The sequence below is a fragment of the Gemmatimonadota bacterium genome (genome assembly GCA_022560615.1).
Taxonomy (GTDB): domain Bacteria; phylum Gemmatimonadota; class Gemmatimonadetes; order Longimicrobiales; family Gaopeijiaceae; genus UBA1138.
Map to the genome: position 1 here is coordinate 57,672 of JADFSR010000009.1, position 45,061 is coordinate 102,732.

Annotated in this window: 39 protein-coding genes (1 of these 39 running past the window's edge); 21 read left to right on the forward strand and 18 right to left on the reverse strand. The window is 65.9% G+C overall.

Features of this window, described 5'->3' with window-relative positions; genetic code table 11:
* Positions 1-897 carry the 5' portion of a hypothetical protein gene (locus tag IIB36_07685; protein MCH7531638.1) on the reverse strand. It extends 6 nt beyond the left edge of the window, so only the first 897 of its 903 coding nucleotides appear in the window; its start codon is at positions 895-897; the stop codon falls past the left edge of the window.
* Between the two features lie 134 nt (positions 898-1,031).
* Positions 1,032-2,552 carry a benzoate-CoA ligase family protein gene (locus tag IIB36_07690; protein MCH7531639.1) on the reverse strand — a complete coding sequence of 507 codons (1,521 nt, stop codon included), beginning with the start codon at positions 2,550-2,552 and terminating at the stop codon, positions 1,032-1,034.
* 139 nt (positions 2,553-2,691) lie between these two features.
* On the opposite strand from IIB36_07690, the gene IIB36_07695 reads away from it, so the two are divergent.
* The 7 genes from IIB36_07695 to IIB36_07725 all read left to right on the forward strand — a co-directional run bounded on the left by IIB36_07695 (position 2,692) and on the right by IIB36_07725 (position 9,934).
* Positions 2,692-3,423, forward strand: coding sequence for a creatininase family protein (locus IIB36_07695; GenBank protein ID MCH7531640.1), 732 nt, complete (start codon positions 2,692-2,694; stop codon positions 3,421-3,423).
* On the forward strand, positions 3,420-4,193 hold the full coding sequence (locus tag IIB36_07700) for an SDR family oxidoreductase (protein ID MCH7531641.1): 774 nt from the start codon (positions 3,420-3,422) through the stop codon (positions 4,191-4,193). The genes IIB36_07695 and IIB36_07700 overlap by 4 nt, the downstream gene beginning before the upstream one ends.
* Positions 4,190-4,603 carry a RidA family protein gene (locus IIB36_07705; protein ID MCH7531642.1) on the forward strand — a complete coding sequence of 138 codons (414 nt, stop codon included), beginning with the start codon at positions 4,190-4,192 and terminating at the stop codon, positions 4,601-4,603. Before IIB36_07700 ends, IIB36_07705 begins: the two co-directional genes overlap by 4 nt.
* Before the next feature lie 4 nt (positions 4,604-4,607).
* Entirely contained in the window at positions 4,608-5,405 is a 798-nt protein-coding gene (locus tag IIB36_07710; protein MCH7531643.1) for an enoyl-CoA hydratase family protein, read from the forward strand.
* A 54-nt stretch (positions 5,406-5,459) separates the two neighbouring features.
* Positions 5,460-7,775, forward strand: coding sequence for an FAD-dependent monooxygenase (locus IIB36_07715; GenBank protein MCH7531644.1), 2,316 nt, complete (start codon positions 5,460-5,462; stop codon positions 7,773-7,775).
* Positions 7,776-7,946: 171 nt separating this feature from the next.
* The gene (locus tag IIB36_07720; GenBank protein ID MCH7531645.1) at positions 7,947-8,732 is read left to right on the forward strand and encodes a tryptophan 2,3-dioxygenase; all 786 of its coding nucleotides are present in this window, start codon (positions 7,947-7,949) and stop codon (positions 8,730-8,732) included.
* Positions 8,733-8,743: 11 nt separating this feature from the next.
* Positions 8,744-9,934: a kynureninase gene (locus tag IIB36_07725; GenBank protein MCH7531646.1), complete on the forward strand. Its 1,191-nt coding sequence runs from the start codon at positions 8,744-8,746 to the stop codon at positions 9,932-9,934.
* A 65-nt stretch (positions 9,935-9,999) separates the two neighbouring features.
* Here the strand turns inward: IIB36_07725 and IIB36_07730 are convergent, their stop codons facing one another.
* The 3 genes from IIB36_07730 to IIB36_07740 are packed head-to-tail and all read right to left on the reverse strand — an operon-like array spanning position 10,000 to position 13,431.
* Positions 10,000-12,468, reverse strand: a complete 2,469-nt coding sequence (locus tag IIB36_07730) for an SLBB domain-containing protein (GenBank protein MCH7531647.1) — start codon at positions 12,466-12,468, stop codon at positions 10,000-10,002.
* A complete protein-coding gene (locus IIB36_07735) occupies positions 12,465-13,013 on the reverse strand; it encodes an MOSC domain-containing protein (protein MCH7531648.1) in 549 nt (182 codons plus the stop codon). The genes IIB36_07730 and IIB36_07735 overlap by 4 nt, the downstream gene beginning before the upstream one ends.
* A 25-nt stretch (positions 13,014-13,038) precedes the next feature.
* A complete protein-coding gene (locus IIB36_07740) occupies positions 13,039-13,431 on the reverse strand; it encodes a hypothetical protein (protein ID MCH7531649.1) in 393 nt (130 codons plus the stop codon).
* A gap of 165 nt (positions 13,432-13,596) precedes the next feature.
* Here IIB36_07740 and IIB36_07745 point away from each other — a divergent pair, with 165 nt between their 5' ends.
* A complete protein-coding gene (locus tag IIB36_07745; protein MCH7531650.1) occupies positions 13,597-13,878 on the forward strand; it encodes a hypothetical protein in 282 nt (93 codons plus the stop codon).
* 43 nt (positions 13,879-13,921) lie between these two features.
* Here IIB36_07745 and IIB36_07750 read toward each other — a convergent pair whose 3' ends face one another.
* From IIB36_07750 to IIB36_07770, 5 genes are all read right to left on the reverse strand, one after another.
* Complete coding sequence (locus IIB36_07750; protein ID MCH7531651.1) at positions 13,922-14,170, reverse strand: zinc ribbon domain-containing protein; 249 nt, start codon at positions 14,168-14,170, stop codon at positions 13,922-13,924.
* Positions 14,171-14,204: 34 nt separating this feature from the next.
* Positions 14,205-17,369, reverse strand: a complete 3,165-nt coding sequence (locus IIB36_07755) for a prolyl oligopeptidase family serine peptidase (protein ID MCH7531652.1) — start codon at positions 17,367-17,369, stop codon at positions 14,205-14,207.
* A gap of 89 nt (positions 17,370-17,458) precedes the next feature.
* Positions 17,459-18,436: a polysaccharide deacetylase gene (locus IIB36_07760; GenBank protein ID MCH7531653.1), complete on the reverse strand. Its 978-nt coding sequence runs from the start codon at positions 18,434-18,436 to the stop codon at positions 17,459-17,461.
* 55 nt (positions 18,437-18,491) lie between these two features.
* A complete protein-coding gene (locus IIB36_07765) occupies positions 18,492-19,415 on the reverse strand; it encodes a PhzF family phenazine biosynthesis protein (protein ID MCH7531654.1) in 924 nt (307 codons plus the stop codon).
* Positions 19,416-19,456: 41 nt separating this feature from the next.
* A complete protein-coding gene (locus tag IIB36_07770; protein ID MCH7531655.1) occupies positions 19,457-21,613 on the reverse strand; it encodes a M20/M25/M40 family metallo-hydrolase in 2,157 nt (718 codons plus the stop codon).
* 271 nt (positions 21,614-21,884) lie between these two features.
* Here IIB36_07770 and typA point away from each other — a divergent pair, with 271 nt between their 5' ends.
* On the forward strand, positions 21,885-23,732 hold the full coding sequence (typA, locus tag IIB36_07775) for a translational GTPase TypA (GenBank protein ID MCH7531656.1): 1,848 nt from the start codon (positions 21,885-21,887) through the stop codon (positions 23,730-23,732).
* Between the two features lie 49 nt (positions 23,733-23,781).
* Here typA and IIB36_07780 read toward each other — a convergent pair whose 3' ends face one another.
* Entirely contained in the window at positions 23,782-26,040 is a 2,259-nt protein-coding gene (locus tag IIB36_07780) for an amino acid permease (protein ID MCH7531657.1), read from the reverse strand.
* 104 nt (positions 26,041-26,144) lie between these two features.
* Here IIB36_07780 and IIB36_07785 point away from each other — a divergent pair, with 104 nt between their 5' ends.
* The 8 genes from IIB36_07785 to IIB36_07820 all read left to right on the forward strand — a co-directional run bounded on the left by IIB36_07785 (position 26,145) and on the right by IIB36_07820 (position 32,233).
* The gene (locus IIB36_07785; protein ID MCH7531658.1) at positions 26,145-26,411 is read left to right on the forward strand and encodes a hypothetical protein; all 267 of its coding nucleotides are present in this window, start codon (positions 26,145-26,147) and stop codon (positions 26,409-26,411) included.
* The gene (locus tag IIB36_07790; protein MCH7531659.1) at positions 26,408-26,659 is read left to right on the forward strand and encodes a hypothetical protein; all 252 of its coding nucleotides are present in this window, start codon (positions 26,408-26,410) and stop codon (positions 26,657-26,659) included. Before IIB36_07785 ends, IIB36_07790 begins: the two co-directional genes overlap by 4 nt.
* A gap of 158 nt (positions 26,660-26,817) precedes the next feature.
* On the forward strand, positions 26,818-27,090 hold the full coding sequence (locus IIB36_07795; GenBank protein MCH7531660.1) for a hypothetical protein: 273 nt from the start codon (positions 26,818-26,820) through the stop codon (positions 27,088-27,090).
* 190 nt (positions 27,091-27,280) lie between these two features.
* Positions 27,281-28,300 (forward strand): hypothetical protein, encoded by a 1,020-nt coding sequence (locus IIB36_07800; GenBank protein MCH7531661.1) that lies wholly within the window; start codon positions 27,281-27,283, stop codon positions 28,298-28,300.
* Positions 28,301-28,376: 76 nt separating this feature from the next.
* Complete coding sequence (locus IIB36_07805; GenBank protein MCH7531662.1) at positions 28,377-28,895, forward strand: thioredoxin family protein; 519 nt, start codon at positions 28,377-28,379, stop codon at positions 28,893-28,895.
* Positions 28,896-28,902: 7 nt separating this feature from the next.
* A complete protein-coding gene (locus IIB36_07810) occupies positions 28,903-29,421 on the forward strand; it encodes a CMP deaminase (protein ID MCH7531663.1) in 519 nt (172 codons plus the stop codon).
* Between the two features lie 104 nt (positions 29,422-29,525).
* A complete protein-coding gene (locus IIB36_07815; GenBank protein MCH7531664.1) occupies positions 29,526-30,638 on the forward strand; it encodes an alanine--glyoxylate aminotransferase family protein in 1,113 nt (370 codons plus the stop codon).
* On the forward strand, positions 30,635-32,233 hold the full coding sequence (locus IIB36_07820) for a phosphoglycerate dehydrogenase (protein ID MCH7531665.1): 1,599 nt from the start codon (positions 30,635-30,637) through the stop codon (positions 32,231-32,233). The genes IIB36_07815 and IIB36_07820 overlap by 4 nt, the downstream gene beginning before the upstream one ends.
* 12 nt (positions 32,234-32,245) lie before the next feature.
* Here IIB36_07820 and IIB36_07825 read toward each other — a convergent pair whose 3' ends face one another.
* Positions 32,246-33,373, reverse strand: a complete 1,128-nt coding sequence (locus tag IIB36_07825) for a glycosyltransferase (protein ID MCH7531666.1) — start codon at positions 33,371-33,373, stop codon at positions 32,246-32,248.
* A 176-nt stretch (positions 33,374-33,549) separates the two neighbouring features.
* Here IIB36_07825 and IIB36_07830 point away from each other — a divergent pair, with 176 nt between their 5' ends.
* Positions 33,550-34,353: a phosphatase PAP2 family protein gene (locus IIB36_07830; GenBank protein MCH7531667.1), complete on the forward strand. Its 804-nt coding sequence runs from the start codon at positions 33,550-33,552 to the stop codon at positions 34,351-34,353.
* Here IIB36_07830 and IIB36_07835 read toward each other — a convergent pair.
* Complete coding sequence (locus IIB36_07835; protein ID MCH7531668.1) at positions 34,340-35,932, reverse strand: hypothetical protein; 1,593 nt, start codon at positions 35,930-35,932, stop codon at positions 34,340-34,342. The genes IIB36_07830 and IIB36_07835 overlap by 14 nt on opposite strands.
* A 335-nt stretch (positions 35,933-36,267) precedes the next feature.
* Between IIB36_07835 and IIB36_07840 the strand changes: the two genes are divergently transcribed.
* Positions 36,268-37,680, forward strand: coding sequence for a hypothetical protein (locus IIB36_07840; protein MCH7531669.1), 1,413 nt, complete (start codon positions 36,268-36,270; stop codon positions 37,678-37,680).
* Positions 37,677-38,624 carry a flippase-like domain-containing protein gene (locus tag IIB36_07845; GenBank protein MCH7531670.1) on the forward strand — a complete coding sequence of 316 codons (948 nt, stop codon included), beginning with the start codon at positions 37,677-37,679 and terminating at the stop codon, positions 38,622-38,624. Before IIB36_07840 ends, IIB36_07845 begins: the two co-directional genes overlap by 4 nt.
* A gap of 333 nt (positions 38,625-38,957) precedes the next feature.
* Here the strand turns inward: IIB36_07845 and IIB36_07850 are convergent, their stop codons facing one another.
* Together IIB36_07850 and IIB36_07855 are read right to left on the reverse strand one after the other, a co-directional pair.
* Positions 38,958-39,596, reverse strand: coding sequence for an HAD-IB family hydrolase (locus tag IIB36_07850; protein MCH7531671.1), 639 nt, complete (start codon positions 39,594-39,596; stop codon positions 38,958-38,960).
* A 10-nt stretch (positions 39,597-39,606) separates the two neighbouring features.
* Entirely contained in the window at positions 39,607-40,731 is a 1,125-nt protein-coding gene (locus IIB36_07855; GenBank protein MCH7531672.1) for a hypothetical protein, read from the reverse strand.
* 151 nt (positions 40,732-40,882) lie between these two features.
* Between IIB36_07855 and IIB36_07860 the strand changes: the two genes are divergently transcribed.
* Positions 40,883-42,472, forward strand: coding sequence for a hypothetical protein (locus tag IIB36_07860; protein ID MCH7531673.1), 1,590 nt, complete (start codon positions 40,883-40,885; stop codon positions 42,470-42,472).
* A 40-nt stretch (positions 42,473-42,512) separates the two neighbouring features.
* Here IIB36_07860 and IIB36_07865 read toward each other — a convergent pair whose 3' ends face one another.
* From IIB36_07865 to IIB36_07875, 3 genes are all read right to left on the reverse strand, one after another.
* Positions 42,513-44,090 (reverse strand): hypothetical protein, encoded by a 1,578-nt coding sequence (locus IIB36_07865; GenBank protein ID MCH7531674.1) that lies wholly within the window; start codon positions 44,088-44,090, stop codon positions 42,513-42,515.
* Positions 44,087-44,800, reverse strand: a complete 714-nt coding sequence (locus IIB36_07870) for a polysaccharide deacetylase family protein (GenBank protein ID MCH7531675.1) — start codon at positions 44,798-44,800, stop codon at positions 44,087-44,089. The genes IIB36_07865 and IIB36_07870 overlap by 4 nt, the downstream gene beginning before the upstream one ends.
* Before the next feature lie 7 nt (positions 44,801-44,807).
* On the reverse strand, positions 44,808-45,061 hold a 254-nt coding region (locus IIB36_07875; GenBank protein ID MCH7531676.1), incomplete at its 5' end, for a tetratricopeptide repeat protein.

The window sequence follows — 45,061 nt, forward strand, 5'->3', positions numbered from 1 at the left end:
GGGTTCTTCTTCACTCTCGAGCCACGCCGACCACCACAGCTCCGCCAACATGTCCGCACCCGCGGCGAGGCGCCGGGCGGCGAAGTCGCGTGTCGCTGCCTGCGTGGGGGCTTCGGGATCGAAGCCGATGTCACGCTCGAGGCGATATAGCTCGGCGACGTGGCTGTGCGACTCCTCGAGGTAGGCCCAAACGGCGGCACGAGCCGCTCCCGCGACGGAAGGGGGCGAGCCCTGCCTTGCCCGACCGTCCACGTCCGCCTGCGTGAGGTGCGCCTCCACGAAACCGCTCTCAAATCGTGCGTGGAACGAGCGATCGTCCGTATATCCCTCAGGGTTTGGCACACCGGCCGACCAGCCGTTGAAGTGGATCGTGGTGTGGTGCGGCTGCGACGCATCGGTGACGTAGTGGCCGAGGATGCCTGCGTCGTTGAGGATGCGCGCCTCGATCCACTGCTTCCGCTGGACATCGTCTTCGGAGCGCCACCTCCGCCACCCGGTGACAATCCGTTGGTAGACTTCAATGATGCGGTACGGCAGGAAGCCGCCGTCGCGCTCCGGCTTCTCGAGCCCCGAGTCGTAGAGTGCCTTCAGGAAAGTGAACCGGTCCGCCGCGTCCAGCGCGCCGTTGGGGATGTTCTCCAGATCGATGTAGTGGTCGTAGCTCCAGGCCTGGTCCATCTCTCGGAGGTCGGGGTCCCGCCACCGATCGGGTTCTGCGTCGAGGTAGACCAACTGGTCCGCGGCGCCTCGGAAGAACGCGGGCATGGCGGAGGGCAGCACGCCCGTGGCGGTCCGAGCCGCCATCTCGTGACCGACCGACCCCCAGCGCGGTGGCGCGGGGTCATCGGTGGTGCCGCCGCCGGTGAGCAGTGCGGTGATGAGCCAAGTCTTGAGCATTGTGCTTCCTCGGACTGTGCTAGAGTCTTGTTGGAGCGCGACCGCGCCTCTGCCAACCCGGTCCGCCGTACCGTCCGGCCGACGCGTTCGTTCCGCGACCACCACCGCGTGGGGTGCCCGGTCACGGCCCGCGCTCAGGCGCCGCGGCCCAGCGCCCCGCGGTCGACCTTGCCCAGATGCGTCCTGGGGAGCTCGTCCACGAATACGACGTCGCGCGGGTACTTGTACGGCTCGAGGCGGTGCCTGGCCCACTCTTGCAACTCGGTCACGAGAGCGTCGTCGCTCCGGATCCCGTCCGCGGGGATCACGAACGCCCTCGGTTTCACGAGCCCGTCTTGGGTGGCGACTCCAACAACGGCGACCTCATCGACCGCATCGTGCTCCAACAGACAGTCCTCCAGCTCCGCCGGCGATAGCCACTTTCCGCTGACCTTGAGCATGTCGTCCGCGCGGCCGGAGTAGGTGACATAGCCGTCCGCATCGATGCTGATCATGTCGCCCGAGACGTACCACTCGCCCCGGAAGCCGTGCCGGGTTTTCTCAGCCTGCTGCCAGTACCCCTTGGCGAGGGAGTCGCCGCGGACCCAGAGGTGCCCAATCTCGTTCGGCCCGACCTCTGATCCGTCTTCGTCGCAAGCTTTCACGTCGAAACCGGGCACGGCCTTGCCGAGGGTTCCGAGTCGCACGTCGTCGGGGCGGTTGGAAATGAAGATGTGCCACATCTCCGCCGTGCCGAGGCCGTCCAGCAGCGGAGCTCCGAACAGCTCGTCCCACCGCCGATGGAGCTCCGCGGGCAGCGCTTCTCCCGCCGACGTCGCCAGCCTGATGCACGAGAGATCCTGCGCCTCGGCGTCCGGGTGGCTCACGAGGTGGTTCACCATCGTCGGCACGTTCACGAGGATGGTCGGGCGGAACGAGGCGATCTTCGCGAAGAGCGTCTCGGGGGTGCAGCGCTCGGGAAAGAGCGCCGTAGTCGCGCCGACCGAGAAGGGGAAGAGGAGGTTGGTGCCCGTCGCGTATCCGAAGAAGAGCTTCGGCACCGAGAGCGTGACGTCTTCGGGGCCTATCTCGAGCAGCGCCTGCCCGTACAGCTCCGTCGTATTCACGAAGGAGCGATGACTTTGCACGACCGCCTTGGGACGGCCCGTCGTGCCGCCGCTGAATAGCCAGATCGCGGCGTCGTCCTTGTGCGACGGGAAGACGGGGTGCTCGTCAGGGAGTGCCGCGAGTCGCTCCGCATGGCCATCGCCACCGAGGCCGATCAGCTCTGGCCGATGCCGTGCGCCCTCGAGGGCCAAAGTGAACTCGGGCAGCACGTCAGCGCCCACCAGAGCTACGCGCGCACGCGTATAATCGAAAAAGTACCGGATCTGGTCCCTCTTGAGATGCGGGTTCACCATGACCACGACCGCCCCGAGGCGCACGATACCGAAGAGGGCGCCGACGTAGTCCGCTCCGTCGGGCAGTGCGATCATGACGCGCTCCTCCGGACGCACGCCCGCGTCGGCGAGCAGATTCGCGTACTTGCCGGAGAGCGCAGCGACTTCGCGATACGTGAGCGCACCTTCGTCCGTCAGGAGCGCGCGACGATCACCGCGGCCGTCGTCGAGGCGTTGGCCGAGGAAGTATTGGAAGATGTTGAGGTCGTCGGGCACGGAGTGCGCAGAACAAGAGTCGTCGCAGATGTGGTGCGTGAGGATACACGAATGCTAGAATACTGGTCAATCAGGCCACCGCCCCCTCCATTCAGCTTCCCATGGAAGCAGCCTAATGCCGGTGCACCGCCTGTCCGATATGACATGGGAAGAGGTCCGCGACACGGACCGCGTTCGCGCCGTGGCGATCCTGCCTGTCGGCGCGGTCGAGGCGCATGGTCCCCATTTGCCGCTTGGGACCGACGTGATCATCGCCGAAGCGATGGCGAAGTCCGGCGCGGAGAAGCTCGCGAACGACGGACGCACGGTCTTGATTCTGCCACCGCTCTGGTACACCGCCGCGGCCTTCGCGAAGGCTTTCCCGGGGACCATCGGCGTGGGGGCTGACACCGTTCGCAGGCTCATCCATGAGATCGGGACTGCGCTCCTGGAGCAGGAGATCCGGACGCTCGCGATCGCCAACGCGCATCTCGACCCCGAGCACGTCGCGACGCTACGCGCTGCCGCGGACGAAGGTCCGGATGGACTGCGGGTCGTGTTCGTGGACCTGACCCGGAGCGCAGCGGCCGGCCGTCTCACCGACGAGTTCCGGACCGGTGCCTGTCACGCCGGACAATTCGAGGGTAGCGTGGTCCTGGCCGAGTCGCCGTCGCTGGTGCGTTCGGACGTGGCCGCAGGGCTCGAACCGATCCCCGCGTCGCTCACCGACGCGATCCGGGACGGGAGATCGACGTTCGCCGAGGCGGGCGGTCCTCGTGCCTACTTCGGCTGGCCGGCTCAGGCGACCGCGGAGGAAGGCCGCGAGACGGTCCGTGTTCTAGGGGAGTTGCTCGCCGAGGCGGTCGTCGCCGGAGAGGAGGCCAGGCTTTGAACCTGACTGGAAAGACCGCCGTCATCACGGGTGGTGGGCGGGGAGTGGGTGCTGCAGCGGCGTATGCGCTCGCCGACGCAGGCGCGACAGTGGCGGTCGCCGCGCGCAACGAGGAGCAAGTCGTCGACGTTGCGGCTCAACTCCGGTCCCGCGGCTACGAGGCGTTCGCGTTCCGCTGCGACGTGACCGACCCCCACCAGGTGCGAGATCTCGCGCTCTCGTCGGTAGAGACCATGGGGAGGGTCGACATCCTCATCAACAACGCGAGCACCGCGACGTCTAACCCGCTGCATGGCGTGAAGCTGACCGAGTGGAATCACGTCATGGCGGTGAACGCCACGGGCACCTTCCTGTGTACGCAAGCGATGTATCCCGGAATGGTGGAACGGGGGTGGGGACGTGTCGTGAACGTCGCCGCCATCGCTGGAATCGTCGGTGGCCGGGACCTATCGGCGTACTCCGCGGCCGAGCACGCGGTCGTCGGATTCACGAAGGCGATCGCTAGAGAGGCCGAGGGCACGGGGGTCACCGTGAACGCCGTGTGCCCAGGCTACGTGGATACGCCGCTGACGGACGAGACGATCGCGCGCAGGATGCAGCGTGTGGGACAGACGTGGCACGAAGCGATGACCGCGATCCTCGAGGAGGCTGGTCAGCCGAGGCTGATCCGCGCGGACGAGGTCGCCGAGGCGATCATGCCTCTGCTCGCCGACGACGCGAGCGAGACAAACGGCCAACTGGTCGTGATCGACGGCAAGGACGGCCCGTGACCTACGAGCACATCAACCCCGAGGAGCTCGGTGTGCCACGCGGTTGGACGAACGGCATGCTCGCGCCGAAGGACGGCCGTATCCTGTTCGTCGCGGGGCAGGACGCTGCCGAGGCGGGCGGCGAGGTCGTCACGGACGACTTCGTGCAACAGTTCGACCTCGTCCTCGGAAAAGTCCTCACGGTCGTGCGCGAGGCAGGTGGGGGTCCCGAGGACGTGGGCCGCATGACGATCTTCGTGACCGAGCTCGACGAGTACCGGAGCGCTCGGCGCGAGATCGGAGAGAGGTACCGCGCGCACATGGGCAAGCACTTTCCGGCGATGGCGCTGGTGGAAGTGCGCGGGCTCCTCGATCCCGGCGCCAAGGTCGAAATCGAGGCCACGGCCGTCATCAGGGACTTCAGCGTCTAGGCGCGTGTTCGAACCCGCATCGTTCCTGTTCAGCCTGAGCGAGGAAACAGGCGTAGCGACGATCACGCTCAACCGGCCCGATCGGCTCAACGCGCTCACCTTCGAGGTTTACCAGGAGCTGCGGCGGGCGTTCGACGCGCTTCACGACGACGAGTCCGTGCGCGTGGTCGTGATCACCGGCTCGGGGCGCGCCTTCTGTTCGGGTGGCGACGTCGAGCAGATCATCGGCGCGCTCTTCGAGCGCGACTTCCGTGGCCTGCTCGAGTTCACGCGCATGACGTGCGATCTCGTGCTCTCGATGCGACGGTGCCGAAAGCCCGTTATCGGCGCGCTGAACGGGACCGTGGCGGGTGCGGGCGCGGTGATCGCGACGGCGTGCGACATGAGGATCGGCGCCGAGTCGGCGAAGATCGCGTACCTGTTCACGCGGGTCGGCCTCTCGGGCGCCGATATGGGCGCGGCGTGGATGCTGCCGCGCATCGTCGGACTTGCGAAAGCGAGCGAGTTGCTCATGACCGGTGAGTTCATCAGCGCACAGGAAGCGCACCGGATCGGATTGTACAACCGGGTCGTATCGGATGGCGGAGCCCTGGAGGCCGCCACTGAGCTCGCGGATATGCTCGCTCGTGGCCCGTCGTTCGCGCTCGAGATCACGAAGGACTCGTTGAACCGTGAGGCGAACATGGATCTCGCGACCGCGCTCGAGGCCGAGGCCCAGATCCAGGCCGCGCTCATGATGCACCCCGATTTCCGAGAGGCGTACGATGCCTTTACCGAGAAGCGGGACCCTGACTTCCTGTAGATCCGTGCCCGATACCACCTCGATGCACGGGAGGAGCTCGTGAGGATCGCCGTCGTGGGCGGCGGCCCGTCCGGCCTCTACTTCTCCATCCTCATGAAGCGAGCCGACCCGGCGAACGAGATCCTCGTTCTCGAGCAGAACCGGCCAGACGACACGTTCGGCTTCGGCATCGTATTCAGCGATGCGACGATCGCCGAGGTCGAGAGCGCCGACGAGGAGACGTACGCCGCGATCACCGCCCACTTCGTGCACTGGGACGACATCGACGTCTACTACGGTGGGGAGGTGATCCGGAGCACGGGCCACGGCTTCAGCGGCATGAGCCGGCAGACCCTGCTCACCGTCCTGCAAGAGCAGGCGGCGGCGCTGGGCATCGACGTCCGGTACGAGACCACCGTCACCGAGCTGGACGAGTTGCGCTCGTACGACCTGATTGTGGGCGCGGATGGGGCCAATTCGACCGTCCGCGAGCTGATGAAGGATCGCTTCGCGCCGACGTTCGATTGGCGCCCGAATCGATTCGTGTGGCTGGGCACGACGAAGCCGCTACCCGCCTTCACGTTCTACTTTCACGAGAACGAGCACGGACTGTGGCGGGTGCACGCGTACCAGTACGAGCCGGGGCATTCGACGTTCATCGTGGAGTGCACGGAGAAGACGTGGCGCTCGGCGGGGATGGATGGTGCATCGGAGGAGGAGACACTCGCCTACTGCGAGACGCTCTTCGTGAAGGAGCTCGAGGGACACCCGCTGATCCCGAACAAGAGCGTGTGGCGGAGCTTCCCCACGATTCGGAACCAGCGCTGGTCTGTGGGCAACGTCGTGCTCATCGGCGACGCGGTGCATACGGCACACTTTTCAGTCGGGTCCGGCACGCGCATGGGCATGATGGACGCCATCGCGCTTCGGGACGCTCTGATGGTGGAATGGGCGGAGCCAAACCGCTCGGGAAGATCGGACGCCGAGTCGGGCGCCCCGATGGCTCAACGCGTCGCTCGCTCGCTCGCCAGCTACGAGGCCGAGCGCCGCCCCCAGGTCGAGTCCCTGCAACGGGCCGCGCAGGCGAGCCTCGAGTGGTTCGAGGCCACCGAGCGGTACATGAAGCTCGATCCGGTGCGCTTCGCTTTCGCGCTGCTGACGCGCAGCCTGCGCATCACGCACGAGGATCTACGCGTGCGCGATCCCCAGTTCCTCGAACGCGTCGACACCCGGGTCGCCGAACAGGCAGAGCGGCAAGCCAGGGTACCAGTCCGGCACGACCCGCCCCCCCCGCCGATGTTCACGCCGTTCAAGCTGCGCGATCTTTTGATTCCGAATCGGGTCGTGGTGTCACCCATGTGCCAGTATTGTGCGCATGACGGCACGGTCGGCGACTGGCACCTCCAGCACCTCGCGAGTCGTGCGGTGGGCGGGGCGGGGTTGGTATACGCCGAGATGACCGACGTGTCCGCGGAGGCGCGCATCTCGACGGGGTGTGCCGGGTTGTACAAGCCCGAGCACGTCGACGCGTGGAAGCGCATCGTCGACTTCGTGCACGAACACACCGCTGGCAAGATTGCGGTGCAACTGGGGCACGCGGGCCGCAAGGGCGCGAGCAAGTTCTTGTGGGAAGGCGATGCGGAGCCGGTCGAGGAGAACGCTTGGGACCTCGTGTCGGCGTCGCCGTTGCCCTATTTCCCGGATCGCAGTCAGACGCCCCGTGAGATGACGCGCGCTGACATGGACGAGGTCCTAGCCGATTACTCTCGGGCTACGGAGTACGCCGAGGCAGCGGGATTCGACCTGCTCGAGATCCACATGGCGCACGGCTACCTGCTGGCTGCGTTCATCTCGCCGCTCACCAACCAACGCGGTGACGAGTACGGCGGCTCGCTCGAGAACCGCATGCGCTTTCCGCTGGAGGTGTTCGACGCGTGCCGCGCGGTCTGGCCTGAGCACAAGCCCGTCAGCGTGCGCGTGAGCGCGGTGGACTGGGCGCCTGGCGGCATGGAGCCCGAGCACGCGGTCGAGGTCGCGAGGCTACTGAAGGAGCACAACTGCGACGTGATCGACGTCTCGGCCGGCCAGACCGTCCCGCACCAGAAGCCGATCTATGGGCGACTCTTCCAGACGCCGTTCGCCGACCGCATCCGCCATGAGGTCGGAATCTCGACCATGGCGGTCGGCAACGTGTCGTCGTGGATGGACGTGAATACGATCATCGCTGCGGGCCGGGCAGACCTCTGTCTGCTAGCGCGCGCCCACCTCTTCGATCCGTATTGGACGCGGCATGCCGCGCACATGCTCGGTCACGATCTGGCGTGGCCCGACCAGTACGAGTCGGTCTCCCGCTACACCCCGCGCTTCGAGTTCCACTTCGGCGGCGAGTAGGAAGTCAGCCCACCGTGGCGAAGGGCAGATTCTTCTTGGACTCGGCCAACGCCGCGAAAACGAGCTTGGTCCGTAGGTCCATACCGTCCGATACCGTGGATTGTGGCCGCGGAAGTCAAAGTTCATCTTCTCCCATTCGCCGTCCCGGAGAACCCCACGAGTCAGCTGTTCATGTCCGAAGCCGTAACGTATGGAAAGTACCTGAGACTCGACGAATTGCTCGCGTTGCAACAGCCGCGAGACGAGGTCGAGCACGACGAGATGCTCTTCATCGTCATCCATCAAGTGTACGAACTGTGGTTCAAGGTGCTGCTTCACGAGGTCGACTACTGCTGTGCTCTGCTCTCCAAGGGTGACACGCCACGCGCGTCGCACACTCTGAACCGAGTGCGCACGATCCTGAAAGTGCTGGTGGCGCAGCTCGACATCCTCGAGACGATGACACCCACCGAGTTCCTGACGTTCCGGGAGCGGCTCGACAGCGCCAGCGGCTTTCAGTCCGACCAGTTTCGGGCGCTCGAGGCTGTCCTGGGCCGTAAGACACGCGCTTCGGTCGAGCGGTTTGCCGAGGGGACGCGCGCACGGGAAGGGCTCGAGCAGCGATGGAGCGCACCGACACTCTGGGACCACTTTCTCCGCTACCTGGCGAACGAGGGATACGCGGTGCCGGAACAGCAGCTCGGCAGGGACGTGACGCGGCCGATCGAGGCGTCCGAGGAGGTGCAGCGCGTGCTGGTCGAGGTGTACCGGAACGACCCCAAGAACACCGCGCTGTGTGAGCGGCTCGTCGACCTCGACGAAGGTCTGCAGGAGTGGCGCTACCGGCACATGAAGATGGTCGAGCGCACGATTGGTCAGAGGACGGGCACAGGCGGCTCCGCGGGGTCCGAGTACCTGCGCACGACGCTCAACAGCGCCGTCTTCCCGGATCTGTGGGAGATCCGGTCCCAGCTCTGAGGCACGCAGGCATGGCCCTCACGCCCGACCGGTTCTACGCGTCGCCCAACGCGCTCGCTCCGCACTACTCGGTGTTTCGTGTCCACGAGCGGCTGCTTCTCACGGGGCACTCTCACCAGGCGTGGCCCGACGTGGGCTTCGACGGTCAACGTCAGGCGTGGCTCGACGCCGCAGAGCACGTCGACGACAAGTGGTGCTTCGCCGCTGAAAAGGCCGAAAGGGTGACGGCCGGATACCGGCGGCTGATGGGTGGATGTGACGGAGATCTGACGCTCGATACCAACGCGCATGCGCTCGTCGTCCGGTTCCTGTCCGCGCTTCCGTTGACGGAGCGCCCACGGCTCGTCACGACGGACGGGGAGTTCCACTCGATTCGCCGGCAGCTGGACCGACTAGCCGAGGTTGGCACCGAGGTCGTGAAGGTGGCAGCCGATCCGCTGAACAGCGTGTCGGAGCGGGTCGCCGCCGAGGTGGACGATCGGACCGCAGCAGTCGTGATGTCGTCAGTCCTCTTCGGCACGGGGTGCATCGTGCCCGAGTTGCCCGTGGTCGCCGAGGCGTGCGCCGGTCGCGGCGCCGAGCTGCTGATCGACGCGTACCACTCGCTCAACGTCGTGCCGTTCTCGCTGCATGGCATGGAGCAGGCGTTCGTGGTGGCCGGAGGGTACAAGTACTGCCAACTAGGGGAGGGGAACTGCGTGCTGCGCGTGCCCCCGCACTGCGAGCTGCGGCCGGTGATCACCGGGTGGTTCAGCGAGTTCGCCGAGCTCGCGGATGCGAACGTGCCGGGCGAGGTCCGGTACGGGGCGGGCGCGGCCCGCTTCGCCGGGTCCACGTACGACCCGACGTCGCACTATCGGGCGGCGGAGGTGTTCGAATTCTTCGAGCAAGAGCATCTGGCTGCCGAGCTGTTGCGTGAGGTGAGTCAGCATCAGGTCGGCCTCTTGCTGGAGACGTTCGAGTCCTTGGACCTGGACCCGACCGTGGTGCGCACGGGCGACTCGGTCCTGCTGCACGAACGGGGAGGCTTTTTGGCTCTGCGCGCACCGGGCGCTGCGCGGCTGTCCGCGTCGCTCAAGCAGGGCGGTGTCAGCACAGACTTCCGGGGGGACGTGCTACGATTCGGGCCGGCGCCGTACTTGAGCGACGCCCAATTGGTGTCCGCGATGCAGATGCTCGGCGAGGTGGTGTCGGCGGGCTAGGCGAAGGGCTAGGCGAGCCGCCGTATGTGGGGCCCGGCTCCTCTCACCCCGGCCCTCCGGCGAAGTCAGTTCCTGAGCTGGTCTGTCAAGACGAGGAGTGTGATCACCGCAGTAGAAAACGACAACGTGGCACTCAAGATCTCCGTGAAGTTTCCGCCCCCCTGCGAGGGCGGAGACGCCGGCACGAGAATCGTGCTCCCTGGCTCCACACGCGGATGTCGCCGAATGAGCCAGAGAAACTTCTTGGTCGTCTCTCGGCGCCCGTTCGCATACTCGACGGAGACCCTATCCAGGTCGGCGTCCTCGAGCGAGCCTCCAGCCTGCCGGATGTATTCGCTCAGGCCCATACCGGGCTCGAACACAGCCCTCGTCTCGAACGCGACACTACCGCGGATCCCCACCGTAGGATCGTACTCCGGGACCAGGATCTGGTCATTTGCCCGCAGGAGGAGGTCATCGGCCCCCCCAGGGTTTTCGATCGCCTGACCAAGATCGATGCCGACCACGAGAGAATCGCGGATGAGCCTCGCTCCGGGCACATACGCCGAGGGAGAGAATCCCCCGACTCGACGCATGATGTCGGAGAGCCGCTCGTTTCGTCGCTCCACGGCGTAGGCGCCGGGGAAGCCGACCTGCCCCGAGACATAGACCGTTATGGGCGCAACGTAGCCCGGTCGCTCGCGGACAAAGAGCCGATCCCCCACCTCCAGCGGCACGTCGGCGGCGCTCAGCGACGGTCCCGCACTGGTCGATCCGTTGTCCACGAGCGCGGGACTCGGAATCAGCCCACTCAGACGGATCGGAATCGCCACGGATACCGTGTCCCTGCGGTCGAGCGTCACTCGGGCACGGGAGATCTCGGCCTCGGTCGCGAGCGCCCCTTCGACCAGGCCTCCGGCGACCAGGATCAGGTCCTCAGCCGTCATTCCGCGGGCATACCGGTACCGTCCAGGATTCCTGACCAACCCCGCCACGCGCACGGAGTCACTGACCACCAGCGAGTCCATGGAGAATACCACCACCGAGTCTCTGTCGAGCAGTACCACGTCCTGTATGCCGCGCAACGCGGGGTCCGTCGCGATGCGCAACAGGGTGACGCCAGCCGAGTCGAGCCGCGGTCTGTACACGTGGACAACCGGCAGATAGGCGTCTTCCCGGAGCTCGGCCTGGTCGAGAAGAGCCCGGGCGGTCAGGCCATCGACGAGCTGGTAGCGCCCGGGAAAGTGGACCGCGCCGGCAACCAGGACGCGGTTCCGTTGTTCCTCGATGGCGGGGGGAACGAAGATCTCGTCACCCGGCAGGAGTTCCACGTCAGGGGCGTCGGCCAGGTCATCGACGAGCGCTGCGGCGTCGACCGTCACGATGACTCGGTCCATCCCGGGACTGCGCTCGGCAAACGGCAGCAGTCGCTCGATGCGCACCGCGCGCGCATGCGCCGTGGGAAGCATGCCGCCTGAGAAGCCGATGACGTCTCGCAGTCCCTCCCCTTCGAGCACTTCATAGATGGCCGGGCGCCGGAATTCACCACGGACGGTGACCTGGCCCCCGGCAGGAGGCACGAACACGATGTCGCCGTGCTCGAGCCGGATGTCATCCGAGGCGTCGCCGCGCAGGAGGTAGTCGTATAGGTCTACTTGACGCACCTCTTGGCCTCCACGACGCACTACTACCCGGCGGAACGATCCCCGCTCTGTGGGACCGCCTGCTACCTGCAGCGCAGTGAAGACGGTCGAGACGGAGCTCACCATGTAGGAGCCGGGACTCTCCACATCGCCGATCACGAACACTTGGTTGGCTCTCAGTCGGCCCAGGGAAACGTCGAAGAACGTAGTGGCGTCACCGCCCTCCCGTATTCCCGAGTAGACCTCGGAGAGTCGCCTAAACAACGATGCCCTCAGCTGCTCGAGCGTCTGACCGTTCACGAACAGTTGTCCGACGTCGGGGATGATGAGCGATCCTTCGCGGGTCACGCCGAGCCGGTACGCGAGCTCGACGTCCCCGTACAACACCAGGATCAACTCGTCTCCCGGGCCGAGCCGGTAGTCGTCGCCCACCGGACCTGTCACGACCGGGCTGAAGCGCGTGGTCCGGCGCCGAAATACGTCCAGCCCAAAGACGGACAAGACAGAGTCGGGAAGCGCCTCCAACGAGTCGGCCGCGAGCGCGAGTGAATCCAGTACCAGCGTGTCCAGCGGGAAGTCCACGCCCGGCTGCAAGATGCCCAGGGCCCCTAGTGCCTCCAGGAATCCCTGCTCGGCTTCCGGTAGTTCGCCCCCCACTCCTTCCATGCTATCGAAGTAGCGATCCGCGAGTCCGGGATCGTAGCCGAGCTGTTGCAGGCGGGCACGCACCTGCTCCCTGGACATCCCGGACTCTCTCAGGCGCCGCACCACCTCGTCTGATGAGATCTGGCCCGATTGCAGCCTTCGCAGATCTTGTTGGGTCGGGACCTGAGCGGATACGCTTGCGGTGCCCAAGGAAAGCGCCACAACGACCAGCGAGAGGATGGCGGAGGAGCGTTTAGGCAGTTTCACAGTGGCTTGGGAAGCAGGGGAACATCTGGCGCAAAGCTAGGGAGTTCGTTTGTTCCGGCAAAGGGGTTCTCGCGCGTCGGGCCGGGCTGGCCGTACCCGACAGGAACCGCCACCTCGATCGTGGCCCCGTCGCCCACGCGGAGCTCGCCACCCTGGATGACGGAGCCATGCGCGCCGCCGTCCCAGTGCAGGTCGAGCGCGTCCCGCAGGCCGGGGCACTGCTGGTCCATGAGCTCACAGGGACGGGTCTCGCCCCGGATGCGGATCTTCACGTCTCCGAGCGTGAGCACCTGGTCGCGGCTGTGCTCGAGGCGGATCCCGCTGACCATGATGTTGGCGCGCCGCATTCTGGGACCCGAGGCGGGCAGCTCGGCCCGGATGCGGTCGAATACCTCCTTCTCGATCACCGTGACTTGACGCGTCTCCCCGAAGTTGGCGTCGCCCACGAGGCCCTTGCCCTCGACGAGCGTGGCCTGATTCGCAGTGTCCATCACGCCGCCGTGGGCTCGTTTCGTCCAGATCGCTTCCACCCTCCCGCTCATCACACTCCTCCAGGCCGCGCAGAGGCGGCTACTCCGGCCGCCGCTCCGACGGATGGTCGACGATGTTCTCCCACTCTGTGGCGTCCGAGCGCGCCACCACCGCGATGACCGGCTCGGTGTCGCTGAGGTTGATGACCTCGTGGGGCATCCCCTGCTGGATGAAGATGAAATCTCCGGCCGAATCGTCCATCGACTTCTCGAGATTCTCTCCGTACTCGTGGCGCACATCGCCCTTCAGAATGAAGAGCATGACGCGTGATCGCCGGAAGTCGTATTCCTGCGACCGGAAGTCGAGTCGATGCCAGTCGGAATAGCGCTGCTCGTGCATTTGCGCACCGGCCCCGCCAGGCAGCGCCGCCTGGGCGGTCACGAGCATCAGCAGGAGAGCGATCGTGGCGGGGGCAACGTTCATACGCGTCATGGACGAGAAGTCGGGTGTTGGCATGAGTGGTGCTAGGGCGGCAGAGTGATGCTACGTTGGAAATCTACGCACTGACTCGCCACCCCCGGAGCCCCCCTGGCGCTGCGCCTACAGATCGAGCTGGTCTACGATCCCGGATGTCCGAACGTCGGGCTGGCCCGCGACGTGCTCGCCTTCGCGTGTCGCAATGCCGAGATCCCGGCTGTGTGGACCGAGTGGAACAGCGAAGATCCCGCGTGTCCGGAGCATGTGCGCAACCTGGGTTCGCCGACCATCTTGGTGAACGGAGAGGACGTCGCTCCAGGGCCCCACCCGTGGATGCCGCGAGAGCAGGGTGATGGGCCGCGATGCCGCGTCTACCGGGACGGGGACGCGCTCGTACCTGCACCGCCGTTGGAGCGTGTCAACGAGGCGATCGAGCGTGCGCTGGGACCGGAGGTCGTGTAGAACCGGACCCAGCTCCGATAGTCGTCCCACAGACCACTTTGGTCTAGTCGTTGTGGTGCAGCTCGTACTGCCGTTGCGTGTACGCGGCCTCCTGCGCCTGGGTCTTATCGCGCTTCTTCGCGGCGCGCATGCTCCGGTCCTTGCGAGCCGAGGAGTGCACGCGGGGCTTCGAGAGGAGGCGCTGCACATCGCCGCCCTGGCATGCTGGGCAGGTCGCGTCGTCCGTCTGCTTGCGCAGGAACGCCTCGAACTCGTGCGCGCACGTGCCGCATGTGTAGTCGTAGATCGGCATTACAGCCCCCCGTCGGCCAGGACCCTGGCCCTCATTACCGTGTTCCCGCGATCGATTCCAATACCAACCTGATAAACTCGTTCACGTGCTCGGCGCCGTCGACCCACCGAGTGACGGTTACGAGATCGTGCTCACGATCGACGTAGATGATGTTCGTCGATCCGGCTCCGTTCGCATAGAATGCCGATTCGGGCGCAGCCGGCAAGCCCTCTCGCTCCGTGTTCAGCCACCACATGTAACCGTAGTTCGGTTGTATGTCGGTCGGCTCCGCAGCCATCCTGAACCAATCGCTCGAGACGAGCCTCTCCTCACCCCACACGCCGCCGCGTAGCGCGAGCAGGCCGAAGCGGGCGTGGTCGCGGGTGTCGATGATGAGACCGCCACCCCAGTGGCCGCCGCCGCTCACTGACTGCATGCGCTCGCCATCGATCTCGGTCCACGACGTTTCGTAGCCGTGCCAGCGCCACTCCGCCGAGGCGCCGATCGGGTCCATGATCCTTTCTCTGAGCACGTCCGGCAGCGGTCGACGAAAAAGGTGGAGCAGCGAATACGCCATTAGATTGACGCGCACGTCGTTGTACTCCCAGAACGTGCCGGGCGTCTGTAGCTCACGGTCGATGCCACGCCGCCGGTCGGCTGCGTCGGGCTTTCCCCATAGAGTGCCCTCCCATTCGCTCGTCTGCTGCAGAAGGTTGTGCCAAGTGATCTGCGAATTGTGGCGGGAGGCGTATGCCCCATCGGTGACATACTCGCCGATGGGGTCGTCCAAATCTCTGATGAGCCCGTCGTCGAACGCGAGGCCCGCGACCGTGGAGAGGTAGGACTTGGTCACGGAGAACGTCATGTCCTCGCGGTCGGTGTCGCCCCACTCGGCGACGATGTAGCCGTCTTTCACGACGATGCCGTTCACGCCTCCCCGCTCGGCTGTCGGGCCGACGATCTCTTGATGCGGCAACCCCTCGAAACGCGACCGCAAATAGACACCGGGGTCGTCGGGGATCTGGGTCGTCTCGTGGGCGAGCGTGTAGTCGACGGCTTCCTGGAGCTTGATGGGATCCATGTTGAGCTCTTCGGGCGCCCGGACCTGCCAGGCGTCGCCGGGGCCGGGCACGTAGGCGGCGGAGGTCGGGGTGCTGGCCTCGTCGCCGAGACCATCGGTGACCGGCTTCGTCGACTCCTTCACCCATTTATCGTACCAGGCCAGATACCTCTCATGTCGATCCACCTGGTACGAGGGCACTTGGATACCGTGACTCTGGCCGGGATAGACCACGAGTTGCGTCGGCACGCCCCTGCGACGGAGCGCCTGATAGAGCTGCTCGGAGTTGAGGATCGGCACGTTCCAGTCGTCCTCCCCGCCCATGATGAGCGTGGGCGTCTCGATGTCCTGCACCTTGTTGAAGGGGCTGATGCGCTCCCACGTCTCGCGGTTGTTGTCCTCCCAGGGCAGGCCCAGCTCGGCTTCCCACTGACGCTGGTAGTGGTCGTGCCCATAGTTGGCGATGTAGAGGACCTCGCTGGCGCCGGTGATCGCACCCTGGAAACGCTTCGTCTGCGTGATCACGTAGTTGGTTAGGATACCGCCGTAAGACCAGCCGCCCACGCCGAGCCGGTCTGGATCTGCCCAGCCCTGTTCGATCGCGTAGTCGATACCGGCCATGACGTCCTGAAAGTCCGGGTTGCCCCAGTCGGCCCAGAGCGCCGCCGAGAAGTCCTGCCCGTAGCCGGACGAGCCGCGTGGGTTCGCCCTCACCACGAGATATCCGTTCGCCGCGAAGAGCTGCGACTCGAACTGGAACGAGTGAGCGTACTGCGACACCGGACCGCCGTGAATGCGGAGCAGCGTCGGATAACGCTGGCCCGCCACGTAGTCCGGCGGGAAGGTGACGAAGCCCTCGACCTCGGTGCCGTCCCCGGAGCGGAACTGGACGTTCTTCGTCTCCGCGACGACGACGGTCGCGAGGAAGTCGTCATTGTGGTTCGTGATGCGGGCCCGGTCGCCGCTCCCTCCAGCGTTCCCTCTGTCGACGCCAGGGACCGTGAAGATCTCGCCCGGTTGGTCGAGCGTGCTGATATGGACGGCGAACGTGCCCGCCCGCCAGTCGAATCCGGACGCCGAGAGTGGCCCAGCCACGATACGCTCCACCCCATTTCCGTTCGCCCGGATGCGCGCGATATGGTTTTCCCCCGAGTCCTCCAAGCGGAACCAGATCCACTCGCCGTCCTCCGAGAAGCGAGGGCTGCGCACGTTTCGGTCCATCTCCCTCGTCAGCAGCCGGGGCTCGCCGCCGTCGGCGGAGATCACGGCCAGATGGGTCGTCGCGTACCAGATGAGGTCCGGCCGGACGACCGTGGTGTACGCGAGCGTGCGCCCGTCGGGACTCCACGCAGGCGAGCCGTCGGAGCCCTCGTTGCTCGTCACACGCATGGGACTGTCCGTCGGCTCGCCGAGATCGGCGGACACGATCCAGATGTCCGAGTTCGAGTTGCCGTCGGGCTCCTCGGTCCGGTTCGACGCAAAAGCGATGCGGGTGCCGTCGGGGCTCCACACGCCCAACGACTCGTCCCACTCACCGGACGTCAGCTGCGTCAGCTCCCGCGAATCGATATCGAGAACGTACAGGTGCGTTTTCCGATTGCCGGTCAGGTAGCCTGTGTTGTCACGCTTGAACTGAAGGCGGTCGATCACCCACGGATCTTGCGGCGCGTTCTCCTTCTGGTCCTCGTCCTCTTCTTCCTCCTCGGGATCGCGGATCGTGAGTAGCAGACGCGTTGCGTCCGCGGACCAACGGTATCCGCCGATGCCCTGCTCGACGTCGGTGAGCGCGAAGGCCTCGCCACCGCGTCGGTCCAGCGCCCAGACCTGGTTCTTCGCACCGTCCCGGGAGGCGGTGAAGGTGATGTAGCGCCCGTCCGGGCTCCAGCCCGGCGATCCCGCCGACTTCTCGTCAGCCGTGAGCGCGACCGCCTCGCCACCGCCGGCCGGACTCATGTAGATGCGCGTGTACGACTGCTCGTCTTCCAGCGACGTGCGCGAGACCGTGTAGGCGATCCACTCCCCGTCGGGGCTCACGACGGGTGAGCCGACCCTGCGCATGAGGAACTGGTCCTCGACCTCAATGGGGCGCTTTTCCTGCGCACCCGCTACGGTCGCAGTCAGGAGAAGGGCGAGGACGGGGAGTAGGCGAGTCGGACGCATTGCTTCGATCCTCAGTGCGGTGTTCTCAAAGAAGAACCCCCAAACTGAAGCACAGCCCCCGAAGGCGAAAGCGGCTGCAGGGCTCCACGTCACCCGTCCATCCCCGCCTGCTCACGCACGTAGCGAGCCGCCGCCTCGTGGGTGCCGAACCAGACATCGCCTTTCGCCTTCATGTGGGTGATGAGTCCTTCGAGCGCCACGATGCGCGAGCGGTGGCCCATGATGTGAGGGTGCATGGTCAGCAGGAACATCGTGCCCTCTTCCCACGCTCCGTCGAACTCGTCGATCCACACCTGCATCACTTCGCGAGGCGGGCTATAGCGCGTGCCCTGGGGGTTGAAGAGCGGGGCGTCGTCGAGGATCCATTCGACAGGAAGCTCGACGATGCCCGTGGGCTGCCCGTCTTGCACCAGCTCGTACGGCCGATCGTCCGCCATCAGAGAGCTCTCGTACAGAAAGCCCATGCGACGCACGATGTCGAGTGTGTTTGCGCTGAAATTCCAGGACGGAGCGCGGTATCCGACGGGGGCTGTGCCCGTGATTTCGGTGATCGCGTCGACCGCCTGACGCAGCAACCGCTCCTCCGTGGCCGCGTCGAGCGCGGTGTTACGCTCGTGGATCCAACCGTGCACCGCGATCTCGTGCACGCCAGAGGCGTGGATCACGTCCGCCTGTTCCGGCGCGAGCTTCAAGCTCCATGCGGGGAAGAAGAAGGTCGCCGGGACCTGCTCGCGATCCATCAGATCTACCACGCGCGGCAGTGCCACGCGCGAGCCGTACTGCCCCTGCGACAGCGGCCCTGCGCTGACCGTCCCGTCACGCAAACCCAGCACCGTCTCGTTGTCGACATCGAAGCTGAAGAGCACCGCGACCCGCGCGCCGCCCGGCCAACTGTCGGGGTTCAGGTCCCGACCCGCGCGGACCTGGTTCACCGCGTTGCGGACCTCCTGCTCGGTCCACTCCCAAGGTGGGTCGGAGCCTGAGGATGTCTGAGAGTTGCTGGTCTCCTGACAAGCGCTGACAAGGCAGGGCAGAAGGAGTAGGGATGCGGTCGAAAACGGTGACATCGATCGGGTCATGGGACGCTCCTTGCTCACGTCTGGAACAGTCGTTCGGAGATGGTCATTCGCAGATGGTCATCGTGCCACGGCTCACGAAGATCGCGCTTCCGCCGACCCGCACCGCCGTCGTGTCACCCGCCGCGCGGTCCGCCTCGACGTGGATGATGCTCGGCCGGCCCAGCTCGAGGCCTTGCTCGATGGTCCAGGCGAGGGACGCTTCTGAGCGGCCATCGAGCTTGGAGAGGTAGCCACCGAGCGAGGCGGCAGCCGAGCCGGTCGCCGGGTCCTCGGGCACGCCCGAGCCCGGGGCGAACATGCGCACACGCACGTCGACGCCTTCGCCCTCGGCTTGGGGACACATCAGATACACGTGGTGAGCCCAGCCGTCCGCTAGCATCTGCGTCCAGCGCGCCATGTCGAGCACCGCGCGCCGAACCGCGTCGATGGTCCGGACCGGAATGATGTGGTACGGGAGACCGCACGAGACCATCTCGACCGGCAGGCCATCGGGACAGACGTCGGCGGCGTCCAGGCCCACCATGCGCGCCAAGTCTTCGGGGGAGTGAGGGGACGGGCGATGCTCCGGCAGCACCGCGGTCGTGAATTGGGCGAATACCGGTGTGCCGTCCTTCAAGCGGACCGCCACCGGTACCGGTCCCACGTTCTCCTCGAGCACGAACGTGAGCGAATCGTTCGCGTCCGCCCCATCCAGCCCCGCGCCTCGAGCCGCCAGGAAGATCGCCGACCCCACGGTCGGGTGACCCGCGAACGGAACCTCCCGGACCGGCGTGAAGATGCGCAAGCGAGCCGACCCCTCCGCGGTCTCCGGCGGGCCGAGGAAGACGGTCTCCGAGAGGTGCATCTCCAGCGCGATGCGCTGCATCAGGTCGGTCGGCAGGTGCGCCGCGTCAGGGAAGACCCCGAGCGGGTTGCCGCCGAACGTCCGGTCGGTGAAGACGTCGAGCGTATGGAACGGGAGTTGCATGTGAGCGCATCCGAAGGGACGAGGATAGGGGCTACCGGGACCTACCGGGACCCCGGCAGCCCAGGCAGGCTTCTGGGATCCACGCTGGTGGACCCGTAGCGCACGACCCAATGCAGGTGGGGTCCGGTCACGCGGCCGGTCGCCCCGACACGCCCGATGGGCGTACCCGCTCGGACGGTGTCGCCCTGGGCGACGAGTTGCTCGCTCAGGTGGAAATAACCGCTCAGCAGCCCGCCACCGTGGTTGAGGTAGACGATGTTGCCCGCGAGCAGGAACTGATCGACGAGTGCGACGACGCCGCGTGATACGGCCATCACCGTGTCACCGGGCTCGCCGTCCAGGTCCAAGCCCATGTGGCGGCTGGAGATCTGTCCGTTGAACACCCGGCCGTTGCCGAAGCCGCTCGTCACGCGGGCGTCGCGGGGTAGCACGAGGTCGTCCGTCCAGAGTCGTGGAGTGCGATGTGCCAGACGCGAGACCTCCGCGGCCCGAGTGCGGTCGCGCGCGAGCCGTGCCTGCTGTGCCGAGTCCAGCGGACGTCCGAGCGCCGGAGCGACCGTGAGTCGCTCGTGTCGGTACTGCCCTGGGGAGACGGGGACGATGGGCGACAGCTCTTCCTCTCGCCCGTCTCCGTAGACGACGGTGATGCTCGCCGTGATGCTCCCCTCCGCCTCGATGGGAACCGCTGCGAGGCTTTCGAATTCGCCACCTTCCGCGCGCTCGAAGTGCAGCGTCTCACCGGCAGCCGTTCCGCGCACGGCCGAAACGGCTTCGTCGGCGGCCGGCGTCACACGCAAGACGAACAGATGACCCTGGCCGGGTTGTTCGGGGGCCCAGGTGACGCGCACCGCGGCCGGCGGGGCGGAGACCGTGCGAGCCATCCCCGCTTCCGCGACAACCAGCAGCAGCGCCCGCTGGATCGCGAGGTGTCCGTCCCGATTGATCCAGTACTCATCGGGCGCGTGTCCGGCCCCGCCCTCGCCGCCCCGTCCGATGGTCACGGCAGGGATGCCGAGTGAGATGGGGATGTTCGAGTCCGTTGAGGAGCGAGCGAGATAGCCCTCGACTCCGAAAAGTGCGGTGGTGGCGAGAGCCCGTTGCACCAGGGGGGTGGAGGGGTCGCCCTCTCCCGACGGGCGATCGCCGATCTTATCGTGGTCGGCGGTGAGCGCTGGGCCGTCACGGCGCAGCGCGTTCTCCTCCTCGAGGCCGCGTCGCATCGCAGCGAGGAAGACCCCCTCGATGCGGCCGAGGCTCTCGGGGCTCTCGGAGCGCATGTCGACCTCCATCCACGCCTCGAACGGAATCGAGTTCACCGACGTGCCACCGCCGAGGCGCCCGACGTTGTAGCTCGTTCGCGGGCCGCTACGAGTGAGTGTGTCGGCGACGTCTTGGAAGTACCGTACCGCGCGGCTCATCGCGTGCGCCGGGTTCGCGAGTCCGAAGGCGCCCCAGGAATGGCCGCCAGGACCCGTGAACGTGATACGGTAGCGAACCGATCCGAGCCCCATGGTGACCAGTCGAGACAGATCGCCGCCGTCCACGTCGATCCACACGTCCGGCGCGTCCGCCCCGTCAGCGAAGAGGTGCTTCATGCCCCGCAGGTCGCCGAGGCCCTCTTCGCCCACAACGCCGACGAAGAGCACGTCGTCTTCGGTCTCGATCCCGGCCTCCTCCAGCGCGCGCAAAACGGTGAGCACGAGCACGATGCCACGAGTGTCGTCGCCGATTCCGGGCGCGAACAGGGTATCGCCGCGCTGACGAACCGTCACGTCCGTCCCCTCGGGGAATACCGTGTCGAGGTGGCCGCCGAAGCCGATCGTCCGCTCACCGGTGCGGCCGCGGCGCAAGCCGATGACGTTGCCGACCTGGTCGGTCCATACCGAGTCCGCGCCGTACTGCTCGAGGAGCTCTGCGTAGCGCGCGCCGCGCACCTCCTCCATGAAGGGAGGTGCGGGAATTTCCGTTAGTTCGATGAGTCGCTCGAGTGACCAGTCGTCGAGATCCTCGATGCGTTGCATCGCCTCGGCGATCGCGGGCATCGCCATGAGCGATCGGGCTTCCGACGCATATTCGGAGGACGTGGTTTGGGCGATCACAGCCGTCGGGAGCAGCACGGCGACGGTTGAGAGAATCGCGAGCGGCGTACAGTCGATCCGAACGTTGGGCACTGCTTCAGCTCCGGTCTTCGGTGGCATTCCCCAGGCAACAACAATTTAGTCGGTCGTTCGCCGCCCGCGAGGCCCGGGGGGCCTCCCTGTTCGCTCTACTCCTGTCATTCGTCGCCACCACGCAGTCCGTCGGAGAGCGCTCGGACCAGGGCGATACGATCTTCCTGAAGGGGACGTGGCCGTTCTGAGCGCGGGCCACCTGGGAGCCGGATTCCGTTAACCTTTTATGCTGAACACCCGAACGATCTGCCCACGAGGGCGTCGCAGGTATATCATGCCCATTCGCATGCCCATTCGCATGCCCATTCGCAACATCGCGATCATCGCGCACGTCGATCACGGAAAGACCACGTTGGTCGACCAGATGCTGATTCAGACCGGAGTCTTCCGAGAGGGCCAGGTCGTGCAGGAGCGGATTATGGACTCCAACCCGCTCGAGCGTGAGCGGGGGATCACCATCATAGCGAAGAACACGGCCGTGCAATGGAACGACGTGAAGATCAACATAGTCGACACGCCGGGCCACGCCGACTTCGGTGGTGAGGTCGAGCGCATCCTTCGTATGGTCGACGGTGTCGTCCTGCTCGTCGATGCGGCCGAGGGGCCGATGCCCCAGACTCGCTTCGTCACCCGCAAGGCGCTGGAGCTCGGCATTCTGCCGCTCGTGCTCATCAACAAGGTCGACCGCGGCGATGCGCGGCCGCGCGAAGTGCACGACGAGGTGCTCGAGCTCTTCATGGACCTCGAGGCCACGGACATGCAACTCGACGCGCCGTTCCTCTATGCGGTGGGTCGCGACGGGTGGGCTGCCGAAGAAGCGGATGCCACGGGCGGGGACCTGACGCCGCTCTTCGAGAAGATCGTCTCGTACTTCCCGGCTCCCTCCGTCGATCCGGAGGGACCCTTCCAGATGCTCGTTTCCACGCTCGACTACTCCTCGTACATCGGGCGCATCGCGATCGGGCGCATCGAGCGTGGCACCGTGCGCGTCGGCGAACGCGTTGCGCTGCTCGACCTCGGCGCCGTGGGCATGGTGGAGGACCCGGCTCAGGCGGAAGAGGCCAAGGTCTCCAAGCTGTTCACGTTCAGCGGACTCGAGCGGATAGACATCGACGAAGCGTGCGCGGGCGATATCGTTGCTCTGGCCGGGCTCGATGGCGTCGAGATCGGCAAGACCGTGACGGACCCTGAGCATCGGGAGCGTTTGCCGGGCATCGCGGTTGAGGAGCCGACGCTTTCGGTCGACTTCACGGTGAACAACTCGCCGTTTGCGGGGCGGTCGGGAAAGTTCGTGACGACCCGCCAGGTGCGGGAGCGGCTCTACAAGGAGCTCGAGCAAAACGTCTCGCTGCGCGTCGAGGACACCGAACAACCGGACACGTTCACTGTTAGCGGTCGCGGCGAGCTGCACCTCACGATCCTCATGGAGACGATGCGCCGCGAGGGGTACGAGTTCCAGGTCTCGCGGCCCCGTGTCATCACTCGGATGGACGACACGGGTCAGCTCCAAGAGCCGTACGAGGAGGCGGTCGTCGAGGTCCCCTCCGACATGGTTGGAACGGTCATCGAGAAGCTCGGCTCTCGCAAAGGCGAGATGATCGAAATGAGGCCGATGGGCGACTCGGGTACGACCCGGCTGCGCTTCCGCGTGCCCGCACGCGGACTTTTCGGGTACCGCTCCGAGTTTCTCACGGACACGCGCGGTGAGGGTGTCCTACACCACCAGTTCCACGCCTGGGGAAAGTGGGCCGGACCGCTCAAGGGCCGCTCCCGTGGCGTGCTCGTCGCGGATCGGCTCGGCAAGTCGGTGGGCTTCGCGCTCTTCAACCTGCAGGAGCGCGCGACGATGTTCGTCGCGCCGGGCGCGGAGTGCTACGGCGGCATGATCGTGGGGGAGAACTCGAGGACCGACGACATGGACGTGAATGTGAGCAAGGAGAAGAAGCTCACGAACATGCGCACTACGGCGTCGGACGAGAACATCAAGCTGGAGGCGCCCCGCCAGATCACGCTCGAGCTCGCGCTCGAATTCATCGAGGACGATGAGCTTATCGAGGTCACCCCCGACGGCATCCGCCTGCGCAAGCGGGTTCTGAATTCGATCCAGCGGAAGAAGGCAGCGAAAGCGGCGAACCAGTCGGCCTAGCTCGTAGCCGGGACGGTTCGGGCGCGACGGTCGTCAGCCGGTGCGTGGCTCACCGCTGGTCCTCTCGCCGGAACAGCACTTCCCTGAACGCTACGTCTTCCGCCGCAAGCGCGAAGACCGTGCACGGCAGGCCGGACGTTCGATTCCTGAGTTGCTCATAGTATGCTGCGAAGTCGCCTTGGTCGGGTGCGGCCATGCCCATGATGATCAGGTCCGCTCCCCGGGAGGAGTCGTGCAGCAGGTCGAATGCGCTCCGCTCGCCGCTCACCAGCACTTCGGTCTGGAGGCCCGTGCGTGTCTGTTCCAGCATGTCGGTGAGGTTGCGTCGTGCGTCCTCCGCCGCAGCCTCACTGGGGATCACCATCTTCAGCCGGATGTCCACCTCACGCCACGCCAGGCTCGTCTTCAGCAGATACCCGAGAATCATGAGGAGCGCCCCGTTGCCCTGCAGTCCACCCCACCAGATGTCGATCCGCTTGCGGTCGCCGAAACCCACGCGATCCGCGTCGCGCACGATGACGACGTTCCGCTTGGACTGCCAGAAACGCTCGATCATGGCGCAGTACCGCGGCCTGTGCTGGCTCTCCTCCGAATCGCCGAGAAGGATCGTGTTCGGGACCAACGGCCCGAGGCCGTAAGCCTCCACGAGTTGCTCAGCTCCGGCGAAAGGATCCCCGGCCGAGATAACCCGCACGAAGCCGTGGATGCCCCGCTTGCCCAGGTAGTCCTGGACCTTTCTCTCCATGGCGCGCTTCCGGTCGTGCGTCACAGACGTGTCGCGGAGGATGGTCGCTATGGAGAGAAGGCCCTTGTTGTGGTGGGAGAAGTCGGCCGCCAATTCGATCAGGTGCCAGCGGCGGGTCGGGGCGCCGGACAACACGAGAAAGTGGGGCCGCCAGTTGCGGGGATCTAGCGAGAGCCGGCCGAGACGGAGTAGGCCCGCACGTGTGATCATCATCAGGATACCCTGGCGCACATCGCCCCACGCTGCCTGCATTCCGCGGCGCTCCAGCCACACGAACACCCCCAGCACGAACAGGCCCGCCGCCACCGTCGCCGCCGGGTTGATGAGGAACATCACCGAAGCGCACCCCGCCGCGCCGGCCAAGGAAAAGATCCAGTGCACGCTCAACCGGGGACGAAACGAGGGGCTTCCCAGAAAGCGCTCGATGCCAGCGGCGACGTTCAGGACCCCGTAGGTGGTGAGGAAGAACATGGTGAGGATCGGCGCGATCATGTTCAGGTCACCGAACCACACGGCCACCAGTGCGATGCCCAGCGTCAACGCGGTGCCAAAGCGCGGGCTGTCGTCCTCGCCGCTGCCCTTACGCAGCCACGAGAGCCACCGCGGCAGGATCCCGTCTCGGGCCATAGCCTGGAGCACGCGGGGCGCGCCCAGGATGCTGCCAACCGCGCTGCTCAGGGCTGCGCCCCAGACACCGAGTAGGATCGCATTGCCCCACAGCGAGATCCTCCGCATGACCAGGGGATCGCTCACCAAAGTTTGGGTGTCGACGCGCATGGCCAAGAGCACCGGCAGCGTCATGTAAATGACGTATCCGACTCCGATGGCGAGGAACGTTCCCTTGGGGATGGCCCGACCGGGGTCCGCCAGGTCGCCGGACATGTTCACTCCGGCCATGATGCCCGTGACCGCGGGGAAGAAGACCGCGAAGACCACCCAAAAGCTTTCGGGCTCGACCAGTGTCGAGGGGCCCAGCCCCTGGGGCTCGACCCCTTCCATTCCGCTCCCGAACACCAGAGAGAGGAGCGACAGCGCGACGACCGCCATGATCACGTACTGCGCCCGGATGGCGGCCCGCGCGGAGATGATGGCCAGGGCCGCGACGGCCAGCGTCGTGACGATGCCCACGAGCCGGGCGTTCAAGGACGGGAACACGCCTGTCACCGACTCGGCGAAGCCCACGGTGTAGAGCGCGACGGAGAGCCCCTGGGCGAGGTACAGAGGGATTCCCACGGCGCCGCCGGTCTCGATGCCCAGGGACCGGCTGATCATGTAGTAGGCGCCACCGGTACGGACCCGTTGGTCCGTGGCGATGGCAGCCACGGACAGCGCGGTGAGTAGGGTGATCGATGTTGCCAGGGTGACGATGACGAGCGTCCCCCCCAACCCCACCTGGCCCACGACCCACCCGAAGCGCAGGTACATGATCACGCCGAGGATGGTCAGGATCGACGGCGTGAATACGCCTCCGAACATCCCCAGGCCGCCTTCGCGTCCAGGGATGACTTCGGATTGACCCGGCGGTGTGCGAGCGTTCTGCCCGTTTTTGGGTCGGTCGGCCATGAGTGGTATTCTCTGGGTCCGGAACCGACGGATCAAGTCGAACTCGGCCCCCGTTGCCGCTCCGAGGCACGCAATGGGCCACGAATCGCGGGGCGCTCCGCTTCGTGAATTCGGCGCTCACTTCGGCGCTCACTATGGGGCTGCTCATCGTCGTTCTCGCGGCCACTGTGCACGGTGATGAGCGAACCTTCCGCGAAGGACTTCTCGTGCTCATGCGGGATTTTGCCACGCCAGGAACGGAGGCGTACGAGCTGCTCGACGACGTGACCGTCGTCGTTGCCCCGGAGATCAACCCGGACGGCTCCGAGGCGAGCGTGCTCGGCACGCGCGGCAACGCCCCTGGGGCATCGACCTCAACCGCGACTACGTGAAGCTCGAGCAACCGGCCATCGCCCACTTCGTGGGCAACCTGATCAGTGAGTGGCGGCCCCACATGTTCGTCGACGGTCATGACGGTGGCGCTCAGGCTCCGACGCAGACGCTCGAGGTCGGAGCCCGCGCCGGTTATCTCGGCTACCTCGCCGTCGTCCAGTTCGCCGCGGACCATGCGGATCGCCTCATGGGCGTGGTCGCCTCCGCGCGCCGAAACGATCAAGATGGGTGCGGCTCCGCGGGGTGACGTCACGGTCGAGCGACCAAGACCCGTGCGCGCCCGTGGGCGTGCCTGCTACCGCGCTTTGCGGTCGATGCGGTCACGATGCTGCGCCGGCACGGCATCACGGTCGAAAGGCTTACCGAGCCTGCCGAGTTGCGGGTCAATGCGTACACGGTGCCGCGGTGACCTACGAGGAGGCGTTCTACCACGCGGCCACGACGGTGGTCGAGGTCGGTGAGGTCGTTAGCCAGATACGTATGTTCTCTGCCGGAACCTACGTAGTGCCGACTGCACAGCCTCTCGGGCGACTCGTGGCGCATATGCTGGAGGTCGAGACCCGGGACAACGTCGTCTATTGGAATGCGATGGACGCGTGGATTCCGCATTCACCTGTCGTGCTGATCTTCAAGCTGATGACCCCGACGCCGTTGTCGACACGGGGGCTGGGCGGTTAGGCTCGCCGTCGATCGCGTTGTCGATCCCCACGGTGACGGCGCCGAGTTGGGGGTCGACCTGGCGGGGCGAACGTAGCGGTCCGCGCCGTTCGCCTCGGAGCTCACGGCGCGGGTGAGCATGGGGGTGCGCAGCAGAACTGCAAAGTCGTTATTTTCGAACATGTCCACTAATCGCCGCTAGGGATGTGGGATGCCTGAACTGTCGCCCGAAGAGCAGCTGAACATTGCCAGGGGCCACCTCGAGCGCGTTCAGGTAGCCTGGTACGATCCGGTCGATTGGGCCGACCTATCGAACTACGGCCTCTATGCGCTGGAAGTCGGAGTCATGGCCGCTGCGAGGGAAACGGGCCTGGCGGTTAAGGCCACACATTGGGCGAAGGCCGCGGCGGCAGGCGAGCTGGCTGAGGCCCACGATTTGGACGACGTGTCCGATTTGATGGCACGCCTCAATGAAGCCAGGAAGGCCGCTAACTACGGTGATATCGAAATGACTGATGGCACTGCTTGCGAGAAGCGCCTTGACTCGTTGATCGAGGCATGGCCCACGTCCGAGACCAGGCGGCGTGCGACGCAAGTCATCGCCGGCCTTTGCGAGTCCGACTCGGTCATCGCCGTGGTGGTCTTCGGTTCAGCAGTTCGCAAGGCTGTTTGTAGCTTCGACCTGGACGTCCTTTACGTATACGCTGGGTCCAAACCCGAAGTCCCGGGCCCGACCTTTGAGATCGATCTGCGAGGTTACTCGGCACCGAGTGTTGAGCCCCTGATTGCTGAGGGCCACGACCTCCTTTGTTGGTCAGTTCGCTATGGCCGTTGCGTCTGCGAGAAGCGTGGATACTGGTCGGAGCTGACGACGCGATGGATCGACCGCGTACCGCTGCCCTCGGCGGACAAGGCGCGACATCGTGCGGACAAGGCTCGGAGCCTCTATAAAGACACGCTCGCTATTGGTGATGTGGATGCTGCCCTTGAGCAGTACGTGACTTACCTCACCCACGAAGCACGGGCTCGGCTGGTCGACGCCGGTGTTTTCCCGGCGTCTCGGCCGGAATTGCTGGCTCAACTCGAATCTGCTGGCGCGAGTCTTCTTGCCCGTGAGCTCCGTGGAGCCCTACATCGCCGAAATGTACGGGCGCACGGAGGTGACAAGCGTACGCATCAGTATCTTCTAGCCGTCCTAGCTCGCTTGTCGGCACCGGCTTCCGCCGCCTAGGGCAGCTCAGTCCAAGAAGCGATGTTTACCGCGTTCAGTCGGCTGGCCGGCCGGGCGATTTCATAGCCGGAAAGAGATGAACCAGGAACGTTTCGACAGTGCGTCGACCTTTGAGCACTACCTCGAAGGCGTGGTCAAGAACCGTGAGCTGTGGCACGCCGTCTTCGAGCGTGTCCGGCTGCCCGATGAGCTCGTGACCGCCGCGCGCGCACTGTCTGGGGGCTGGCACCTGGTTGCGCTGTCGGAGGACTGGTGTGGCGACGCCGTGAACACGTTGCCCGTCATCGCGCGTCTGGCGGAAGAGGCCGGCTGGGACCTGCGCGTCCTGTCACGGGACGACAATCCGGACCTCATGGACACGCACCTGACGAACGGGCGGAGTCGTTCGATTCCGGTGGTCATCGTGTACGACGAGGACTTCAACGAGGTCGGCTGGTGGGGCCCGCGGCCCAGCGAGATCCAAGCGTGGATCATGGACGAAGGACTCGGCGTGCCATCCCCTGAGCGGTACAAGGTCGTGCGGCGGTGGTACGCCCAGGACCATGGCCTGACCACGCTTCGGGAGCTGCTCGACGTGTTCCGCGCGGCGGCCTGAGGCAGCGATGCCGCTGATCCACAAGGACGGCGTCCCGGCGAACACGCATCCTCTCAACGTCGTCGAAGTGCCGGAGGACTTCGTCGCCTCCGTCGAGCAGGTGACCCGGCCTCCGCTGTACGAAGTGTACATGCGCATGGCGGAGGAGCTCGCGAAGCGCTCGACGTGTGCTCGTCTACGTGTTGGCACTGTCGTGACGGACGCCGACCTCGAGCACGTCGTCTCGATCGGGTACAACGGCAACGCTCGCGGCTTCCCGAATCGCTGTGACTCGGACGAAGTGGGGATGTGCGGTTGTATCCATTCGGAGATGAACGCGCTGGTGAAGTCACCCGGCGAGATGCGGGACAAGGTGGCCTTCATTACGGCGAGCCCCTGCAAGATGTGCGCGAAGCTGATCGTGCAGGCGAACGTTTCCTATGTGTTCTACCGCGAGGCGTATCGCAAACAGGAGGGTTTGCAGGTGCTGGAGCAAGCGGGCGTGGTTGCCGTGCACTACACCCGGTGGAAGGACGAATGGCGGTAGGCGAATCAGCGCCTGGAAAACATCTGCCGTCCCATTAGCTTCAGCCCTTCCGGCTCCGTTGCACAACGTACGATGAGCGCCCGCCGCGCGTGGAGAGTCTCCCCTTGAGTCAGACCGTCGTTGCGGGCGCAGATACGCCCTTCGGTCGCTTTTTTCTTCCCGGTCCCACAGAAGTCCGCCCGGAGGTCCTAGAGGCTCAGACGCGTGCCATGATCGGGCACCGCGGGCCGGACATCCAGGAGATCGTGGGCGAGCTTCAGGATGGTCTCAAGCGTGTCTTCGTCACCGACCGCCCTGTCTTCATCTCGAGCTCCTCTGCGACGGGTCTCATGGAGGCTGCCGTCCGCAATGGCGCGTCCGGCAAGGTGCTCTCGCTCGTGAACGGCGCGTTCAGCCAGCGCTTTGCCGACATTGCCCGAGCGTGCGGTCTCGATGTCGACGAGGTAGCGGTTCCGTGGGGCGAGGCGCATGACCCAGCGGCTGTAGCCTCCGCGCTAGCGGGCGGCGGATACGATGCGCTCACCGTGGTTCATTCTGAGACGTCCACGGGCGTGCTCAACGACCTTCCGGCGATCTCGAGCGTCGTCGCGAAACACGCCGACACGCTCCTTCTCGTCGACTCGGTCACTGGCTGCGGGGGCGCCGAGCTGCTCACCGATGCATGGGCCTTGGACTTCGTGCTGACGGGCTCCCAGAAGGCGCTGGCACTCCCTCCCGGCCTTTCGTTCGGAGTGGCATCCGAGGCGATGATGGAGCGTTCGGCGTCGGTCACCGGGAAGGGCCACTACTTCGACCTCGTCGCATTCGCGAAGAACCTCGACAAATTGCAGACCCCTACGACGCCTGCGCTCTCGACCATGTATGCGCTTCAGGTCCAGCTCCGGCGGATCGCCGACGAGACGATCGAGGGCCGGTGGGCTCGCCACTCCGCGATGGCTGAGCGTACACATGCGTGGGTCGATGACATGCGGGCCGACGGCGCTTATTTGCGAGTGATGGCGCCTGAGGGGTACCGGTCCCCGACGGTTACCGCCGTATCGCTCCCCGAGGGGATGAGCGGCCCACGCATCGTGAGCGCGATGAAGGAGCGCGGTTGGGTTATAGGCGGCGGGTACGGAAAGCTCAAGGAGACCGGCATCCGCATCGGTCACATGGGCGACCACACCGTCGATGAGTTGAATGAGCTTCTCACGATCCTTGCGGAGGTGATCCGATGAGCGCCGAGTTCAGGGTCCTGATCACGGACAGCGTCTCGGACAGCGGCCTCGAGCCGCTGCGGGGCGACTCGCGATTCGAGTTGATCAGGATCGACGATTCGTCGAACCCGGCGTTCGCTGAGACGTTACCCACGGTCCACGGGCTCGTCGTGCGTAGCGCCACCAAGGTGCGCGCCGAGATGCTCGAGAAGGCCACCGAGCTCCGCGTCGTCGGACGAGCCGGTGTCGGCGTGGACAATATCGACCTGGAGGCCGCGACGGCCCGCGGCGTGGCTGTGCTCAATGCGCCGGCCGGCAACACGGTGTCGGCGGCGGAGCTCACGATGGCGCTGATGCTCTCCATGGTGCGCCGGGTCGCCGAAGCGGATGCCTCGGTCCGGCAAGGCGAGTGGGCGCGGGCCCGTTTCAAGGGCGCGGAGCTGCGGGGGAGGGTTCTCGGACTGATCGGCGCGGGCCGTATCGGCGGCGAAGTAGCGAAGCGGTGCCACGCGTTCGGCATGCGAGTGCTCGCCTACGACCCCTACCTCACGGACGAGCGCGCCGAGGACCTGAGGGTTGAACGCGCGACGCTCGACGAGGTCATCGAGGGAGCGGACGTGCTCTCGCTGCACGTGCCGTTGACGGACGAAACACGCGGCATGATCGACGCCGCTGCGCTATCCCGCATGAAGAAGGGGGCGTTCCTGGTGAACGTGGCTCGGGGTGGCGTAGTGGACGAGGCCGCGCTCGCGACATCGCTCGCCGAGGGACAGCTGGGAGGCGCGGCTCTCGACGTCTACTGCAACGAACCGCTGGAGGAGGGAAGCCCGCTGCGCGATGCGCCCAACCTCGTCCTGACCCCCCACTTGGGTGCCTCGACCGCCGAGGCTCAGGAGCTCGTGGCGACCGAGATCGCGGAGGCGGTCCGCGTCGCGCTCGCCGAGGGGGACCTCGCCAGGGCGGTCAACGCCCCAGCGATCGGTGGCGAGGCGCTGAGAGCGTTGGGACCGCTCTTCGATCTGGGGCGTCGACTCGGACGACTCGGGTGTGCCCTCGCGCGAGGCGGCCTCGAAGGCATCGAGATCCGGTATGCCGGAGAGTCCGAGGAGGCGTTGCGGCCTCTCTCCGCGTACGTGCTCATGGGCCTGCTCGAAAACATCGTCGGTGAGGACCAGGTCAACTTCGTGAGCGCCGCGCATATGGCGCAACAGCGCGGCATCAGTGTTTCGAGGACTCAGCTAGTGCGCCACACCGACTACACGGAATTCGTCGAAATCGTGGTCAAGGCGGAGCGAGGCGACCTGCGCTTCGCGGGGGCTCTGCTGGGGGAAACGCACTCGCGGATCGTGCGAATCGGTGAGTTCCACGTCGATATCGTGCCCGCAGGAACCCTCATCGTGCTCAGGAACCGCGACGTGCCGGGTGTGATCGGGCGCGTGGGGACGCTCCTAGGTGATCACGGGATCAACATTGCCGAGTACCACCAGGCTCGTCAGGCGAAGGGCGGCGATGCCTTGGCTGCCGTGGCGGTGGATGGGGACGTCGACACGGCTGTGCGAGATGCCCTGTTGGAGCTCGACGAGGTCTCGAAGGCTGTGGTAGTGCGGTTGGGGTAGCCGGCGGCATCATCAGCCGTGAGGAACTGCTGGCATGGGGCCCACGAGCTCCCGATAGAGCTCCAGGTGCCGGTCCAACAACGTGTCCCACGAGTAGGCTGCCGGGACCCCGGCAGAGGCACCGGCTCGGAGCCGACCGAGCCTCTCTGGGTTTGTAGCCAGCTCTACCAGCGCGGTAAGCATCTCCGAGTCCGATGCCACCAGGGCACCATTTTCCCCATCCTCGATAAACGACCTCACACCACCTTCCGAGCGGGCCACGACCGGGATCCCGCAGCTCAGGGCCTCTAGAGCAGCGATGCCGAAGGACTCCAGCACGCAGGCATTGGCAAAGATATCGGCTCGGGACAAGAGCGCGCGGACGTCCTCAGCGGTGCCGGTGCCCAGGAAGTGGACTGAATCACCAAGCGCCAGCCGTTTGCATAGCCTCTCGAGCTTTCTGCGGTCCGGACCGTCCCCGATGATCTCCAGTGTGACCTCGATCGCCGGCCCGACCTCTTCACGAAGTCTGGCTAAGATCGTGAGCAGCGCATCCACTCGCTTCCGGCGCTGGAGGCGCGCCGCTGTGACCAGCCTGAGCCGTCCCGGCTCAGGCGTTCCCCGCTGTCGAATCCATTCATGGGGATCGACGGCGTTCTGAAGTACGTCGATCGGGCGCCCGGGAGCCATCCAGCGCAAGTCCTCGGCTACCGCCTCGCTGACGGCCGTGGCGTGAAACGACCACTGTCGCCAACGCAGCATCGGCTGGGCCATGACATACACCCAACCGAGCCGGCGGTAAATCGAGTGCAACGTCGTCAGCACCGGGATGGACGCACGCGAGCCGAGATACGTCGCGACCATGCTCGCCGTGGAGCCGAAACTCAGGTGGCTATGGATCACATCGTACTCGCCGACCTCGAGTACGCGACGGATACCGTGCGCCAGTCGCCACGGGTTCAGAGAAACGCCGAGCCCCGGCACGAGTCGAACGGGGATCCGTTCCACTGGGACCCCGCTCACGTCCTCGGGGCCGGGCCAAGGCGTGATCACTCTGGCGTCGTGGCCACGTTCACGTAAGCGGTGGGCCAGCGAGAGCACGTGCTTCTCGATGCCTCCCACTCTTGGGTAGAACCAGTCGGTGACGAGGGCGATTCGCATCCCCAAAGCTGGAATGAGTCCGAGGGTGCAGCAACGGCCCAACTAGACCCCACCAGCAGTGGAATTCCCAACGCATCCTCCATAGGATTCACCGACCCCCCCTCCGCATTTCGCTCCGTGCCCTGTTGAGATCCCTGGTTCGCCATCCACTCGGGGTCCTCGGACTCTATCTGGCCGTGACCTTCCCCCTGCTTCTTGGCGGGCTCTTGAGCGGGGGTGCGGTCAGCGGTTGGCCCATCGTCCCGGTTCACCTGGCGGCTGGCGGCGGCGCGCTCTGGTGGGCCAGCCGGAGAGATCCGGACCAGTGGGTAACTCTGGCGTTAGCGCTGGTGGCGATCCCTGTCGCCTACGCCGAGGTGCCGTGGCTGAACCAAGCCTTGGCCTCGGGATACCGGGATCCCCTGGTTCTGGCATGGGAGCGCACGCTCACGGGCTTCGACCCGTCGCGAGAGCTGGCTGGGCGGTTCTCGTGGCTCTGGTTGAGCGAGCCCCTCCACCTCGCCTATCTCAGCTACTACCCGGCGATCTACGTGCCGCCCATCGTGCTGGCTGTGCGGGGTCGGCTTCGGGAAGCCACGACCACCGCACTGGGTATCCTCATCGCTTCTGTCGTCTGCTACCTGGTGTTCGCCGTTTTTCCCGTTCAAGGCCCCCGCTATTTCGGTCCCCCGGAGGGCGTGCCCGACGGGCCCATGCGGCGCCTGACCCTCCTGATCCTCGAGAACGGATCATCGACTGGGGCCGCATTCCCGAGCGCGCACATGGCCCTCATGGCCGCGCAGGCTGTGCTCGCCCTCCGCCTCCAGCCCAAGATGGGCGTGCTCTTGACCTTGGCCATGCTGGGTGTGGGGGTGGGAGCCGTGTACGGCGGCTTCCACTATGCCGTGGACATGGCAGCGGGTGCATTGGTGGGGTTGGCGAGCGCTTGGTTCGCGCTGAAACTCCACGGCGCACGTAGCACGGGTCCTACCGGGAAGTGAAGGTCGGAGCGAAGTACGTACGGAACACGGGCCCGCGTCCCTTCTCGGGCCCGCCAACGGGCCACGCCACCTCGATGTGCGTCACGGATCGTGTCCCAGCCGGGAAGCCCAGCCGGATTCCGCCTCCCAATGCCACCCGCCAGCCCGTGTCGATTGCGAAGGGAACGTTGTTCGCCCAGCCGCGGCCGAGGTCGCCGAACACGGTGAGCCCCAGGTCCATGGCTGGGCGAAACCACGGGAGATTGACCCTGTGTTCGGCAAAGGCCACCACGGCGCTACCCGTGGGGACCTCGTCATCCCGATAGCTGCGGACGCCCTCCTCCCCTCCCAGAGCGAGCTGGTGAGGCTGGTCTACATTGCCGTGAACCCAGAAGTGCGTGCCCGTCACGAAGGTGTGGACGGCCGCACTTCCAGGCTGGACATAGGCGAGCGCGTGGCCGCGAAGCGACAGGTCCCGCCACGGCGACTCTCCGTTTTGTGCACTGCGGTAGCGGCCTTCGGCCAGTACGGTGGTAACCGCGAGGACAGGACCACGGGCACCGCTGAGGAAGCCCTCCAATCGACCGTAGCTGTACGGGCGCGAGGTGCCCCATGTCGTCACCGCCCGGCCCACCGTGAGGTTCGCCTCGCTTCCCAACGCGACGTTTTGCTCGCCGGTGATGCGATCGAGCCCCCTGGCGGTGGTGAAGCGAAGGCGCCGGATGCCCACAGTCGCGCCGACGCGCAGCCACGAATCGGGATTATCCTGCGGGGCCAGACGTGCCACGAGGGAATCGGCAGCGGTGACCGCGTCGCCGAAGTCTCCTTGCCAAACCTGCCTGGCCGGACCAGACACTTCTCGGTGAAGGAACTCCATCTCGCCCGCCACCAGGGTTAGTGCGCCGGGCACGCCATACCTGCGACCCAGCCGTAGGAGCCCGTCGAAGTCCTCGAGCGGTAGCAAGACGTGGGAGATCTGCGAGTGGTCCCCGGTGAGATAGGAGTGCTCCCGGTCTTCGAACCCGAAGCGACTTTCCAAGGAGAAGCGCGACGACTCACCTACGAACGGGTACGACAGCTCCTCTCGGAAGAAGTTGCCGGTCCTCGTGGAACCGCCCGCAATCGAGGCGTTGGCTCGCGTGTCCAAGAACCTCTCAGTGGAGAGCGTGAGGCCTTTGTCGCGCCGCTCGCGGAAGTTCCGGTAGCGGAACGAGAGGCGGAGGCCGCGGCCAGCCAAGTTCTTCTCTGTGAGGGCGATTCCCTTGAACTGAAATCGTCCCTCCACGTCGAAATCGGTGCTGAACTGTGTGCTCCACTCGTCCCAGGTCTCCACCTGGACTACCCAGGTGGAGTCCGGGGCCAAGTAGGCGCCTGCTTCCACGCGCGCGATGAAGTTCAGCTCCCGGATGAGACGCGCCGACTCATCTACGACCGCTGCATCGTAGCAGTCGCCCTCTCGCAGCAGCAGCTCGTCGCGTAAGTAGCCCTGGCGTGTACGGATGTGCATCCAGTCGGCGAAGCCCAGCGCCCACGAGAAGCTGCGGTCGTGGATGTCCTCGGGGGAGAACAGGGAGTTGTTCCGGATCTCGATTCGGCTCACTGCGCCCAGCGCGCATACCCCCTCCTGGGCGGCAGCGTGGGACGTTGATCCCTCCCCCAGAATCGCTGCGCAGACCAGAAAGAGAACTGACGCGACGCGGGCGCCGCGGGGCGACAGCGTCGTAGCAGTCGTACCAGTCATACCAAAGGGGCGGAAGGGTGTCACCTGGTGGGTGCTGGCAAAGGAGGGAGCAACCGGTGGCACGCCCCTCAGAGGGTTGTTGGGCAAACGACGTCTATCAATAATAGCGGACACTTCGACCGAAGGACTCGCGTTTTCTGGCCGACATCGCCCTGAGGCGCGCGCTTCTACTCAGAGGACCTGGTCGCATCACTTTGCCACTTGCACGCAAGGCGGCTCTGGCGGGCTGGAGCCAGTTGGGCTGGTTCATCGCGCTCTCGGTGGTCTGGTCTGGGCTGCTTCTCACCCTTCCCCTCGACCCCGACTACACCTCGGGAGAGCTCCTAGATCATCTGGAGTCCTGGCGGGCATCGGGCGTTCTCTACCCTGGCTTGTCTCCTGAAGCTCCGTACCGTGTGCTCAACTACCCTCCGTTGGTGTTTGTCCTTGCCCGCGGACTCGGGCTACTGGGCATGTCCGGGCTTCTCGCGGGACGCCTCGTCAACGCTCTTGGTGCGCTGGCGCTGGTTGTCGCCGTAGGTGCGTGGGCCAGGTCCCGCGGCGTCCGCGGTGCCCGGCTTGCGGGCACCGTTGGACTCATGGGCGCGAGCTTCCCGATCCTGTACGGATTGGGGGGATTCCACCTCGAGATCTGGGCGGCAGCGGGGACGGTGGCGGGATTCGCGCTGTTGGACCGGGGGAGCTCTCGGTGGGCTGCGGTCTTGGGCGGAGTCGCGCTTGCGATCGCCTGCTTCGCAAAGCAGACCCAGCTCTTTCCTGCGTTGGTTGCACTGGCGTGGGTCGCGTCACGGAGGCGATCCATGGCTCCTGCGGCCGTCGCGGCGTTCGCTGCCAGCGGAATAGTGGGGGCTGGAGTGATCACTCAGCTGTGGGGGCTCGAGGCCTGGCGCCACATGCTCATCTATACGGTGGGCACTTTCTCCCTTGCCAACCTCGGCCTCCAAGCCGTGAGCCACCTTGCGCCCTGGGCGATTCTCTTTGGCTTCCTCGTCCGCACGGCCCGTGCGGATAAGCAGAGCTCCCTGGGTGACATCGTCTTCTGGTACTGGTGCGGAGCCCTGCTCTGGTCTCTTTCTGCGGCCCGTTTGGGCTCGTCCTATGCGTATTTCCTGGACCTTCACCTGGCCACGGTGATGTGGGTAGGGCCTAGGCTCTTCGACCCCCTGTGGGCGGGGCGAGCAGCTGTTTGGCGATGGCTCCTGGCGCTTCAGGTAGTGGGCGCGAACGTCGGTGTGGGCGCGGCGCTGGCCACCAACCTCGCTCGGCTCCGGGAGGTGGAGGAGGACTTGCCGGAGCTGTGCGCGCTCTTGGAAGGGCAACGCGATGTTCTGGCTGAAGAAGCCGGGCTCGTCAGAGCGTGCGGGCATGCATCGGTGATCCACCCCTTCATCCTGTCCTCCTTGGCGAGCCGAGGACTGTGGGATCCGGCCCCACTGGAAGCGGATCTGCGCAACGGGGCTTACCCTCTGGTCCTGCTACCCTTCGATCCACGCGAGCCGGCCGGGGGCGTTCACGCGGAGCGGTGGCATCCGGCCCTCCTGGCCGCCTTCCGAACGGCTCCGTCGGTCGAACCGGTCGGGGCGGGGAGGTGGCTGGTGAGGTGGTGAAGCTACGACGCTGGCGGTGGATCGTCGGTTGGGCGACTCTCGTCGCGCTCGTGGCCGTAGCGGCGAACGGCCTGGATTGGCCCCGACTTCTCGGTGCCGCGGCGAGAGCGGAACCCGGCTGGCTCGCCGCGGCGGTTCTGGCGAACGGGACCATCCTTTTTTTCGCCACCGCCGAGTGGCTCCTCTTCGTTCCCGCCGGAGCCCGCGTTCCTCCGCGGACCATGTTCTCCATCGTCGCGGTCACGAGCACCGTCTCCAACGGTGGTCCTCTGCTAGCCGGTCACGCCACGGGCATCCATCTGCTTGCCACACGGGCTGGGCTGGGGCCAGCCGGGGGTGTCTCGCTCACCATCCTGGACCAGATAGCCGAGGGGCTGGCGAAGTGGACCGTCTTGATCTTGGCGGCCGCCATCGTCCCGGACTTCGAGTACCGCGCTGCGGGTATGACCATCATTCTCGGTGCGCCGGCGCTGGCGTTCGGCTTCGCCGCTCTGGCCCGACGAAGAGACTTTCTGGACCGCCTTGCCGGAGAAGCTCGTGGTCGGATGCGCGCCGTCCTCCGCTTCATTTCGCAAACGGTTCACCGCCTCGACGCAATCCGGCGCCCCGCGCCATTCGGCCTCGGAGTGGCGTTGGCGATCGCGAAGAAGACCGCGGAGGCCTTGGGAATAGCGGCGATCGCGCTGGCCTTGGGCGTGGACCTGCTCCCGTGGCATGTGGTGGGAGCTCTGCTCGCCGTCAGCCTCAGTACCATGTTTTCGATAACTCCGGCGAACCTCGGTGTCTACGAAGGAAGCGTCTTCCTGGTGTTCCGGGCGGCGGGCGTCGATGCGGACGTCGCGCTGGCGCTGGCGCTTCTCAGCCACGTTGCCTACCTGCTTCCACTCGCGGGCACGGGCTTAGCCCTAGAGTCACTGCGGATATGGAGAGGTCTAGAAGGGTGATCGGAAAGGGAGGCGGGCCGCGTTGCGGTGCCACGGCCTCATATTCTAGGCGGAGCTTCGAAGGCATAGCCGTCGCGGGCACCGCCGCCGAAGGCGGTGGTCCGAGGAGCTCCAACGACGGAGATGGGGCCGTGCCACCGCAACCCACAGACTCGTCTGTTCATTTCATCCCGGTGCTGGGCACATGGCGGTTGCGCGGTTGATCCATCGTCTCTCCTCGTCGGACCACCGCCTTCGGCGGCGGTGCCCGCTAGGCTACGACTCCTCGTCGTTCCTTGCCTGAACGCGCGCAAGCACCATGTGCGCGGCCCACCCCCCTTTCCGATCACCCTTCTAGCGTACGAGCGTTGAGTTCCGAGCTGCTCGGAGTACGGCCCGGTCTCCGCGGCTGTCGCCGTACGCGTGGAGGATCTCCTCGCCGGGTCGCATGACCTCTCGAACCCGCAGCAGCTTTTCGGCGCCCCAGCAGGGCAGACCCTCGAACCGGCCGGTCGCCACGCCGTCCCGGAACTCCAAGCGCGTGCCCAGCACGGCGTCGAAGCCCAGGATCCCGCGTAGAGGTTCGAGGCAGATCGCCAGCGAAGCGCTGGCCAGGATGAGGCGATGACCCTCACGAAGGTGTTCATCCAGTCGGTCCCTCGCGTTGGCCCGGAGAGCGTTGCACAGCTTCGAATGAGCGAACCGCTCAGCAGCCGCTTCGAGCTCTGACCGGTGCTTCCCGCGGAGAGTGCGGGCGACCATCCGCTCGTGGAGGAGCCCCTCCCATCGGCCGCGCACGCTGCCCACACGGCGCTGGTTCCCGCGGCGCTCGGCCAAAAAGGCCGTGCCGAGATCGGGTATCGCCCATGTCCCCGCCCACAGAAGACCCAGCCACGCCGAGGGACCACCTGCCGTGAAGCGGAGGAACGGGACGCTGATGTCCCTCTTCGTGAGCGTGCCATCCAGGTCGAAGACCACCACCGGCTGGGCCACTTGCCGGCTGCTACACCCGAGTCTCGTAGATCCGATACCGCTTGTAGGGCACGACACCTAGCTCGGCGACGAGCCGCGCAATGTCGGAGTTCGTGTCCTGCGTCCAGGAGATCTCTCCCCGGGAGTACCGCCGCTTTCCCCGCGTGATGGCCTCGTAGATGAGGACGAGGGTGCCTCCCTTCCTCCGGTATTGTGGAAGCATGCCGAAGACGGCCCACCGCGCCGCCTGGCATCTCCTCGTCTTGAGGAGCCACAGGAGCCGGATGAGCCTCAGCCACCGCGGAAAACGCTTGAGCTCGGTGAGCAGCACATTCAGGTCCGGTAGGGCGATGGAGAGCCCGGCGGGCTCTCCGTTGGCCTCGGCGATGAGTATGGCCTCGGGATCCAGCTGTCCAGCGAGGTCCTTGGCGAAAGCCTCGGCCATCTCCACGGATAGCGGCATGAAGTTCCACTCCTCCGCGAGGCACTCGTTGAAGAGCCGGGTGATCAGCTGAGCCTCTTCGTGCTGCCTCTTCATGTCTATAGGTCGCACCGTAATGCCCAATCGCTCGCGCACTCGTTCGGCGAGCCCTCGCAGCCTGTGGTCGAAGCTCTTTTCGAGCGAGGGGTCGACGTCGTACGCCACGAGGTCGCGAGCCTTCTCCAGTCCGAGGGACTCATAGACGTCCACGTACCATGGCGGGTTGTAGGGCATGCCGAAGTACGGCCGCTTCCCGAATCCCTCGACTTGAAGTCCGCACTCGTCGTTCTGCGTCGGGTTGAATGGGCCTCGGATCAGGTCACGGCCCTGCTCCGCCAGGTCCTGGCGGACTTGCTCGAGCAGCGGGCCCGCCACGTCCTCGTCGGCGAACGAGAAGAACCCGAAAAACCCCGTGGTATCGCCGTGGAACTCATTGTGGGTTCGGTTCACGATGGATGCGACGCGCCCGACCGGCGTCCTTGCTCGGAACGCGACGTAGGCGCGGAGGGTGCCGCTGAGGTGGAAGATGTGGCCACGCCCCCTGAGCTTGGCGACCTCGCCCGGGATCGGCGGTACGAACGCCGGATCGTCTCCGTGCAGAAGTTCTGGAATTCGCTCGAAGAGGCGCCAATCACGGGCCGTGCGGCACCGCCTGATGTCGAGTGTCTGCGTCAACGGCGCGCTCCGACGGAGAGACCGGTCACGGGAAAAGCGCCGAATCATCGACGTGCGGATGGGGTGAGGCAAGCCGGTTTCGAGTGAATGCCGCTCGGCAGCCCGCGATGCCTTCCCGCCGGCGTGCGGGTTCGGTAGCATGTGGCCCACGATGGCGAGCCTCACTGAGATCTGGAGCAGGCTGCGCGTGGCCCTGGAGCGTCAGGCTGCTGACATCGCTTTGCCGCTACCGCTGTTGATCGGCGTATCGGCTGCCCTCCATCTCGTCGTTGCGGTGCTCGCAGTCAATCCTTGGCATCCGGACGAGCACTTCCAGATTCTGGAGCCTGCCTGGGCCAGAGCGGGTCTCGCCTCCATGGACCAACTTTCGTGGGAGTTCCAGGACCGGATCCGTCCCACGCTCCAGCCCACCCTCGCGCTCATCGCGCTGGTGTCCATGCGTGCGGTCGGCCTCACCAGCCCGTTCCTGTGGGCGCTCATGCTGAAGCTGGGGACGCTCGCGCTCTCGATGGCGACCGTCGTGTGGATCGCGCTCGCGACCTCCCGATCGTTGGACCGGCCGGGGCGTCGAGCTCTGTGGCTCACGAGCCTCTTCCTGTGGTTCCTCCCGCTGTTCCACCAGCGCTTCTCATCGGAGAACCTCGCCGGCCTAGCGTTCTTCGCGGCGCTCGCGTTGCTCGGGCGGGAAGGCTCGTTTCGCGCGACCTGGGCCGGGGTCCTCCTCGGCCTGGCATTCGTGTTCCGCTTTCAGATGGCGTTCGCCATAGTGCCGCTGCTCATCTGGTTGGCTTTCCATCGGGGCGATCGAGAGGATGGGGCCGGTGGCTGGAAACGAACAGCGCAGGTGGTCGCGACCGCGGGTGCCATCGTCTTGCTCTCGGTGGCTGTCGACTCGTGGTTCTACGGTGAGTGGCTTTTCACCCCGTGGGCCTACTTCCGAGCGAACCTCCTGGAGGGCGAAGCGGCGTCCTTTGGGACTTCTCCTTGGTATTTCTACGCGGTGCAGGTCGTGCTCTGGGCAGCTCCGCCGTTGGGGCTGGCGCTGGCGCTTCTGCTCGTATCGGCCGTCTTCGTGAGGCCCGGCAGTCCTTGGGTCTGGTGCTCCTTGGCGTTCTTCGTCGGCCATTCGCTCATTGGCCACAAGGAGCTCCGTTTCCTGTTCCCTCTCCTCTACGCGGTCCCGGTCTTGGTAGCCTACTCGGCTTCCGCGTTCGACCGTATCCTGTCGGCGGGGCTCTGGAGGCGCGTCATCGTGTGGCCGCTGGCCGCGCAGAACCTCCTACTGCTCGCGGTGCTCGTGACCCCGGCGATCCATCGCGGCAAGGAATTCGATTGGCACTACTTCCGCACGCTTTGGGAGGTCTCCGAACGGGCCGAGGGCGCACCCGTGTTTGTACTCCACGCGCTGGAGGATCCGTACGCAGTGCGGGACCTTCGGGCCAACGTCTACCGACATCCATCGATCGTGGAGATCCCGCTCGACCCGGATCGACGTCCGGCGGAGCTCGTTCCGCCGGCGACTCCGCCGAGCCGACTCCTGTTCGTCACCCGTAACGACGCGCCTCCCGATTTACCGGGCTCGGTAGCTCTCGAGTCGATTTACGAGGCGGAACCCGGGTACGTGCGCATGGCCCGCCCGCTCGGGTTCGGGACTGCCCGCATCGTCACATGGCTCGAAGCCGTCGACCGGTGGACGATCTCCCAGTGGCGGCGAAGGGTCTACGAGGTGCGGCGCGAGTAGGTCGCCTGGCAATCCACGGGCTGCCGGCGATGGACCGGTCTCACCAAAGGCTGGGCGTGAACTCCAAGTCCCTGTCGTACCGCCACAGGGAAGCACGACCCGCTTCGGCGACGAGGCTCAGACCGGGGACGTGCTCGATGATCTCCCGCCAGCGAGCGGGAGCACCGTGCACGAACCAGAAGTCGTAGTAGCGTGCGGCGTTGAGGAGCGTGTTCCATCCTTCTCGCTCCAGGAGGCTACAGTCCGGGGTCGAGACAGGATCCCCGGGTCGGCAGAGACGACCATCCGCGAGGCTCTGTGCATGGTTTTCCGCGGTCGCTGGAAAATACGTGGCCGATGACGGAATCCGCCGAGAGACCGGCATGAGCCCCATGAACGTGAACGAGAAGGGCGAGTGGACCGTGCGGTCGGTGGGGTGGTTCGCCCACAGATGCAGCAGCGGACCGTGAGTCAAAGACGGCCCGCTGGGATCGAATTCCAACGGGTATAGCCGCGCTTCGTCCGGGAGCTCCGTGAGCACAGCGACGGCGTCGTCCACTTCCTGATCCACACGGTTCATGCCGGCCCACAGCGCAGAGGCCATGAGGACAGTGGAGGCGACGGCCGTCGCCCGTATCCAACGCGCCGTGGAGCGGCGCCCCGGCGCCGAGTCCGAAAGCCCGAGAGGAAGGAACGCCCAAAGAAAAGGCAGAAAGCGTTCGTTCAAGTGCGCACCGCCGTGCCCTTCGCTAGGGAAGAGGAAATACGCCAAGAGCAGCGCGAGCCAGAGCAGCCGACCTCGTCGCTCTCCGTCGCGGAAGCTCATCCATGCCATGGCCACCGCGGCGACCAGAGCCGGGACGGCGGCGAACAGAGCCCACGCTGAGAAGCCCGAAAAATTGTAGTAGACGAGTCCGGCCACGAGCTCGAGCGGGGGCTTGAATACATATGGGTTGGAGGGTGAGGCACCCGCCGCCATCGGCAGCGCGAATCCCATCAAGAGAAACACGGCCAGGACTCCTCCGGCGCTCCACATGTACGCGTCGGGACGTTCCCGCCGTCCGGCGGCCAACCAGAGCCAGGCGAGGGGCAGCACGAAGAACGCGAAGGGATGGGCGAGGAAAGCCAGCCAAGCGAGGACAGACATCGCCGCGAGCACCTTGGCCGAGGGCGTCTCGGCGACTCGCCGAAGCAAGATCAGCACCGGGAATGTGAGCGCCGTCGCGGCCAAGAAGTTGTACATGCCGGTGACGAACAGCGCATGGGTCGTCATGGGAAGGATCCACACCCACAGACCCGTGTGGCGAGGAGCCCATTCGGCCAGGAAGCCGCGGTAGCCCACCAGCAGGAGAATCAGGAACGCGCCGACGAATAGCCTCTCGTAGAGCTGGATCGGGATGCCGACCCGCGCAGCGGCCAGCGCGTAGCCTCCTGCAAAGAGCACGTTGGTGCGCAGGAAACCGAGGTGCGCTTCATACACCGGATCGGGAGTGTCCGCGGTGATGAGGCGCTCCAAGAGAACCGCGACCTGTCGATGATTCGCCCCGTCCTGTGTGTGCAGTGGCACCAGCGCGACGTACATTGCCACGAGCGCCACGGCCAATCCGAGCCCACGAGCGTGGTATAGCCGCGAGTTCATGGATCGACCGCCTCGAGGTCGGTCATGCGCACGAAACGGTCTCCACGCCGGGCAAAAAACTCGATCGTGCTCGAGAGGCTCTCGAGCGCGGCCGTGCCGGTGCCGAACCGACAGTCCCACGGGATCGGCGCTTCGGACTGGTCCACGAACTCCCAGGGATGGACGAAGAGTACGACCGGTGTGCGCATGAGTCCGAGCAGCAGGTTGCGCACCGCCGGGGGTGCCCGCAGGACCGACGACGTCGTGGATGCCGGAATCCGTCGGATTGGGCTGCGGGCGGGGGTACGGAACCAATGTGTGGGCTTGTACCGACCGCGGGACGCATCGATCGTGAACCCGTGAGCCTCCAGGAACGTCATGTAGCGCTCGGGAAAGTCCAAGTAGGGCGCGCGAAACGACGTCACCGGGGCGAAAGCACGCAGCAGCGCGGCCGAGCGAGCGATCTCGCGCTCCGCCTCGTCCGGCTCGAGCGCCGAGAACGAGCGGTGCGTGTGCGCGTGGCACCCGAGCTCGTGACCCGCGTCGACGATGCGGCGGATCAGCTCCGGGTAGCGCTCCGCGGTCTCTCCGGTTGCGAAGACCGTCGCGAGCAGGTCGTTAGCGGCGAATAGGTCCAGCACCTGGGGCATCCCCCGCTCGACGCCCACCCACCCGTCCAGATAGGGCGGGCAGTCGGGCTCCAGATCCACTGTCAGGCAGACATCCGACACGGTCCCGTCAGCCGTTCCCCTCGGCGAGGAGCTCGTTGAGGTATCTGTGCGCCAGGCCCTGGTAGTCGGAGTCGCCGGGATGCAGGAAGGGTAGAGACGTCGCCCTGCGGAGCTGCTCGATGGCCTCGGGCACTCGGTCGCGCCGCTTGAGCGTGTTGGCGAACCCGACGCGGAAGGCGATGGCGGTGGGCTCGATCGCCACGGCGCGCTCGTGATGGTAGACAGCGTCGTCCCAGTTCGCCTGGGCCAGCGCTTCACCGC

What these genes read in the sequence shown, in the direction of transcription:
- IIB36_07770 (MCH7531655.1), bottom strand. Translation starts at nt 21,613, where the DNA reads ATGCCACCGAAGACCGGAGCTGAAGCAGTGCCCAACGTTCGGATCGAC.
- IIB36_07825 (MCH7531666.1), bottom strand. Translation starts at nt 33,373, where the DNA reads ATGCGAATCGCCCTCGTCACCGACTGGTTCTACCCAAGAGTGGGAGGC.
- IIB36_07695 (MCH7531640.1), top strand. Translation starts at nt 2,692, where the DNA reads ATGACATGGGAAGAGGTCCGCGACACGGACCGCGTTCGCGCCGTGGCG.
- IIB36_07740 (MCH7531649.1), bottom strand. Translation starts at nt 13,431, where the DNA reads ATGACGCGTATGAACGTTGCCCCCGCCACGATCGCTCTCCTGCTGATG.
- IIB36_07860 (MCH7531673.1), top strand. Translation starts at nt 40,883, where the DNA reads ATGGCGAGCCTCACTGAGATCTGGAGCAGGCTGCGCGTGGCCCTGGAG.
- typA (MCH7531656.1), top strand. Translation starts at nt 21,885, where the DNA reads ATGCCCATTCGCAACATCGCGATCATCGCGCACGTCGATCACGGAAAG.
- IIB36_07720 (MCH7531645.1), top strand. Translation starts at nt 7,947, where the DNA reads ATGTCCGAAGCCGTAACGTATGGAAAGTACCTGAGACTCGACGAATTG.
- IIB36_07725 (MCH7531646.1), top strand. Translation starts at nt 8,744, where the DNA reads ATGGCCCTCACGCCCGACCGGTTCTACGCGTCGCCCAACGCGCTCGCT.
- IIB36_07805 (MCH7531662.1), top strand. Translation starts at nt 28,377, where the DNA reads ATGAACCAGGAACGTTTCGACAGTGCGTCGACCTTTGAGCACTACCTC.
- IIB36_07810 (MCH7531663.1), top strand. Translation starts at nt 28,903, where the DNA reads ATGCCGCTGATCCACAAGGACGGCGTCCCGGCGAACACGCATCCTCTC.
- IIB36_07750 (MCH7531651.1), bottom strand. Translation starts at nt 14,170, where the DNA reads ATGCCGATCTACGACTACACATGCGGCACGTGCGCGCACGAGTTCGAG.
- IIB36_07865 (MCH7531674.1), bottom strand. Translation starts at nt 44,090, where the DNA reads ATGAACTCGCGGCTATACCACGCTCGTGGGCTCGGATTGGCCGTGGCG.
- IIB36_07780 (MCH7531657.1), bottom strand. Translation starts at nt 26,040, where the DNA reads ATGGCCGACCGACCCAAAAACGGGCAGAACGCTCGCACACCGCCGGGT.
- IIB36_07765 (MCH7531654.1), bottom strand. Translation starts at nt 19,415, where the DNA reads ATGCAACTCCCGTTCCATACGCTCGACGTCTTCACCGACCGGACGTTC.
- IIB36_07755 (MCH7531652.1), bottom strand. Translation starts at nt 17,369, where the DNA reads ATGCGTCCGACTCGCCTACTCCCCGTCCTCGCCCTTCTCCTGACTGCG.
- IIB36_07820 (MCH7531665.1), top strand. Translation starts at nt 30,635, where the DNA reads ATGAGCGCCGAGTTCAGGGTCCTGATCACGGACAGCGTCTCGGACAGC.
- IIB36_07800 (MCH7531661.1), top strand. Translation starts at nt 27,281, where the DNA reads ATGCCTGAACTGTCGCCCGAAGAGCAGCTGAACATTGCCAGGGGCCAC.
- IIB36_07760 (MCH7531653.1), bottom strand. Translation starts at nt 18,436, where the DNA reads ATGTCACCGTTTTCGACCGCATCCCTACTCCTTCTGCCCTGCCTTGTC.